The sequence below is a fragment of the Burkholderia sp. BCC1998 genome (genome assembly GCF_905339875.1).
Taxonomy (GTDB): Bacteria; Pseudomonadota; Gammaproteobacteria; order Burkholderiales; family Burkholderiaceae; genus Burkholderia.
Genome location: NZ_CAJPHE010000008.1, coordinates 168040 through 222961 on the forward strand (window position 1 = coordinate 168040; position 54922 = coordinate 222961).

Consider the following 54922-nt stretch of genomic DNA (forward strand, 5'->3'; position numbering starts at 1 on the left):
GACCTCCGGTGACGCGACGCGATCACTCGACGTCTTCGTCGTCCTCCGCATCCATGTCATCGTCCTCCCTGTCCCGCCCCGGCGCCGCATACGCGCTCGCCTGTTCCAGCAACCACGCCCGAAACGACTCCAGCGGCTTGCTGTGGCTGAACTCCGTCGGATACACGAGGTAGTACGCCGAATCGCCGACCGTCGCCGCGTCGCACGGCACGACGAGGCCGAGCTGCTGCAACTGTTCCTCGACGAAGAACTTCGGCACCAGCGCGACGCCGAGCCCGGCCGCGGCCGCGCTGATCAGCATCGTGTGCAGCTCGTAGCGCACGCCCTGCATCGTGCGGATGTCCTCGACGCCGTGCGTCTCGAACCACTGCGCCCACGCGCCGGGACGCGTGGTCGAGTGCAGCAGCGGATACGCGAGCAGGTCCTCCACGCGTTCGACCGGCCCGTCGAGCAGCGCCGGCGAGCAGATCGGCACGACTTCCTCGCCGAACAGGTAGTCGGACGACGTGCCGGGCCAGGTCGGCTTGCCGTAGTGGATCGCGGCTTCGAAGTGGGTGTCCTCGAACGAGAACAAATCGGTGCGGCTGCCCATGTTCACGCGCACGTCCGGCGTGCGGTCGTAGAAGCTCTTGATGCGCGGAATCAGCCAGTGCGACGCGAAGGTCGGCAGCACCGCGAGTTCCAGGTAGCCGCCGCCGCTGCCGTGCGCGATGATCGACAGCGTGTCGCGGTCGAGCGCCTCCAGCGCGCGCCGCACCTGCGTGCCGTACAGCTTGCCGGCGCGCGTCAGCACGACGCGCTGCTTCACGCGCGCGAACAGCCGCACGCCGAGGCTCGCCTCGAGCGTCGCGATCTGCCGCGATACCGCGCTTTCGGTCAGGAACAGCTCCTTGGCCGCGTGCGTGAAGCTCTCGTGGCGCGCCGCGGCTTCGAAAGCCACGAGCGCACCCATGTTGGGGATCTTGAATTTGCGCATGATGCTCGTTTTGTCTGACGAACGGACCGGCCCGCGGCGGGCCGTCGGACGTGTGCTGGGACTGCAAATAATTCCAAAAACTCATCACGTGTCAATTTAATCTCGCTTTACGCCCCGCTGCAACCCTTTGAATAATGCATCCCACGCAAGGCCAGGCGCCCGCTGGGCGGCCGGCCAATCGAGTTGCCGGCACGTTTGCCGGCGGTCCCCCGAACACGAGAATCCTGATGCGCAATCCGAATATCGAGAGCTTGCTGACGAAGCTGCTGGGACAGGCGAAGACCGACGCCCTGTTCGCGACCCTGAACATGCCGGCCATCCTCGACGAATGGGAAACCGACGTTGTCACGCGCGCGGAAATCGCGCAGGCGATGAACATGGCGCTGTTCGAAGGGCTGCTCGAACGTTCGGCGAACGGCCGCGCGTATACGGCCGATGCCATCGAAAACGGCGGCTCGGTCTACTTCGACCACGGCGCGCTGCGCACGGTGCGCTGGCCGCACACGGGCGCGCTGCCGCCGGGCGAAGCCGCGTTCACGCGCATCCTGCGTCCGCTCGGCTTCCGCCTGAACGGCCGCTATCCGCTCGACAAGCTCGGCATGACCGGCCGCGCGTATGCGCACGAAGACGCGCCGGACGAGATCGCGCAGTTCTTCGTCAGCGAACTGCATCCGGAGCGCTTCTCGAAGGAATTCCAGCAGGCCGTGACGAACGTCGTGAGTTCGTCGCGCGATCCGCTGTCGCCGGCGGCCGTCGCGCTTCTGTGGGAGATCGAGCGTGAAGGCTGGCTGTCGCTCGACGCCGCGCACGCGCTGCTGCCCGAGATCGTCGGTGCGTTCGCGCGCCAGCACGACCTGCCGAACGAACTCGACTACGAAACGCTGCTGCTCGAATCGGCCGAGATGGCGTGGATCGCGACCGAAGGCAACGCGTTCAACCATGCGACCGATCGCGTGGCCGACGTGTTCAAGCTGTCCGACGACGAGAAGGCGAAGGGGCGGCCGATGAAGCCGGAAGTCGAGCGCTCGCGTTCGGGCCGTGTGTTCCAGACCGCGTATCGCGCGGACATCGTCGAGCGCGAGTTCCGCACGCGCGACGGCGGCACGGTGAAGCGCAACGTGCCGGGCTCGTTCTACGAGTTCATCACGCGCCGTCGCACGTTTGACCAGGCGGCGCGCCGGTGGGTGACGGACCTGCGTTTCGATGCGGGCAACGCGCAGGGCATCTTCAAGATGACGGCGAACGCGGCGAAGTAAGCGCGACGCCGCACGAAAAAAACGGGCCGGTGGCTGAGCATAGCCACCGGCCCGTTTGCGTTGAATGGGCGCCGCGATCGTCAGAACAGGTGCGTCACCAGATAGAACAGCAGCAGCACGCCGATCGGTACGCCGAGCAGCCAGGCGATCAGATACTTGCCCATGTCGTTGTCCTCTTCATGGCCGCGACGCGGGATGCGTCGCGGCGGGGTGAGACGACCGGCGCGTTACAGCTCGCGATCGAATTCCTTCAACTGCTTCTCGGCTTCGTCGCGCGCAATCCCGTAACGCTCCTGGATCCTGCCGGAGAGGTAGTCGCGGTTGCCTTCGGCGACCTTCAGGTCATCGTCGGTCAGCTTGCCCCACTTCGCCTTCATCTTGCCGGTCAGCTGCTTCCATTGACCCTTGATCTTGTCCTCGTTCATGATGCGCTCCTGTCATAAGGGGAGAAAAAAGTGCGGCACGCGGCCGCGTGATAGCTCAGGCCTTCGCCTTCAGGCCCGCTGCGTCGACGTGCTTCACGCCCTTGATCGAGCGCGTCGCGGCGACGGCCTTCTTCACCGCGATCCTCGACGGCAGCACGCCCGTCAGCGTGACGACGCCGTCGACCGTCTTCACGCTGATGTGCGTACTCTTCACGCCCTCGGTGGTCGCGAGTTCGCTCTTCACCTTGGTCGTGATCCACGTGTCGGTCACGGGCTGGTTCGATTCCGTCTTCATGCCTTCGTCGGACGACGACGCCTGTGCGTTCGTGAGCGGGGCGGCGCAAAGCAGGAACGCCGCGCTGACGGCGAGCAACGCCGACAGGTTCGAGGTCTTGTTCATGGGATGTGCTCCTTCGATTGACGTGATGGATGGGCGAGTCGGTGCAGGCGCGCCGCGCGTCATCGCGCGATCGGCGTGTCGTAGCCGGGCTCGCGCGGCGGCATGTCCGGGCGCGGCACGTCGGGCGGCAACGGCACCGGCGGATCGGTGCCGGGCGACGGTTCGGGCGGATTGTCCGGAGCCGGCTCGGGCCGCGTCGGATCGGGTGTCTGATGCAGCTTCATCAGTTGGTCCTCCTCTGCGGTATGGAAGGGCAGCGCGTGAGCGCCGATGCAGTACCAGCGTACCGGCGCGAACGCACGCGGGCATCGCGCAAATTCACCGGATCGGCTAGTGCGTTTGCACGGGGACGGAACGGCGAAGCGGGAACGGGAAATGCGTCGTGACACGCGCGATGCGGGACGACAGACGCGGGAGGCGCGCCGCGCGCCGCTTGGCGGGATGGCGCACGCAGGCGGCGCGGCATGCGAATGTACTATTGCGCAGGGTGCATCCGCGCCTCTCGACCGCGTCGACCGCACGCGATCATCGCGGCGCGCGCCGGCCGCACATGTCGGCGCTTATCGGCGCTTATCGGCGCGGCGGCGACCCGCCCGGCAACAATATCGACCACGTGGACCACCGATCAATGGACGAACGAGTCAACGAACAGGTGCTCAAGTCGCATACCGACCGGCGCCAGCTGCATCAGATCATCGCGGGGCTCACCGAGGGCGTGATCCTCATCGAACCCGACCAGCGCATCGTATGGGCGAACGAGGCCGCGCTCGCGATGCACGGCGTGACCGAGCTCGACGCGCTCGGCGCGGACGTCACCGAGTATCGCGAGCGCTTCCGGCTGCGCTACCGGAACAACCGTCCGGTGCGCGACGGCCACTATCCGATGGACCGCGTGATCGCGGGCGAGGAGTTCAGCGACGTGACGGTCGAAGTCGAATCGGCGGCCGACGAGAACGTGAGCTGGGTTCACCGGATCCGCAGCCTCGTGCTGACGAACGCGGCCGGCGAGCCCGACTGTCTCGCGCTCGTGCTGCACGATGCGACCGAATGGGCGAGCGCCGAGGACCGCTTCGAGCGCACGTTCAACGCGAACCCGGCGCCGGCCGTGATCTGCCGGCTCGACGACCTGCGCTACGTGAAGGTCAATCAAGGGTTCCTCGAGATGACCGGCCATGCGCGCGACGACGTGCTCGGCCGCTCCGTCTACGAACTCGACGTGCTCGAACAGGCCGAGCGGCGCGAACTCGCGATCGAGCGGCTGGGCGAGGGCGCGACGATCCCGCAGATGGAGGCCGTGCTCAAGCGCGCGGACGGCGGCACGAAGGCGGTGGTGGTCGCCGGGCAGCCGATCGACATGAACGGCGAGCCGTGCATGCTGTTCACGTTCATGGATCTCGAGCCGCGCAAGCAGGCCGAGCTCGCGCTGCGGCAGAGCGAGGAGCGCTTCGCGAAGGCGTTCCGGATGGCGCCGGTCGCGACCGCGATCGTCACGGCCGACGGTTTCGTGCTGCTCGACGTGAACGATGCGTTCGTCGGGATGGCCGGCCATGCGCGCGACGACCTGCTCGGCAAGTCCGCGGACGAGATCGGCTTGTGGGCCGAACGCGGCGCACGGCAGTGCATCGACACGCAACTCGCGCGCGACGGCAACGTGCGCAATGCAGATGTGCAGATCCGTACGCGCGACGGCGACGTGCGCGATTGCGTCGTGTCGGCCGAGCCGGTCGCGATTCACGGGCAGGATTGCCTGCTGATCGCGCTGCTCGACATCAGCGATCGCAAGCGCACCGAGATGGAACTCGTCTATGCGATCGAGACCGCGATGCAGGATGCGTCGTGGTTCAGCCGCACGCTGATCGAAAAACTGGCGAACGTGCGGCGCGCGAATGCGCCGGACGCGGGCGCGCAGCTGTCGGACCTCACCGCGCGCGAGCGCGACGTGTTCGACCTGCTGTGTCACGGCCTCGCCGACAAGGAGATCGCCGGCCGTCTCGGGCTCGCGCCGAACACGGTCCGCAATCACGTCGCGACGATCTACGCGAAGCTCGACGTGCATAGCCGCGGCGAGGCGATCGTGTGGGCGCGCGAGCGCGGGATTGTCGGCACGTCCGACGCGAACGGTGCGCGCGGCGAGAAAGCTGCCGACAAGGACGGCAAGAACTGACGCCGGCCGTCGGGCCATCGGTGCGAATGCACCATGCAGGCTGGTGCATCCGCATCTGCCGCGCGCCGCGCGCGGCTGCGATCCTGTCCACTCGGCGGTGCGGCGCGGCTGCCGTGCCGTCGTCTCTCTCCCCAACTCATCGCAGGAGACGACCATGGACAGGAATCGCATCGAAGGCAAGCTCAAACAGGTGAAGGGTTCGGTCAAGGAAGCGCTCGGCAAGGTGACGGGCGACCGCGAGACGGAAGCGGAAGGCGTGGCGGAGCAGCAGGCCGGCAAGCGTCAGGAGCAGGCCGGCGAGGCGGCCGATGCGGTGCGCAAGCAGACGGGCACCGACCGGCATTGAGCGGCACCGCGCGCCATTGATCGAATCGCGCGAGGTGCGCTGCGTTGCCGCCGTGTGGCACGGCGATGATTCTCCATCGGCATGACCCGACGCGGCCTTGGGGCAACGGTACGTGCGCGCACCCCGCTCGATGCGTTTGCTTCCAGGCCGCCGTCGCGCGGGCCGCGGATCGGTGGCACGCGCACTTGATGACAATTCCTCACAACATAGTTCCGATATTTCGTTTGCTGCACGCGTATTGGCTACCCACAATCGGTTCACCTCTTTCGCGCTGACAGGTTCCTCGGAGACGGAACCGCGGTGATCGACCGGCAGGCGATGCGCCCTTGCGCGACGACGCTTCCGGCGACCGAAAAAATCACCGGCACGCGAGAGGTCGCCGGCGCGCGATGGTCGCGCGTCGCATCCCGACCCACAGAAGAAGGATTGGCCGATGACGTTCCGCATTCGTTCGCTTTCCGGCATTGCATTGACCGCTGCGATTCTCGCGTTCCAGACGGGCGCGGCCCATGCGCAGGAAACCGTCGTCAAGGTCGGCGTTGCCGTGCCGCTGACCGGCGGCGGCGCCGCGTACGGCAAGGACATCGAGAACGGCGTGCGCATGGCCGTCGACGAGGCGAACGCCGCGCACCCGACGATCGGCGGCAAGCCGGTGAAATTCGTCGTCGCGTCGCAGGACGACCAGAGCGATCCGCGCATCGGCGTGCAGGCCGCGCAGCAGCTGACCGACGCGCAGGTGGCCGTCGTGGTCGGCCACTTCAATTCGGGCACGACGCTGCCCGCGTCGAAGATCTACGCGAAGGCCGGCATTCCGATGATCACGCCGTCGGCGACCAATCCCGACATCACGCGCGCCGGGCTCGGCACCGTGTACCGCGTGATCGCGACCGACGCGCAGAACGCCGGCAATGCCGGTGCGTATGCGGCGAGCGTGACCAAGGCGAAGCGCATCGCGATCATCGACGACCGCACCGCGTTCGGCCAGGGCGAGGCCGACGAATTCGAGAAGGCCGCGAAGGCGAACGGCGGCACGATCGTCGCGCGCGAATTCACGAACGACAAGGCCGTCGACTTCAGCGCGCAGCTCACGAAGATCAAGAGCACGAATGCCGACCTGGTGTTCTTCGGCGGCCTCGACGCGCAGTCGGCGATGCTGGTCAAGCGCATGCGCCAGCTCGGCATCCGCGCGCAGTTCCTGGCCGGCGGCGGCGTGATGAACGCGAACTTCATCAAGCTCGCGGGCAATGCGGCCGAAGGCGCGTCCGTGTGGGAATACGGGCAGCCGCTGTCGCGTCTCGCGAAGGGCAAGCAGTTCGAAACGAAATTCAAGCAGAAGTACGGCGTCGACATGCTCGCGTATGCGCCGTTCGCGTACGACGCGACGTGGATCGCGATCAACGCGATGCAGAAGGCGAACTCGACGAAGCCGGCCGATTTCAACGGCGCGCTGAAGGGCACGCGCTACGACGGCATCACCGGCACGATCGCGTTCACGAACACGGGCGACCTGAAGAACCCGAGCTCGACGCTGTATGAAGTGAAGAACGCCGCGTGGCAGCCCGTCACCACGCAAACGGCGGACTGAGTACCCGAATTACCCGAACGCGCGCGGACTTTCGCGGCGAGCCCGGACGTGCTGAAATAGCCCCAGCGATCGGATGCGATTGCGGCGCATGTCGGGGCGATTCGCCGGGTGGTCACGGTCTGCCGCGCACGGCGCCGCGCGCGACGCGGCACGAACAACCTTCGGGCGCGGCCGGCCGGCCGCGCCTTTCACGTGCAACTGGAGTCAGTCGTGAGTTCTCAAGTCGTCATCGTCGGCGGTGGTGTGATCGGCAGCTCGATCGCCTATTTCCTGCGTGCTACCGATCCGACGGTGTCCGTCACCGTCATCGAACGCGATCCCACCTATGCGAAATCGTCGTCGGCGCTGTCGGCCGCGTCGATTCGCCAGCAGTTCTCGACGCCGCTGTCGATCGAGATGTCGCTGTTCGGGATCGACTTCCTGCGCACGATCGGCGAGCGGCTCGAAGTCGACGGCACGCGGCCGTCGATCGATCTGCATGAAGGCGGCTACCTGTTTCTCGCGACGCCGGCTGGTGACGCGACGCTGCGCGAGAACCACGCGCTACAGACGAAGCTCGGCGCCGATATCCGGTTGATGGATCGCGACGCGCTGCGCGCGAAGTTTCCCTGGCTGAACGTCGACGATCTCGTGTCGGGCGCTTATGGCGCGAGCGGCGAAGGGTGGTTCGACGGTTACGGGCTCGTGCAGGCGCTGCGCAAGAAGGCGCAGGCGCTCGGCGCGCGGTATGTGCCGGCCGACGTGACCGGCGTCGTGCGCGATGGTCGCAAGATCACGCACGTGGTGACGAACGACGGCGAGCGCTACGCATGCGACACGCTCGTCAACGCGGCCGGTGCGTGGACGCGCACGCTGTCGTCGATGATGGGCATCGACATTCCCGTGTACGCGCGGCGTCGCAGCATCTTCAACGTGTCGTCGCCGGCGAAGCTCACCGATTGCCCGCTGCTGATCGATCCGACCGGCGTGTATTTCCGGCCGGAAGGGCGCACGTACATCTGCGGGACGTCGCCGAGCCCCGATCGCGACCCCGACGATCTGCCGCTCGACGAGGTCGATCACGACCTGTTCGACGAGGTGATCTGGCCGACGCTCGCGAATCGCGTGCCGGAGTTCGAGGCGCTGCGCGTGGAGAACTGCTGGTCCGGGTACTACGAGTACAACGTGTTCGATCACAACGCGATCATCGGGTATCACCCCGAGCTCGCCAACGTCGTGTTCGCGAACGGGTATAGCGGGCACGGGCTGCAGCAAGGGCCCGCAACCGGGCGTGGGGTGAGCGAGCTGATCCTGGGCGGGCGATACGAATCGCTCGACCTGTCGTCGCTCGGCTGGGAGCGTGTGCTCGAAAACCGGCCGATCGTCGAAAAGAACGTCGTGTAGCGCGGCGTGACCGCCCGGTGTGTGGTGGGCGGGATTCTCCTTGTGTCTCAAACTGATTGGCCCGGCTTTGCCGGGCTTTTTTTTGTTTATCGTGGTTGGGGAGGGTGCGGAAAGGGCTGGCGGCATTCGGCGGCGGATTCAACCGGTCGATGCAACAGCTTGATGGAATCGTGCAGCCGGTGTATCGAAGTTTAGTGTCTTGCGGGGACGTTCGTTGGGCCGTCGGGCAATGGCGTTAAGCTTGGCCTGCGGGTAGGCAGAGATTTCCACTCTTTACTCCTTGCCGGTCTCCCGGCGCTCCGACAAGTTTTATTGCGCTCTACGGTTCTGATCGGGACTGGGTTGCAGTGGCCCGGTCATGCGCTATAAGCCAGGAGGGGACGGCAAGGGTAGGCCGGGCGGGGGCGGGGGCGGAGATGGCTGGGACGACAGTGATGAAGGGGACGGCAGAGACGGAGGGGACGGCAGGGACGGCGGCTTTGGCAACCCACCTGCGGGAGGCTTGAGCATACTGATAACGGATTTGAGCTTCTGGGTGATGACCTCGGTGACCGCCGTTTTCGCTTTTTCCGCGAGCGCCTCGCACACGGCACGGGTGATCTCGGGCGGAGTGGCGCCGTTTGTGGTCGCGCCGATATTGGCGAGATGCAGCGGAGGCAGCGGGACCGTAAGCGCGCCTCCGGGCAGGTGAATGTCAAGTGAGAGCACGCCCCCCATGACAGTGAGGTTGCGGATGATGACCTTGTGCGCGTTGCTGCCGGCCTGGATGGCGGCTGGGGTGGCGGAATAGGCTTGGGCTTTGTTCTTGATGGTCTCAAGGTTGCTGGTGGCGGTGAGACTTTGCGTCTCGTAAGTAATCTGCGGTGCGATGACTGTGGCGGTATCAACAATGACCGGGCCGCTGCCGAGAATTGAGCCAGTCTCCACATGCAAAGCGATACGGTCCACCACTACGGCGTAGGGCGAAGAGAAACCAGTGGGGTTGCTCACGGTAAGTCCATCAAGCTCACCCACGCCGGTTAAGGGCGAGAATTCGACGTTACCCACGAGCACCTGCGTCTGGCTCGCAAGCGCGCCTTCCGTCTCGATGGCGGACTTGATGGATGGTTCGAACCGGGCGAGCAGGGTCCATAGCGCAACAGCGGCGACGGCGAGCAGGGTGGCGATGGCAAGTCCGAGGGTTTTTTGCATGGTGTTGGGTGATCCATGAAAGGCGATGGCCTTTCCTGACGCGCGGCCGTGTTAATCAGCAGTCCAAATATCGACTACAGAAGTGGCTTGCAAATAGAAAAATTGGAAAGCGGTATGGAGGGGGGCAGGACGTTGAGTGCGCAGCGTAAGGGGGACTGAGCGGCAAGCGGTTGAGCGCGAGGAGCCTCGAGTCCGGTGATAGATCGTTGCGACTGACATCGCCTGCCGCAACGACCTAAGCTCAGGACTGTTGAAAACAGATCACTCTGTATGAGCCTTCTTCGGCTTAGGCGGTGACTGCACCTTCGCGTATTGGAACTCAGGCGTTGCCTTCAGGGCGTCCTTGGTGGCGCCCGGCAGGTATAGATTGCCGCCGCGCACGTCGAGGGCTGCGATGGGCACCGCTACGTCATGCGTGGCGACGCCGAGGAAGCCGCCTGTAGCGACGATGGCCGCCGACACTGAGGCGTCCGGGGCCACGATCAGATCTTTGACCGCGCCGATTTTTTCGTTCTGGTCGTTGTAGACCGATTTTGCCAGCACGCTCTTCTTGACGCTCCATCCCTGCAGAAGCGCCTGGGACTGCTCAATAGTCACGCTCAGAGGCTGTGTGCCGGCGACCTGTGCATGCGCATCGATACATGCTGCAAGTGCCACTGCTACCAAGACTGCTTTGTGCAAAGCCATATCGTTCACTCGGTGGTTGGATTCGGTTTCCGGCACGTACTTCGCCCCCCGGGGGGCGACGCCCGCCGATGTCCCTTCGCTACCGTGGGCAATGTCCCAATGCCAGCTGAAAGGTCGGGACGGCGGGAGCTGCATAGGTTAGTGAAACACAGGCCCAGCGGGTCCGCGTGTCTGTATGCCAGATCGTTGGGCGGCACCTGAGAAGCCGGGCGCAGGTACTTGTTGCGCCAAGCCGGGCAAGTGCTCAGCGTTTCCAGCGCCTCCACAAATCGAGCTCAAGTTCATGCGATCACCCCAATCTCGTTGGCAAGCCAACCGGCTTGTGATCGAAGGCTCAGGTAGCCTCAAAAAATTCCACGGTGTGTTCGATAAACGCCCGTACCTTCGCCGGCAACAATGCCCGCCCGATGTAGGCCAACCTGATCTCTGCAACGGTATCGGTGATCTCGAACCGCTCCAACAACCGGACGAGGCGCCCGGTCTTGATGTCTTGCTCGACAAGACTCATCGGCAGCAGAGCGACGCCAAAGCCTTCGAGTACGACATCACGGTTGAATACGGGATTGTTCGACGCGACTTCGTAGTTGATCGGGACGGCCACCGTTTCGTTTTCGACGCGAAAGTTCACGATCGGCTTGTGCATCGACGGCGGCACTGTCACAAACACATGCTCTGCGAGATCGGCCGGGCGTTGAGGCCGAGAGCGGCCCTGGAGGTAATGCTCGGTCGTGACGAGAACCAGCCGAAAACGCTGAAGAAGCCGGGTGACCGCGAGATCGGTCGTCAACATGAACGGCATGACGATACCGAGGTCGTAACCCTCCGCCGTCAGGTCTACCGGGCGTTCAGTCAACGTGACATCGAGTGCGATCTTCGGATGCTTGCTCTTGAATGACGAGGTCAGGGCCGGGAGCCATGTCATCGTCGCTGTCGTGTGTGCAACGAGGCGAAGTACGCCGGTAGGCACGCGCCCGTGGCCTGCCGTCTCCGCTTCGAGACGATCGAGATCATCGAGGATCCGGCAAGAACCGTCGTAAAAATGCTCCCCGACCTCGGTCAACGAAAGCTGACGCGTGGTGCGATGAAAGAGTCTCAAACCGAGACGCTCTTCCAACGACGCGATCGATCGCGAAACTACCGATGGCGAGAGGTCCATCATTTGCCCGGCACGCCGGAAGTTCTTCGTTTCGACGATGGCGCGGAAGAGGCGCAAGGTATCGATATATTCCATAGATGAGGGCCAGCGCGTTCGGTGGCGCCGATGGCTGGAACCGGGCTGTTTCATCAATTCTGATAGAATAATCAAATATGGTATGAAAGTCAACGGTGACTCTTGGAATGGATGGCTTGCGAGCAACGAGTCGCCTCAGTGCGCCCACGGACCCCTCTGTTCGATCATGAGTTCGAGTTCCAACAGTGCGTCGCCGAGCACGTCGATCGCGCCATTCAACGTCTCGGCGATCGCTGCGCTCTTGAGCGCATGCTGCACGATCTTGTGCGCGGTCCGATGTTTGGCTTCGATGAGTTGGGCGTTAAATGGCAGTTGCATAAGAATCCTCTCCAATGGGTAAGCCTGCAGCGGAGTATATCGGCAGCAAGGCACCATTACGCGTCGGCAACAGTCAATTGCGGATGCGTCAACCTATCGGTGTGAGCAGTGAATGCCGCGACACGTCAACCGTTGCTGGCGGCAGAAGTATTTATTGTCGGCACGGTGCTTCCAAGCTGCCGGAAAATGGCTAAAACTGCCGCTGAACGATCCGGCGTCACTCTGCTGCTGTTCGACTAAGCCGGTCATCACGTCGATTCCCGTTCTCTATATCCGTTGTACTTGGTGCATCATTTTGATATGGATCTCTAATCATGGCAAAGCGCAAAACGTTCATCTCTCTTCCTGTCGTTGCCTCTGTGCTGACTACGCCCGTTATCGCGCTCGCTCACAATAACGATCGCGCTCCGTTGACGCGTATGCAGGTGCGCGCGAATGTAGCCCAACAGCGCCCGTGCTACCACGACAGGATGAGCACTTGCATCACCATGCAATAGGCGATCGACTTCCGGGCGGCACTCGCACGAATGGCATCGCAGCGGCAGATATTCGAAAACTATGGCGGTATGAGCAGTTCATCCGTTACAGGGCGTGTCGCATCCAATGATCATTTGGATCATTCCATTACACACAAGTCGGCGTGAGCGGCTTGTAAACTATCGTGGCTTGCGGTTTACTCTTGCTCTTTGCGCGGCACGCGAATGGCACGAGCAACGGCGAGCTGGGCGGCAATGGAATTCAAGGGCATGGATCTGGGCGACAAGCGCCTGAACCGGCGGGCAGTCCTGCTGGCCGAGCAACTGTCGGGCAATCCGACAGCGATCATTCCGCTGGCATGTGGCGGCTGGGCTGAGACGGCGGCGGCTTATCGATTCTTCGCGCAGGACAAGCTCGAATGGAGCGACGTCATGGAGCCGCAATGGCAGAGCTCGACCGAGCGGATGCGGGCATGCGAGGTGGTGATGCGCCTGGATGACACGACCGAGCCGAACTTTAACGGGCAGGACATCACTGGACCGGGGCCGTTATTCCTTGACTGCCAAGAGCGTGGCTCGCATTCGTTCGCCACTGGTCAACCGCAGCACCGCGAGCTTCCCGTTCCGAGCCTTCCCGCAGCAATGCGTGAAGCCCAGGAAGTCAAAGGTCTGCGGCTTGCTCCGGCCGCGACGTTGACTGTCCTCGCGCGCAAAGCGTCCGAACTCAATCAGCCGCGTCTCGCTCTCGTGGGCGTCAGGCCGAAGCGGGCCAGCCGTCCAGTCACTTCGCGCTGGAAGCGCATCGCATTCCTTACGTTTTGGAATCCCGCGATCCAATCGTCAGCGTGCCGCACGACGATCACATCGCCTTTGGCGTGCCGCGCACGCCATTGCTTCAACCACAAATCAAACGCATAGTGAAGGTAGATATTCGACAGCAGCGGCGAGTTGCTGCCGCCCTGAACGGTACCAACTTCACCTTGCGTCATCCTGCTGTCTTCCAGCACACCGGCATGCAGCCGCCTATTGATGAGCCGCACAACCCGTGTGTCTGCTATCAACGTTGCCCAGGTGCGGCACGATGCCGTCATAGGGATCGAGGTCCGGTCCCATCAGACGCGCGACTACGTGACCCGGCAACGCGTTCGCCCGTTCGAATTTCCACGGAATTGAGATAAGCGACTCGCGCGGATCGCCGGCGTCAACCGGCGCTCGTCGACTGTGAGAATCGGAGAGCGCGGTGCCTGCAGCGATGCTCCGTTACGCGGCGGCACCGGCCGCCGCGCCGAGCGCAGTGCCGACGGCCGTACCGCCGAGGGCGCCGCTTGCTGCAGCCGATTGAGTGCTGACGCCAGCGGTCTGTTCCGAAGCGAATTGCTGGCACGTCGCGTCATCGGCGCGGAATTGATCGAACCACTTGCTGGTGCCGGGCAGCGCCATCACTGTGGGGCCCATCGGCATGGCAGCACAGCCGGCGACCGCCATGATGCCGGCCACAGGCTCATCACTGCGGTTACCGCTAATACGCTGCGCTTCGCGCACAATACCGGCGAAATTAAATTGTGTTTGCTCATCTCACTTGGGGCCGGTTGGCTTCGCGGGCACTTCCACCCAGTCGCTCGAACACCCCTTGACGTACGGGTAATATTTCTTTGTGACCGGGCAATACCACCAAGTGCCCGCCGGGGGACTCGTCTGCGTTTTTTCGGCGTAGACGGTGGTCGGGGCTGGCTCGACCGACGGCACGACAACCGGGACGGGCTCCGCGTAGAAGACCGGGGTGGGCGCGATCATGACCGGGGGCGGGACACCCACCAGTACCCCGACCCTGACATGCGCCCGCGCTGTTGTGCACAGGCATATGGCTGTCGTCGCGATCAGCGCAAGGATAGCTCTTTTCGATTTCACAAAGTCTCTCCTTTGTCCGCGTCGACGCTCAGTCAACTTTCAATATAGATCGAGCCATAGGAGGCCAATTGAGCCGCAGTCGTTGCGTCGGAAACTGCCGAGCCGAATTTCGCGCCATCGTACCCGCTTACCGCCTGCTGTTGAGCCGCCACGCTCGCCAGCTCCGCGTAGATGTCCACCGGATAACGCGCGTTACCGTTGCTACGGTCATACCGCGCTTGCTGCAGTGGGACGACTTCTTCGTGCACCGGCTCACGCATCGGAGGACCATGTCCATTGGCGGGCGTGCCCTTGGGAAGAGCGATAACGGATACGACAGCAAGGACGGGCATGAGCGCTTTAGCCATGATGAAACTTTCAAATATCGAGAGGCGGAATCAGCACACACGGGGTTAGTGAAACAACGCCCAGACGAGTCCGCGAGTCTTTCTGCATTTGGCGTTGAGGTGCGCCATCTTCCTATCTCAGCTTTACAGCCACCTTTCTGAAATTCATAGTTTCCGGGCGCGCAATATCCCCAGGCGTTGTCGCAGACGTACATGGCAGACCTGCCATCGTCCAACTTCGGGAGCTAATTCCAATAGGATGGGGCCCGAATTTTCCAACTAAGACCGAGACGGAAATTGGGCCAGCCTCGCGCTTTTTTGATTGATACGTCCCAGCCGCGTGCCGGACGGGGGAAGGTTCTGACGGCGCGATCCACGCGGCGGACGCCGGAAGGCTGCGGCGACTTGGCGTGCGCGCTTCGCCTCTTCCCCATGGAGATAGGTCGACGTGGTTGCCACCGACGCGTGGCGCAAGTTGTCACGCACTGACCGCATCAAGGGATAGTCCCCGAGCCCACCGGAGCGTCATGGCTTGCAAGGCAGCGGATGCGAGGATTGAAGGGGGGCAGGCGAGCACGTGCGCTTCACGCCAGCAAGCGAGCGATCAGATCGTGCGTCGTGCGCACCTCGTACTTCCTCAACAAGCTCGCACGATGAATATCGACCGTGCGCGGGCTGATGTTCAGCTCCTTGCCGATTTCCTTGCTGGTGAGCCCGTGAACCAGGAATGCCGCGACGTCGCGCTCGCGATCGGTCAGCGTGCTGGCGACGTCGGGATGCTTCGCGTCGCCCGACAGGTCGGTGAAGGTCCAGATGGCCAGCTCGAAAGGCCGCTTCGTGTTGTAGCCGAAGCCGCACACCGTGACCCAGAAATGGCTGCCGTCGACGCGGCGCATGATGCGATCGTCGCTGAACCCCGCATGCTTCGCGAGCAGCGGCGCAAGGCGGCGGCCGGTCGTCGCGAAATCCTTCTGCTGCGGATACAGTTTCGCGAACGACTGGTCGATGATGTCGTCGCGAGTCGCCCTGAACAATTGCAGCGCCTTCTCGTTGCAGTCGATCATGATGCGCTCTTTCGCCACGATCGCAGCGACGGGCAGATGCCTGAAGAGATCTTCGTAGTCGAGGCTTGGCATCGTGTCGGTCATGTTCGGCATCGGGTCGACGGGTGCGAACCGTGTTCGGACCCGGGCTGGTTCGCTCCTGTCGGATTGTAGCGGTAGCGCTTGCAGGACATTCAATCGACGTGAAAGACGCAGCAGTCGTGCCCTTCGCCCGCGCGTAGCCGGCCGCGTAGAGAATCGACGCGTAGGCTTCGCTGCCGAGTGTCTCTTCCACGGCGACATGATCGTTCGTGAAGAAATGGCGCGGCACGTACAGTGTCCTCGAACGCATATGCGTTCTGGAAGCCGAGGATGATGCCGGTCTTGTTCTCCTTCTTCGCGCGCAGGATGTCGTCCGTCGTGCGCACCAGCGTGAGGATTTCACTGTATTCGCGGATCTGCTGCTTCATCTCCGCGATATTGTCGATCGTCTTCTGGAAGTCTTCCCACACGGAGACCGTGCAGTTGACGGCCGTGACGCCGCCCTTGCGCATGTCTTCGAACACCGATCGCTCGAATTTCGAAATGTTCAGGCCGTCGATGATGATGCTGGCGTCGTGAAGGCTCGTCATGGTGTTTCTCCATGCGTTGGTTTAGTCGGCCCCGCTTGCACGAGCGGGGCGTGTACTCAAACCGCGCCTTCGACGCCGCGCTTCGCGGACTGGCCGGTTCTCGCGGTTGCCGGACCCGCATCTTCGAGCGCCGTCTTCGACGTTTCCGGCAGGGACAGGCCGCCGATCATCGCCAGGATCGACACGGCGATCAGGTAGTACGCGGGCGAAAGGTTGGTCCCGGTCGCCGAGATCAGCCACGTGGCGACGAGCGGTGCGGTACCGCCGAAGATCGTGTACGCGAGGTTGTACGTGATCGCGGATGCGGTATAGCGCGTTTTCGTCGCGAACACTTCCGACATGAGCGGTGCCGTCACGACGCCCGAGAACACCGCGCCGATGGCCAGCAGCGCGACGCCGGCCAGCGATTGCGACAACACGCCCGAACCGCCCAGCGAGAACGCCGGATAAACCGACACGATGATGAAGAGGCCGGTCGTGGCGATCGTCGCGCGGCGGCCGACGAGGTCGGAGAAGAAGCCGGCGACCGGGCACAGGGCCGCGGCGAAGAAGAGGGCGAGCACCGTCACGAGGAGCGACGTGCCGCGAGACAGGTGCCCGGCCACTTGAAGATACGTCGCGAAATATGTCGTGAACGTGTAGAACGACAACGCGGTCACGGACACGAACGCACCGAGCTTCAGGATATTCAGCGACTGCGAACGCAGCGTTTCCATCAGCGGCGCATGCGCGATGTCGTGCTTGCCTTCGAGTGCCTGGAACGCGGGCGTTTCATTCAGGTTGACGCGCAGGTACACGCCGATGAGGCCGACCGGTGCCGCGATCAGGAACGGCACGCGCCAGCCCCATTCGACCATCGCCTGCGACGACAATGACGATTCGAGCAGATAGGCGACCACGGCCGCGCAGGCGAACGACGAGAAGGTCGACACCGGCACGAAGCTGCCGAAGAACGCGCGGCGGCGGCGCGGTGCGTGTTCCATCACGTACGCGCATGCGCCGGCGTATTCGCCGCCTGCCGAGAACCCCTGGACGCAGCGGATGATCGTGAGCAGCAACGGGGCCCAGTAGCCGATGCTCGCGTAGGTCGGGAGCAGGCCGATCAATGTGGTCGAGCCGGCCATCATCAGGATCGTCAGCGCAAGCGTGCGCTTGCGGCCGATCCGGTCGCCGATGACGCCGAAGACCAGGCCGCCCAGCGGGCGGAATGCGAAGGCCACCGCGAAGACGGCGAAGGTCTTCAGGAGACCGACCGTGGGATCGCCGCTCGGAAAGAATTCGCGCGTCAGGATGGTGGCGAGAAAGCCGTATGCGGCGAAATCGAACCACTCGACGAAATTGCCGATCGAGGCTGCGGCGATCACGCGTCGTAGCGTGCTGGTATCGACGTCCTGGGTGGTCATGGTCGTGTCCTCTTCGTAGGTGTAGTTCGGTTCGCGTCGAAAACATCGTAGGGACGCCAATTACGTAGGTCCATACGTGTCAATTACCTAGGTAATCGGGGGCGGGGCGGGGGGCGCTGGCCGCCCGGCAGGCTGCCGCGCGGCGTTGCCGGAGTTGAATAAGGGAGCGTGGAGGCTAGACTGGAAGTTCCCCATGCACACCATGGAGGGAGACATGACGACCATCTATGTCGTGAAGACCGGGCTTCAGTTCCTCTGTACCGGCGAGGACGGCGATATCGGCATGGCACCGGAGATCGAAGAAGCGATGTCCTTTCTTTCGTATGAAGAAGCGAAAAAGGCGGCGAGCGAGAACGCCGATCCGGGATATGAGATTCTGGCGGTCGATATTGTGTGCCGATGATGGGGAGTTTCGCGGCGAGGGCTCGATGACGGAAGATGCCTCGGGGTCGCGCGCATCTTGGGGCGAGGTGCGGCGTCGCTTCCGTGCGGCCATCAACGCATGTAGCGGCACACCTGTAGTCACCTGTGACAACTGCGGCCGCGAGCCTCCGTGAAGCGCCAACACGTACCCGTCGAAACCCTCCAACGTACTCTATTCATCCGCGCGGCACGGCCGCATCACGTCCCTCGATCGATGATCGAACCACAAGACCGTTGATCGATGGATGTCGTTTGTCGATATCGACCGCGGTTAGCCAATCATGTAGCCCTTGGGCTACATCGGTGCCTGTTTTATCAGTTTTTTGTATCCCTGAGGATACAAAATCGCAGATGGCAACTTGTGCCTCTGGGGCTACAATTAAGCCAGGTTCACTCATTTTTGATGCCCCGGGGCTACAAATGACCACATTGTCCGATGTCGGAGAGATGCTGAAAGAAGCGCGCAGCGCGGTGGGGCTTTCCCAGAGAGAACTCGCGGAGCGCGCCGGCATCGCCCGTACGACGCTTGCCCGTATGGAAACGCTTGCACGAGGCGACATGAGCGTATCCGCGCTGGTGCGCCTGCTTGAGGCAGCCGGCTACGATCTGCGCATGGTTCGGCGCGGACATCAGCGCACGCTGGACGATGTTCTGGCCGAACAGCGCAAGACCGAGGACTGACGAGATGCGCCTTAACGTCTATGTCAAAGGCAAGCCTGTCGCTCATCTCAATCGTCAGGCGGACGATTATGCGTTGCGCTACACCGACGATGCGACCGCCGACAACTTTGTCGGCTTGACGATGCCCGTTCGCGAAAATGCATGGGTGTGGCCTCGCGACTTGCATCCCTTCTTTCGCCAGAACTTGCCGGAAGGTTTTCTCCTTCAGGTGATTCGTGAGCAGTTCGGTCCTTATCTGGACGGAACGGACCTTTCGCTACTGGCTGTTATCGGAAGCTCGGGCATTGGCCGCGTGACCGTCTCACCCGAAGGAGGCTCACCAGGCGGCGAGCTCGAACCGGTCGATCTCAAGCGCCTGCTGCACGAGGACATGACGACCGATCACTTCGCAGAACTGGTGCGGTACTACGCTCGCGCAGCGATTTCCGGAGCCGTGCCCAAGTTCCTGGCACCTGAATCCTCATCGTTGCAGACGCCTGTTGGCAAGCAGACACTGCGCACGAGCAGGCACATCATCAAAGGCTCCGATGAGCAAACGCCGTATCTGGGCTTCAACGAACATTACTCGATGCAGGTGCTGGCAAGGCTGGGCGTCGCCCGCGTCGCGAATACCACGATGTCGGACGATGGTCGCGTGCTCGTCGTCGATCGTTTCGACGTGGACGAGCAAGGCAAACCGGCATATGGCGTGGAAGACGCGTGCAGCCTGCTTGGCCTGCCTCCGCACGAGAAGTACCGTCCGTCAATGGAACAGGTTGTCAACGCAACGAAACCATACGTCCACGCTGCAAATTGGAGGCGGCAGGCCGAACAGCTAGGCTGGCTGATCATCACCAACCATGTGGTGCGCAGCGCAGACTGCCATGCCAAGAACATCGCTCTCCTGTACTCGGGCATCGATGATGTCCTCTACACCCCCGCCTATGACATCGTCACCACGGAGGCTTACCCGCGCTTTGCGAACAATCCGCCCGCGCTGAGCATCGACGGTCGCAAGACATGGGCGCCGGGAAAGACGCTGGAGCGCTTCTTCAACACCCGGCTCGGCATCCCGCCGAAGCAATATCGCGAGATGGTCGAGGCGCTCTGCGACTCGGCCGTGTCCACCGGGAAGGCAGTCGCCGAAGCGGCAAAAAACGACACGCGGTGGCACTGGGTGGCAAAGCAGATGCTGCATGCGTGGAACGAAGGGATGGCGTCGCTACGGAGTGCCAAACCGCAGGCGGCACTGAGGGCGCTCACACCGGTGATTGATGCCGCCGGTTTCTCGGACGCGGACAAGGCCAACAATGGAAGAGAAGTGATCGGGCGCTCGGAATTGCTTGGAGAGCGCGGGAAAGGGAGTTGATGCGGGCCACCGAGCAATACGGCGAGCGTCCCCATTTGATGACCAAACCGCAAGACCTAGTGCATAGATATCGTTTGCCGCAGCGTTAATGACTATCGACAATCGTGGCTCGAATTCCCGCTGTTGGCGCCAGAAGTGCCTTGGCGGGCGGCACCCGTCGGCTATCCCGGCCGTCGCTGCCATCCAGCTCACGACGACATGTACGCGTTCACGCCTTCATTCCAGAATCCTGCCGGTTCGCCGATCCGCGAGCTGTTCAAATACCTCTCCGAGCCGGGGATGATTTCCTTCGCCGGCGGTTACCCGGCCAGCGACCTGTTCGACGTCGACGGCCTGAACGCCGCCGCCGAACGCGCATACGCCCAGCCGGTCCGCTGCCTGCAATACGGCCCGACCGACGGCCTCGCCGAACTGAAGCAGCAACTGATCGCGTTGATGGCGCGCCGCAACGTGACGTGCACGCCCGCCGAACTGCTCGTCACGACCGGCTCGCAACAGGGCCTCGATCTGCTATTGCGCGTGATGGTCGGCCCCGGCGACGTCGTGCTGACCGAACAGCCGGCGTACCCGGCGACCCTGTCGGCGATGCGTCTGCAACAGGCGCGCATCGTGACGATCCCCGTCGACGGCGAAGGCCTCGACGTCGACCGCCTCGCGTCGCAACTCGCATCCGGCGCGATCGCGCAGCCGAAGCTGCTCTACACGGTCCCGACCTTCGCGAACCCGACCGGCGCGACGCTCACGCGCGAACGCCGGCTGAAGCTGCTGCGCCTCGCGGTGCAATACCGTTTCCTGATCGTCGAGGACGATCCCTACGGCGACCTGCGTTTCGCGGGTGAACCGGTGCCGTCGATGCTTGCACTCGCGAACGACGTCGAAGGCGCGCGCGACTGGATCGTGCATTTCGCGAGCCTGTCGAAAATCGTCGCGCCGGGGCTGCGCGTGGGCTGGACGATCGCGCCGGCCGAAATCGCGCGGCGCTGCGTGATCGCGAAGCAGACGGTCGACCTGTGCAGCACGCCGTGGACGCAAGCCACCGCCGCCGAGTATCTCGCCGACGGCGCACTCGAACGCCATCTGCCGCGCATCACGGCGGCCTACCAGCGCAAGTGCGACGCGATGTGCGACGCGCTGCGCGACGGTCTCGGCGACGCGATCACGTTCCATCGTCCCGAAGGCGGGATGTTCGTGTGGGCACGCATCGGCGCGGTGTCGTCGGACGTGCTGCTGCAGCAGGCGATCGCGAACAAGGTCGTCTTCGTGCCGGGCAAGGCGTTCTTCGCGGACAACGTCGACGCGGCATCGCTGCGGCTGTCGTTCGCCGCGCCCGATGTCGACGCGATCCGGGAAGGCGTGGCGCGCCTCGTGCGCGCGTATGGTGCGGCGCTGGCCGCGTGAGGAGACACACATGAACATGATCATCAACCACACCGCATGGACGGACGAAGCGCCGGGCATGGCCGATATCCGTCCCGTCGCGCACAAGTCGTCGCAGATCAGCGCGGGGCCGCAGTACGTGGCCGACGTACTCGGCCGCTTCGGCGCGGAGTCGACCGACACGCGCGACGCCGCACCGGCCGTCCTCGGCTACAACTGAACCGCGCGGCGGCGGGCCTACAAGGAAGGCCCGCCGCCGAAACGGTTAAGCTGTCGCGATCGAATCGCGCAGGATCGCCGCGCCATCATGTCCGACACCGACACCCCCTCCGAATCGCTGACGGAAACGTACGACCGCATTTGGTCCTGCCTCGAGTCCGGCGTCGGCGCGCAGCGTTCGCCGTTCACGATGCTGCAGGCCGCGACGCTCGGCCTCGATGGTGCGCCGAAGGTGCGCACGATCGTGTTGCGGCAAGTGAGCCGCGCCGATCGCCTGCTGTCGTTCCATACCGATGCGCGTTCGGAGAAGGTCGCGGAATTGCGCCGTGACGCGCGTATCGCCATCGTCGCGAACGATCTCGATTCACTCGTGCAGATTCGCGCGGAAGGCGTGGCATCGATCTGCGACGACGAAGCGCAACGTCGCGCGGTCTGGCAATCGAGCCGTCCGCATACGCTGCTGCTGTATCGCGCACCGCTGCGCCCCGGCACGCCGATCGAGTCGCCCGAAGAGGCGCACGTTGCGGCAGGCGCAACCGCAGGCACATCGGCCATCGACGACGGCTACCGGAACTTCTGCCTGCTCCACGTCACGGTGACGCGCATCGACTGGCTCGAACTCGCGCGCGGCGGCCATCGCCGCGCGGTGTTCGACGTGAACGACGACGGCTACGAAGGCCGTTGGGTCGCGCCCTGACGGCGACGTCCGCGTTTCCGCTACAAACTCGTACAAGTCAGACAAATCCCGGATACATCAGACCTTTCAAATGGGCAACGCCGCGTGACCGGCGCGCGCCCGAATGAAAGCGAAGGCGCGCTCCGACGCGCGGCATGTTCACTTTCCACTTCACGAAAGGAGATGCCGAACGATGTCTTCCACACCGTTTTCCCCGACGCGTCGCCACCTGCTGGCCACTTCCGTGGCCGCCGGGGTATCCGCGATGCTGCCCACCGCCGCGCTGCGTGCGGCCACCGGCGGCAACGGCATACGCCCGTTCACCGCCCATATCCCCGACGACGCACTGGCCGACCTGCGCCGCCGCCTTGCCGCGACGCGCTGGCCGGGCCGCGAGACCGTCGCCGACGAATCGCAGGGCGTGCGGCTCGCGCGCATGCAGGCGCTGCTGCGTTACTGGGGCACCGAATACGACTGGCGCAAGGGCGAGGCGCGCCTGAACGGCTTTCCGATGTTCATCACCGAGATCGACGGGCTCGACATTCACTTCATCCACGTGCGCTCGCGGCACGCGAACGCGATGCCGATGATCATGACGCACGGCTGGCCCGGTTCGATCTTCGAGCTGCTGAAGGCGATCGGCCCGCTGACCGACCCGACCGCGCACGGTGCGAGTGCCGACGATGCGTTCCACGTCGTCGTGCCGTCGCTGCCGGGCTTCGGTTTCTCGGGGCGTCCGGCGAAAACGGGCTGGGGCTCCGACCACATCGCGCGTGCCTGGGGCGAGTTGATGGCGCGCCTCGGCTATACGCGCTTCGTGTCGCAGGGCGGCGACTGCGGCTCGGTGATCTCGCACCGGATGGCGATGCAGCGCGTGCAGGGCCTGGCCGGGATTCACGTGAACATGCCGGCGACGGTGCCGCCGGACATCGCGACGCTGCTCCAGACCGACGCGCCGGCACCGGCGTCGCTGGCGCCGAAGGAGAAGGCCGCGTACGAGAAGCTCGCGACGTTCTATCGCGACAACTGCGGCTACTCGGCGATGATGGTCACGCGTCCGCAGACGGTCGGCTACGCGCTGGCCGATTCGCCGTCGGGTCAGGCCGCGTGGATGTACGACAAGATCTCGCAGTGGACCTACAGCGGCGGCGTGCCGGAACGGTCGATCCCGCGCGACGAGATCCTCGACGACATTTCGTTGTACTGGCTGACCAACACGGCGACGTCGGCCGCGCAGATCTACTGGGAGGATCACTCGAACAACTTCAACGCGGTGGACATCTCGCTGCCGGCGGCGATCACGGTGTTCCCCGGCGAGATCTACCAGGCGCCGCGCAGCTGGGCCGAGCGCAGCTATCACAACCTGATCTACTTCAACGAAGTCGACAAGGGCGGGCATTTCGCGGCTTGGGAGGAGCCGGAACTGTTCGCCCGCGAAGTGCGCGCCGGATTCCGGCCGTTGCGTCGCGCGTAAGCGTGGCTTGACGGGAAAACGCGGGCCGGTAGCGATGCCGGCTCGTGTCGCGCGTCGCGCGCGGCCGACCGCGAACACCCGTTTCCGCCGCGATTTTGAATCGCTGTATGTCGTACCCGGACACAGATACGTTGGGATACAAAGCGTCCGGGCGGTTCGGATATAAAACCGGTGAAGCGATTCACACGGCGGCGCGGTGCGATGCGCCGCCGCCGTGAATGGCGATACCGCATCGCCCGCACGTGCCGCGGGCCCCTTTCTTACCGATCGACAATGGAGAACGCGTCATGCCTGATACCGTCAACACCCGCCGCCGCCTGATTCTGGGCACGACACTCGCCAGCCTGAGCCTGGCCGACCTCGGGTTCGGCTCGCTGGCGCGCGCGCAGTCGGCGCCCGATGCGTCGACGCCGAAGCGCGCGGCCGGCGCGGCGTCGCTCGGCAAGATCCACCAGATCGACGCGGGCGTGCTGAACGTCGGGTATGCGGATCTCGGGCCGAAGAACGGTCCGGTCGTGTTTCTGCTGCACGGCTGGCCGTACGATATCTACAGCTACGCGGACGTTGCACCGCTGCTCACGGCGGCCGGCTATCGCGTGATCGTGCCGTACCTGCGCGGCTACGGATCGACGACGTTCCGCTCGGCCGACACGGTGCGCAACGGCCAGCAGGCGGTGACGGCCGTCGACATCGTCGCGCTGATGGATGCGCTCAAGATCGACCGCGCGGTGTTCGGCGGCTACGACTGGGGTGCGCGCACGGCCGACATCATCGCGGCACTGTGGCCGCAGCGCGTGAAGGCGCTGGTGTCGGTGAGCGGCTACCTGATCGGCAGCCAGGAGGCGAACCGCAAGCCGCTGCCGCCGCAGGCCGAATTGCAGTGGTGGTATCAGTTCTACTTCACGACCGAGCGCGGCGCGCTCGGCTACGCGGCGAACCGCGACGCGTTCAACAAGCTGATCTGGCAACTCGCATCGCCGAAGTGGCAGTTCTCCGACGAGACCTTCGCGCGCAGCGCCGCGTCATTCCAGAACCCCGACCACGTGGCCGTCGTGATCCACAACTATCGCTGGCGCCTCGGGCTCGCGCAGGGCGAAGCGCAATACGACGACATCGAGCGGCGGCTCGCGGCCGGCCCGGCGATCACCGTGCCGACGATCACGATGGAAGGCGACGCGAACGGCGCGCCGCATCCGCAGCCGGCCGCGTATGCGAAGAAGTTCACGGGCAAGTACCAGCACCGGACGATCACCGGCGGCATCGGCCACAACCTGCCGCAGGAAGCGCCGCAGGCGTTCGCCGATGCGATCCTGCAAGTGGAGCATCTGTGATGCGGGCAGGTACCTCTGGTGTCGTGCATCGCGGCGCGCGCTATGCGCTCGTCGCGGGTGCGCTGCTGGCCGGTGCGTTGTCCGCGAGCGGCCCGGCCGCTTTCGCGGAGCAGCCGAAGCCGGCCGCGTCGCCGATCTACGGCGTGACGATTCCGCCCGGCTACCGGAAGTGGGAAATGGTCGCGCCGGCCGAGGAAGCGGCACCGCTCGACGAATTGCGCGTGGTGCTCGGCAACCCGGTCGCGATCCGCGCGCTCGAACGGTCGACGCTGCCGTTTCCGGACGGCACGATCCTCGTGAAGCTCGCATACAAGCGCAAGCAGTCCGACGAGTTCGCGCCGGCAACGGTGCCCGGCCAGGCGACGACCGTGCAGGTGATGGTGAAGGATTCGCGTCGCTATGCATCGACGGGCGGCTGGGGCTTCGGGCGCTTCATCAACGGCGTGCCGGCCGATATCGGTCAGCACCAGACCTGCTTCGCGTGTCATCGGGCGCGCGTGAAGAATCACGACTATGTGTTCACGCGGTTTGCGCCTTGAGGGGGCGAGCGTGGCGGAACCGGCGAATGCGTGTCGTGTGGGGTACGCCGTTCGCCATTCACCATCGTTCTGATCGCCGGTGCCGAATTGCGGGTGGCGCGGCGGAGCGGCCGAGCGAACCCGGTCGTCAACGATTGCGCCGCCGCGTAGTTTGCGTCACCACGAATAGCCTTGCATGCCGTAGTCGGTGTCGTGTCGACGTCCCCACCAGGGGAGGTACGCGTTGTTGCCGCCGCGTGCGCGGAACCAGTCTTTGGCGGGATCGATCGGGGTGAGCTTCGATGGTGGTCTGACGACGACGGCGACGGGGTGCTCGGGGTCGGTCGTGCCTGCGACCAAGGCGTTGCCGCCAAAGTGGTTGATCCGGCCGATTGCGAGTGCGACGTCGGTCAATGCGCTGCCGGTTCCCATGTCGCCGAGCAGGGCGGCCGTGTTGAAGGTCTGATTCCTGGGGTCGTATTCCGGAAGGGTTTCAGTCAAGGTCTGCGCGAGCGAGACAACGCGTAACGACGCTGCGTCGTTGGGTACACCTGCGTCGTGGACGATGTAACTCAGGTCCGTAACCGCGACGCCGGCGTTGCGTGCTGCTTCGTCGATCGTGGCTTTCCATGCCTGCACCGTTCGCGTCGTGCCGACCTTCGGCGAAAAATCGTGCGTGTTGCCGGTTGCGGCCTTGCCGATCCATGCGAGCGGTTCGCGCTCGGTGTTGAAGTTCGGGCCGGCGAGAAAAAGCACGACGAGGTTCTCGTTGATCTGCGCATCTGTGGGCGGGAAGTTCGGGGCGTCCCAGTTCATTGCCCATACGGTCTTGTCGGGGTTCGCCTGTAAATAGTCCAACGCGTTGTTCAGCGATGTGAAGCCGGCGTTTGCGCCGCCCTGAGTGATTTGCACGTCGGGAGGCGTGTCGCGGCTCCAAAGCGTCTTCGGTGATGGCGGCCCAATCTCGAAGAAGTTCATCATCCGATCGATCATGCGCGACTTGGCAAAGGCCGGATCAAGTCGGGGCGGAACGGCAGCTTCGACGCGTATGCCGGCGAGTTCGCGCCAATCTTTCTGGCTATCGGATTTCACGGTGTAGAAGTACTTTGCGTTGCTAAAGTAGCGGGCGCGCAGGAGAAGGATGAATTTGTCGACGTACTTGGCGTAGAAGCCCTTGAAGCTTTCCGTTCCGTGGTTGCCGTATGCGATACCCGCTACCGGTTGCAGTGTAGTAAAAGACTTCGGATCGGTCCGAATCATATCGTCATTGTTGTTCGGTGCAGCAAGGCCTTGCGTCCACAACAATTGCCATTCGGTCGGATAGTCCATCCGTTGTAGTGGATTCAACCAGAGCAGGCCGACGACTTGTGCAAAGAATGGCCTCGTCTGTGCTTCGGCTGTCGATGCTGCATTCGCCATCGGCTCTCTAACAGGCGCTGCTTGTGCGGAACGCATCGCGGCCGTGGTGAAGAGAAACACCGTGAGCGCAGCTAGTCCGGGTACAACAAAGAATCGTTTCATCCAATCTCCTATTTCCAAATGCGCTGGGTCGGGTTGTTCTACGTGTGCCATTAGGGATGCGATCAGAACGGTTGTGATCAGCCATGCCAAAATCGAAATGGCGATACGTCTCGGCCGTGTACCAATCAGCGTGTTCATACGACTCCCCCGACCTTGAGAAAAAATTCGCCTTCACGTTCGTCCGTGATCGCGTCGGGAATCTTGCCTTCACTTGTTTCGGCATGTGCCCATTCGGGGAGAGGCGTTCTATCGAGCGTTCCCGACGCGAAATAGCCGGCGTACCTTTTATTTGGATTTTCCAGGGGAATCCCATCCCCCATTCTCCAATCCGCCTCGATGCGCAAGTCGTAGAGTTGTTCGGGCGTGATGTAGCACAGGCCCACCGCAACGTCATACGCAAGCGCCTTTTCGGCATGCTCGGGGTTGGTCATCGTCGTGGAGTGATTCGTCGGGCTGTTGGTCGCGCCGCGATCGAGCCAATCGACAATCTGTTTGTCGCGCCAATCCTTATAGCCATCGGGCATCGCGCTTTTGCCGTCCTCGCCGATCACGTGGCCGTCTCGGTCTAGCCACTCCGTGTTCAATGTCCTACGTGCCTCCATTCGCATCAACGCGCGGTCCTCATAACGCTGCCCGGCTTCGGTTGCGGCCGTACCTTGGGCGATGCTGTCCTCGTTCTTTGCCTTGTACTGGTCGTAGGGGTCGTCGGCTCGCTTGTCCGCATCGGTCTTGCTCGCATCGCGCCACGCGGCCGGCGGATCGTTGCCTTCGTTGAAGTCACTGATCGCGTCGCCGTCCCTGGTCTCGACTGACTTGCCGAATCGCAAGGCCTTCGGCGGGAAAGGTTCGTCAAGCGCCGGGGCATCCGCCACCACTGTCCAGCCCTTCGGCGGATCGGCGTTCACGCGGAGCATGTTCAATGCCGAACTGATGCCGGTCACGACGAACATGAGTGGCGCAGTCACGAGCGTCGCCGCCATGCCCAACACAGACTCATTCCCTCTGATCGCACCCACCAGATTGAACTTGGCCGGCGGCGACGGCGGATACCAGAACCCCGGCTTCGTTCCTTGTTTGCCATGTCGCCAATCGTCTTCCCAGTATCGGTACGGCTTCTGAACGCCAACCGGAAAACCGGAAGCAAAGACCCGCTGCGTCAGGACTCCTGCCGCCCCGATATCGTCGAGTTCGTGCTTGCTGATGCCGCGCCAGCCAATCCCTTGAACCGTCACCGCAGAAATCACCTGATCGTGCGGACAGCAATATGCAGTGACGCGGCCATATGTCGATTCATTCAGCCCGTGCCTCGCGCGATCCTCTCGCGCCGCATAAGACCGATTGCTCGTCGGCGATACCCGCTCGTTCGCCATGTCTTCATCGATCTTGTCGGCGGGCAGTTCATGCTCTTTTCGAGCACCGATGATCGACATGAATGTGCCGAATGTCTTCGTGCGCGCAGCGTAGGTTTGTCGTCCACGCCGGCCGCTGCCGTCTTTCGTCGCGCGTTGCGACCAGGTATCCATGAACGTGTCGGATTTGTATGGGCCGTCTGCGTTCGCCAAGCTATATGGTGCGTTCGCCAGCACATAGGCGTCTGCCACGCAGTGGCCCGTGCGTCCCCACGGATCTTCAACATCGGGAAATGCGTCGCCGAAGAACGCCGCAGTGAGGCCGACGATATTTCCTTGGCTGTGGCATACGACGGTAATCGGGACATCGGCCTGCATGCTTCGGATCGACTCGATCAGCCTGGCCAAGCGCAACGCGGCGAGTACGCCATACGCACGCGGCGGCGCGCGATACAGCGGCCGGTTGGTCGGATTGATGCCTTGCACGGTCATCCAGCCCATCGTTCGATCATCCAGACCGCCGTGCCAAAGATCGGGCAGGCTGGCACAGCCGTTGGTGAACGGGCCGCCGCCCCAATAGTCTTTTTCGTTGAGAAAGATCTTGTCGCCGTACTCCTTCAGTTCCGCAGCAGTCGCGCGATAGCCCCAGCGGAAATGTATGACGGGCGAAAACGATGGCTCGGGCTTAACGTAGCTGCCGGGCCAAAGCTTCGGGTTCAGAAACCCATCCGGCGTCACACTCTCCGTGTACTTCGCGGGCGTCAATTGTCCCGCATCGATACCGTGATACATCATCTGATCGTCCAGACGCCCGAGCCTGCGGTTCAGGCCTTTGCACAGCCCTTCCTCCGACGCCTCGAACCATTCGCCTTCGGAATTCACCCCATGCACGAAGATCACGATACCGGGCAAGGGCATCTGCTTGAGACAGATGAGCGGCGTGTTCTTCGCAAACATCGTCACGCCTTCGACGCGGCCGACGACGATCGGCGGCGGTGCCGGCCGAGATGCGGGCACGTCCGGCGCAGCCGCCTGCGCGACGGGTTCGTCATTGCGCGTTTTCGCTTCCGATCGAGGATCGAAAATTGAATTGGTCATCCAGACTCCTCAACATGCGGGATGCGTTCCGCCACCATCGGACCGACACGGAATGAAAAGATAAGTGTCCGAAGCAAGAGGGAAACGTGATCAGGCGGCGAGCATACTGAATCGGCGCGCGTGAAAGACGCGGTCGCCCGAAAACTCCGCGCGGAGCCCGTGATAACGGACACGGATTGTCAGAATGTGTTTCAGGCCCGAATCGGTCGCATGGCTTCGTTGTTGACGTAGTGCGTGTGGCCTTGCGATCCGCTGTCGTCCGACAGGCGACCATCCGGCGAATTGGCCTCATGACGCGACTGCACACGACATCGCGTCCGTACCTGGAAGCGCTCGAATCGCTATCGTCCGTGTGTTCGTTGCGATGCTGACGGATTTGTATCGCACTGTATCTATCGAGGCTCCGGAAACATCGGATTGCACTGAAGGCGAGTTTCGGAAACAAGCCGGATACGTGAGCGGGTTCTACTGTCGACATGCAGAAAACGTTCGGTGCCAAGCGTTCGCACCGGATGCCGAGTGATCGATACCCCCCACCTTCCTTCAAGGAGCAATCTCATGAAAGCCGCTCGAATCCTCGCAGTCGCCGTACTCGCTTCGATCCCCGTCTTGTCGTTCGCCGATGCCGGCCACGGCCTCACGCGCGCCGATGTGCGCGCCGACCTCGTCCGGCTCGAGCAGGCCGGCTACAACCCGGCCGGCAGCGACGCGCGTTACCCGGACGATATCGCCGCCGCACAGAACGTCATCGCAGCGCAGCAGGTCGCGCGCTCCGACCAGAATGGCCCGTCGAAGTCGCAGGACGACAACGTGGCTGCCGCGTCGGCGCCAGCCTCCCGCTACGCCGCGGCCGACCAGCGCGCCGCACGGAACGCGCGCACGGACGCTGACGATCTGTACGCGCACTCGTGATCCGCGGCCGCGCCCGGGAGACGAGCGGCGCGGCCGCATCGGAAACACTTCAGATGCACAACACGATGAAAAGGAGCATGACGATGGTCGGTTTGACGAAACGGGTTCTGGTGTCCGCGGCGGTGCTCGGCGGGCTGTTCGGTGCGGTCTCGGCGCAGGCGGCGCCCAAGGAAGACCTGAAGGGCACGAACGTCGTGCTGGTGCACGGCGCGTTCGCCGACGGGTCGAGCTGGAACCGCGTGATTCCGCTGCTCGAAGCGCGCGGCCTGCATGTCGTATCGGTGCAGAACCCGCTGAGCTCGCTCGCCGCCGACGCCGCCGCGACGAAGCGCGCGATCGACGAGCAGAAGGGGCCCGTCGTGCTGGTTGGCCATTCGTGGGCCGGTGTCGTGATCAGCGATGCGGGCAACGACGACAAGGTGAAGTCGCTCGTCTACGTCGCCGCGTTCGCGCCGGACAACGGCCAGTCGATCGCCGACGTCACGCAGGGGCTGCCGGCACCGTCGTGGGCCGGCGAGTTGCGCAACGATGCAGGCGGTTTCGCGACGCTGTCGGACAAGGCGATCGCACAGGATTTCGCGCCGGACCTGCCGCCCGCGCAGCAACGTGTCGTCGCGGCGACGCAGGGGCCGTGGTACGGTGGCTGCATTTCGGAGAAGGTCGCGCAGGCCGCGTGGCATGCGAAGCCGTCGTCGTTCGTCGTCGCGACGCAGGACCGGATGATCGATCCGAAGCTGCAGGAGGCGATGGCGAAGCGGATCGGCGCGACGGTCACGCGTGTGAACGGCAGCCACGTCGCGATGCTGAGCCAGCCGAAAGCCGTGGCCGACGCGATCATCGCGGCCGCGGAACGTGCGAAGCAGGATGCGCAGTGAGTGAAGGCGGCGGCGCGGCGTGCGTGACGCGCGGCGCCGTCGGTGATTGTGAAGTCCCTTGACGAGGAGAATTCATGACGCAGCAACTCTGGCGACTGTCGGCGACCGAAATCGCGAAGCGCGAGCGGCAACGCGACGTGTCCGCGCGGGAAGTGGCGGATGCCGCGCTGGCCCGCCTCGAAGTGGTGAACCCGGCGATCAACGCGGTGGTCGAGCATCGTCCCGACGACGTGCGCCGGCAGGCCGACGAGTTGGATCGCGCGATTGCCCGCGGCGACGATCCGGGCCCGCTCGCCGGTGTGCCCGTGACGGTGAAGATCAACGTCGATATAGAACCCACTGCCGTTCTACCGATTTGTCCTATGGCCTTTTCGTCAGACGTAGCTACTTAATTGCAATCATAGAGAGAGTGTCGCGGTGCGTACCCCAACCTTCCACGTGGTCGATAGCCACTGGCCGTGCGCTACCTGGTGTATCTACCGCGCGGCTGTTGCTGGCTGAACCGCTTTCGGCGGCTTGTGCGAGACTGCGAGCTCTTTCCTGACACGCTTGCCGCGCAATATTTTGTTATCCTCTCCGTACCGATCGCTCATCCAGATGCCATGCGGTCGGATGTCGTCGTGGAAGCGCACCAGGCCGAGAATCCATCAGTGTAACTCCCGGCCTGAACAGATTTGAATGTTTATTCTTCTGGATCAGAGCATAGTGTTCGAGTGAGGAATATTTTCAGGAATGGGCTGCAGAACGTCCCAGTGTTCTACGATCTTGCCTTCATCCAAACGGAAAATGTCCATTACGGCCTCTCCTCGCGTACCTGGCTCTCTTACTAAATGGACGTGCAGGATGACGTAATCACCGTCGGCGAATACGCGCACGATGCGGCTATGCGACTGTGGGTACCTTTGCTTAAAAGCAGCCATGAATTGACGGAATCCTTCCTTACCATCCGCGATATGGGCATTGTGCTGCGTGTAGGTTGGACCCATCAAAGCGATCGCCGCTTCTGCGTCTTTGTCGTTCAGCGCCTCGTTATAGAAGGTGACGACGGTCGCCTTGTTCTTTTCGATTTGCGTGGGTTCGTCCGCATGAACAATTGCCGCAGCGAAGGTGATGCTTACACAAAGAATGAGAGCCTTCATGAGAGACATTATTTAACTCCGAGTGATGTTTGCGGTGGCCGTTGGGTCGTTCACGGCCGTGCCGCATGACGAATTTTTCGTACACCATGCGCGCGGCACCGCGAGCGACGCAGCGAACCCATGAAAGTCGAAATGTGATGGCAGCCCATTAAAAGAATCGTCGCGGTTGCGAGCATGCCTGGTTCCAAGTAGATAGCCAGTCCTAACAACGAGAGGAAATTGGCGAGGTAAAGCATGCGCACTTCCGGAGTCATTCGGTGGTAAACGAGTCTTTTTAACGAACGGAGTTGAGTGAGAAATCTGTCAACGCAGGGTATGCGACACCGCTCCTCAAGAATCGAAGTTGCATCGTGATTGGCATCCGGATCTCGAATGGTTCATGAGCGCACATCCGTCATGCATCGTGAGTGCACGCTCGTCCGCCTCCAACATTGACGGCACCTCTTCGCGAAGGAGATCGATGAACGTCCGGATCTTGGCGTCGAGAAAGCGTCGGGACTGATACAACGCGTAGACGTTCACGGGCTGCGCCTCATATCCCCGAAGAAGCCATACCAGTGCACCCGAGCGCAAACCGGGCAGCGCAACGCCAGCGGGCAGGATCGCGATGCCAAGGTCTCCTGCTACCGCAAGTTCCAGCGCCTCCATGGCATTGACCGTGAAGCGGGATGAACCGATGTCCACTGGGAACGTGTCGGCGGCGCCTCTGAGTACCCATTTATCAAACGGAAAAACGGACGTGGTCAATTGCAGGCACTGATGTTCGCGCAAATCTTCCGGCACTGCCGGTGCGCCGTGGTTCGCCAAATACCGCGGGGACGCACACACCACGCCGCGTATTCTCCCGAGCCTCAGACTGACCAACCCGGAGCTTGGCAATTCCGGCGCGAGAACAATCGACGCGTCATAGCCTTCCTCGATCATGTCGGGAATGGCACCGGTCATCGTGACATCGACTCCGAGTTCGGAAAACCGGTGCTGATACTTCAGTATTGCGGGCACCACCAGTCGATGGCCAAAGCTCGAAAGCGCGTGAACACGCAGGCGTCCGGTGGGATGTACCGTTGCTAAGCGCGCCTCGGATTCCGCGTCATCAAGGTTCGAGAGGATCTCCAGGCATCGGCGCAGGTAACGCTCGCCCGCCTCCGTCAGGACAACACGCCTCGTCGTCCGGTTTAACAGCCGGCTACCCAGATGTGTTTCGAGTTGACTGACGGCGCGTGAAACGGAGGGCGTAGTCATGCTGAGTCGCTTGGCCGCCGAAGAAAAACCCCCATCGTTCGCGACCTTTACAAAGATGCGCATGCATTGAAACGTGTCCATTGATCGCTCGCCAAAATGGAGAAGCTATGTCGAATGTCCACCACGACCACCTCGCGAATGGAACGCCCGTTTTCAAAAGTCAGGATAGGGTCGGCCGTGCCCGGAACCTGGTGCGCGTGCCTGGCAAAAACTCCTACGAGATACCGTCCTTGATGCGAGGTTATTCCGAACGCGGCGCAGCTCCCAATTGCACGATGATGTTAGCGACACCTTCTTACCCCGGATAACAGGTGGCCTGAACGCTATATCTACACTTGCAGGCCGAGTGTGCCGTAGCAGAAGTCAGCCTCTAGCGTCGAGTGAACCCCCGACCCTTTTGCCGTGTCCCCGTCACCAATTGACATTCAGACAGAGCACGTGTGTGGCAAATCTACTTCTTGAAAATGGAGATGTTTTCGGCGAGCCACCGGGTCAGGGGCAATGGAGCTTCCCCCGTCACCTCCTGGACAGTCGTGGTTGTTTCACTCATTGCGGAGTCACGGAACACCTGGTCCAGACCGACAAGCAAATCCGCGACGTATGCGGGCGACCCTTCCGCCAGTAGAACCTCTCGCTGCTGCTCGAGTGTCCGCTTCCCGTAAATGACATTGCGACCTAGCAGCTGCGAAAGTTCGTCCGCAATTTCATGCATCGTCATGGCACGCGAACCCGTGAGGTGATAAACCCGCTGGGACTCGGGTTCGACGTGCTCAAGCAAAGCAATGCGTGCCACTCTCGCAACGTCGCGCGTATCGATGAAATTGACCCGTCCATTACCGGCAGCACCCGCCCACGAATCTGAGGCGATAGCAGCGGCAGACCGTTTGAGAACGTCCATGAATGTGGATGGTCGCAGTGTTGTCGAGGCCACGGCTTGTCTGGCCAGATGCTCCTCAATTTGCATATGCCACGCCATCGGGTTCAAATGGGTCGGAGGCCCAAAGGACGAAAGCTTGACGATGTGACGAACCCCCGAAGCAACGGCGGCGTCAATCAGCGCGACTTCGTTTGCCACCTGCTGCAATGATGTGCCATGTGAGACAAACAGACGCTCCGTACCTTGAAGCGCATCGACGAGCGTACTCGGTTCGCTGAAGTCCACTCTGGCTGCGTTCACTCCCGGTGGCAAATGAAGTGCATCGAGCGTGCGGGTCAAAGCGACGACGTCGACCGACTCTGAGGCAAGGAGGCTGATCAGCGACGAACCGACGCGGCCGGTGGCTCCGGCGATTGCGATACGTGGACGCTGAGACGTGACGGGTGAACCGACGGTCATGACGAGTCCCTTGATGTATCATGGAATGAACGGTACAAGAATGTTGGAACTATCGTTCCAGATTGTCAAGCTGTTCCTGAGGACTCCATGAGCGGAAAGCCGCAATTCGACGAAGCGGCCGTAATCGATGCGGCCATGAAGGTCTTTTGGCGCCACGGCTATGCAGCGGCATCAATCAATCACCTTACCGAGGCGACGGGCCTATCCCGCTCCAGCCTCTACCAAAGATTCGGTGACAAGGACGGTCTCTTCCGGGAGGCGCTTGCAGCGTACACAAAGCGAGTGCTCAGTCGGATGAACGGAGTAGAAGCAGATACGGTGCGGGGGCGTCTCGAAGGGATCTTACGGGCCTACTTGCCTGCGCACCCCGACCGGAAACGTCCAGCGGGTTGCCTGATATCGCGAAGTTGCGCCGAAATGGTGGATCTCACAGCGGACGGAAAGGCAGCTGCGCGAGCAAGTGCGGAGCTTCAGTACGAGATGCTTGCAGGCCTCTTGCGCGATGGGATCACGAATGGCGAGTTGCCGAACGACACGTGCGTTGACGCACTCGCGTGGCTTTACCTCGGGGTCTTGCATTCAATTGTGAATTTGCCGCAAGCCGGCGCAAGTGCCGACGCGCTCGATCGCATGATTGACATTGCCATGTCGGCGTGGCCACCTTCCCCGAACGCTCAGCCAGCGTCAACATAGACCGCAAGAAATCTGTCAGTACTTGCGCAGCACGGGTTCAGGCGTGTTTGCCGTCAATCTTGCGGCTGCGACGCCACGCGTGCATCGAACACTTCGCGGGCGGTATCGAATTCGCCGAGATGTTCGAGCATCCAGTCATGGAGCGCCTTGAGGGGCCGTTGCAGCGCACGCCCCAAAGGCGTGATCTCGTATTCGACGGCCACCGGCGAAATGGGTATCACCGTGCGGGAAACAAGTCCGTTTCGCTCGAGCCGACGCAGACATTGCGTCAGTGCTTTCTGGCTCACGCCCTCCAGATGCCGCTTGATCGCGTTGAAACGCAACGGCCCGCTATCCAGCACCGTGAGGACCATCATCGACCACTTGTCGGATATCTGGTCAAACAGAAGGCGTGTCGGACAAGCGGCCGGAAAACGCTCAAGCTCAGCGGACATGGTTACCTCGAATATCCCTAGTAGAAGAAAAGTGCGTTATTGACACTAAGTTTCCGAAGTATACCATCGAGCCTGGTTTCCTCACCGGACGGCTCAACTCATGCCCGCATCTACCGAAATCCTGTTTCGGCCCTTCTCGGTCGGTTCGCTTACGCTACCGAACCGGATCGTCATGGCTCCCATGACCCGCTCCTTCGCCCCCCACGGTGTGCCGGGGCCAGCGAATGCCGCTTACTACCGGCGCCGTGCCGAAGGCGGCGTCGGCTTGATCATTTCCGAAGGCACCGTAGTCGACCGGCCCGCGTCCCGCAACGACCCCGATGTTCCTTCGTTCCACGGCGAAGCGGCGTTAGCCGGTTGGCAAGGTGTGATCGACTCGGTGCATGACGCTGGCGGCAAGATGGGGCCACAGTTGTGGCACACGGGCGCGGTGAAGGGTTTTCAGACCGAATGGACGCCGAACGTGCCGGTGGAAAGTCCCTCTGGCTTCGATGCGCCCGAGGTCCAGCGCGGCGTGGCAATGAGCGATGCCGACATTGCCGACACCATCGCCGCTTTCGCCAAGGCAGCCAGCGAGGCCAAACGGCTCGGTTTCGACACGGTCGAACTGCACGGCGCACATGGCTATCTGATCGATCAGTTTTTCTGGGCGGGCACCAACCTTCGGACGGACGCATACGGCGGACCAGGCATTGGCGAGCGGGCGCGGTTTGCGGCGGAAATTATTGCGGCTGTCCGCGAGGCAGTGGGCCTTGGTTTCCCGATCGTTATTCGATTGAGCCAGTGGAAACAGCAGGACTACTCAGCGCGTCTGGCACGCACGCCAGAGGAAATGGCGCAGTGGCTGGAACCGCTCGTGGCCGCCGGCGCGGATGTACTGCATTGCTCGCAACGGCGCTTCTGGGAGCCGGAGTTTCCCGAAGTCGATGGGGACGAGGGGCTTAACTTCGCCGGCTGGGCGAAGAAGTTGACCGGTGCCGCCACGATCAGCGTTGGGTCGGTTGGGCTTTCAGGCGAATTTATGAGCTCCTTTTCAGGAGAAAAATCGACTAGCGTGGGACTGGATGCGCTCGTCAAGCGGATGGATCGGGGCGAGTTCGATTTGGTCGCGGTCGGCCGGGCTTTGATTTCTGATCCGCACTGGGTGGAAAAGGTTCGCTCGGGAGAAGGCGAATTGCGAGGGTACGAGGTGACGGCGTTGGGGGAGCTTGTTTAGCGAGCTTGTGATTTTCTTTGTGTCGGAGTGCTCCGGCCAGCGTAAATCGGCCGGAGTCAACCTGAGGCTCGAGTGGGCCATCAACATCAACCTAAGGAAGGTTCGTATGTCGGATACATCGCAGATTGCTCTCATCCGGAAGTTGTATGGTGCCATGGGAGACGTGAATGCTTTCAAGTCGCTCCTGGCGGATGACGCCGAGTGGGATATTGCCGAAGGATTTCCCAATGGTGGCGTCTATCGCGGTCTTGACAAGACCGTCAATGGCTTCTTTCCGTTCATGGCCGACTTCGACGAGTTCTACGCGAAAGGCGACGAGTTCTTCGAGTCGGGCGATCACGTGATCGTTCTCGGACACTATTTCGCCCTTTCGAAGAAGGGCCGAAGGGCGCAATCCCGATTCGCCCATTTCTGGACAATTCGAGACGGAAAAGTCGCGCGCCTGCAGCAGACCGCCGACACACTTCTCATCGCACAAGCTCTTGGAAAATGACTGGAGCGCCGCGAATGGAACGAGTAGAACTGAACGGCGCGGACGTCGAATACGATGTCCGCGGATCCGGGGCGCCGGTGGTATTTATCCACGGTGCGATTCTGTCGGATGGATTCGTGCCTGTGATCGAGCAGGCCGGAATCGCGGAGAATTTCCAGATCGTCCATTACCGGCGCCGCGGCTACGCCGGTAGCTCACGCGCTGTTGCGGGCATGACGATGCAAGAGTGGGCTGGTGACTGCATCGCCTTACTGGATCACCTGGGCATTGCGTCGGCGCACGTGGCAGGGCATTCCTTTGGCGCAGGCATCGCATTGCAGATGGCGATCGATGCCCCGAGCAGAGTGCGGACGCTGGCATTGCTGGAGCCGCCGCTCGGGTCATTGGTACCGTCCGGGGAGCAGTTCGCGGAATGGACGACGACTGTCCGCGAGATCTACGACTCAGGAGACAAAGCTGCGGCCGCGGACATGGTCTTGGCAGGCGCGTATGGACAGGACTACCGGCGATTCACCGACGGCGCCCTGCCTGCGGGTGCGTTCGATCGCGCGGTATCCGATATCGACACGTACTTTCAGGTCGAACTCGGGGCCATGCTGCGCTGGAGTATCACAACCGAAGGCCTGAAAGATATTCGACACCCGGTGCTGTCGATGCGCGGCAGCGATACATTGCCGGTGTTCTTTGAGGGCGCCGATCTAATGCAGCAGTGGATTCCAGAAATCGACACGGTGTCGATTCCGTGTGCAGGCCACGACTTGCCGGGCAGGAATCCCGCTGCCGTCGCCACTGGTCTCGTCGAGTTCTTCACGACCTGCGAGCCGGCACCGGTTGAGCGCGCCGGCGCAGGCCAGGCAACCACACGTTCCCGGACGGGAGCTCGTCGCGCAGTCCAGCAGTAAGGCAAGCTCCCTGACGTAGCGATAGGCGATGGCGTCGCCTATCGCGCTGGCGGGCCAGCAAGCTGTCCGGTCTGGCGCGTCGGGAAACTTGCGGGCCTTCTTCGCTTTCAGTTTCTGGGAGGTCTTCGCCGCTTCTCAAAGGGGGCGACGCCGCTACGCTTGATGCCCCCGTATGAGCAGGGTTTTTCTAAATCATCTCACGGCAGTTGTATTAGCAATGCTAATCATGTAGATGATCCAGAGACGGCTGAATCATCCAATCGCACCGTGATGGCGCCACTTACTCGCCTATCAGAGATAGTCGTGTTTTCGCTATACGTTGCCGATGCCACGTGCAAAGGACCTTCTAATGTCCCTGTTATCACTATTCACGCCGCTTAAAGTCGGACGCTACAAGCTGGCCCACCGTGTCGTGATGCCTCCGCTCACACGCATGCGAGCTGGTGCCGGGAATGTTCCGAATCAGCTCGCCCCCGAGTACTACGGCCAACGTGCTTCCGAAGGCGGCCTCATCATTGCCGAAGCCACGCAAGTCACGCCCGATGGACAGGGTTACCCTGCAACCCCCGGTATTCATTCCACGGAACAGGTGGCTGGCTGGCGGAAAGTGACTGATGCAGTACATGCCAAGGGAGGCATCATCTTTCTGCAGCTGTTGCATACCGGGCGGGCGTCGCATTCGAGCTTCCAACCGAACGGCGAACTTCCTATTGCACCACCGGCGATCGCGATCACTGGTCTAACCGCGCTGACCCCGGAATGGAAGTCGGTGCCTTACGAGATACCGCGTGCACTGGAGCTGGACGAAATTCCCGGGATCATCGAAGCCTGGCGCGAAGGCGCGCGCGACGCCATGGCAGCCGGTTTCGATGGTGTGGAAATTCACGGCGCGAACGGCCTCCTGTTGCAGCAGTTTCTGGACGATAGCTCTAACAAGCGCGCCGACATTTACGGAGGTTCGGTCGAGAACCGGGCTCGGCTGCTCGTCGAGATCACGCAAGCGTTGATCGAGATCTGGGGCGCCGATCGCATCGGGGTTCGTCTGTCACCGTTCGGCAGATTCAACGACGTAGGCGATTCTGATCCGATCGCGCTTTACGGGCACGTGCTCACGCGCCTGAGCAAGCTCGGCATCGCTTACGTCAGTTTGATCGAGGCACGTAGTACGAGCGCCGGGCTGGAGATCGATACCCCTCAATCAGTCAGCGAGCTTCGCCTCTTCTGGCCGAAGACCCTGATCCTCGCCGGCGGATTCACCGCGGAGTCGGCGGACGAGGCCATCCGTTCCGGGCAAGCGGACGCGGTGGCGTTCGGCAGGCAGTTCATCTCGAATCCCGACCTGCCTGCGCGCCTCAGGCGTGGTGCGCCGCTCAGCCGCTATGACCGTGCGACTTTCTATGGCGGCGGTGCAGCAGGTTATGTCGATTACCCCGTGCTGGAAACGGCGGGCCATACGGAGTGACGTCGAGGTTCACGGCACTACCGGCGTCGTGAATCTTTCCGCCATTCAACCAACAGAAATGCCAATCCTCAAGGGACATTGAATATGAAAGTCGTCGTTCTTGCCGCCACCGGCCAGGTTGGCCGCACGGTCCTCAGCGAACTGATCAGCCGCGGTCATCAAGTCACCGCAGTCGCGCGTACTCCGGACAAGCTGCCCAACAGCATCCATACCGTGCGCGACGACCTGAGCAGCGCTGATCGAATTGCAGAGATCATCGCCGGAGCCGATGCAGTGGTCAGCGCATTCGGACCTCCGAAGGAGGACGCACGTTTCTTTAGCGACGTGAGTTACACGGATCAACTGGCCCACGTGATCGAGCGAGCGATTGCCGCTGTACGCAAGACTGGCGTCCCCCGCCTCCTCATGGCGGGCGGATGCGGCTCGCTGTGGTTTTCGCCGGGCGTGACAGTGCTGGAATCCGGGCACTGGCCCGAGAAGGCGGTTCCGATCGCGACCTCTCATGTCAAGGCATTTGCGGCGTTGAGAGCGTCGGATATCAACTGGACTTATTTCAGCCCGCCGATGCAGATCGATCCGGGCGTGCGCACGGGAAAGTTCCGTCTTGGCGGCGATGACCTCGTCGTAGACGAGCAAGGCAAAAGCTGGGTCTCCTTCGAGGACTATGCGGTTGCGCTGGTCGACGAACTGGAGAAACCTGCACACGAGCGAGCGCGCTTCACTATCGGCTACTAGCAAGTCCGCATTCGCATGGACGACCGCGCAGCAGCGCCAGCGGATGCCGGCCGAGCGTGAATCCCATCGCGCGATAGTCTGCCACGATCTTTGTGCCTTCGGATGCTTGCGGTAGCGCCGGCACCGCGTCGTCGCGTTCCGTACCGCGCAGAAGATCCCGATCAGGGACCGCGGCGACGGCCAGCCAGAGCGACGCGTGTCGGTTGCCGCCCGCGAGTGAGCAAAGTTCGTTCGCGCGCGCGAGCACCTGCGGGTTGTGCCGATCGAGCCGCGCGCGGCGCGCGAGGTCCGCGACGTCGACGAATGGCCGCGCGGCGCGTGCGAGCTCGATGCGGTCGGCGACGCCGTCGCGCATACCGCGCGACAACGAGAAGGCGAGGTGTCCGGGCACCGACGTCACCGGTCCTTCGTTTACCGAATCCCGTGCACTTGCGGTGACTGCTCGCACCTCAAGGCCGAGGATGGTGTGTCCGGCAGCAGCCGGTCGATCCGGGCCGCTGATGCGATGACGGGCGTGGTGCGTCGGCGATGCACCGCGCCGGCCGCCTGCCGTTCGCCGATTCATTGAAGCGTGCGCCGTTCGACCCGGCGCACGATTCCATCGCGGATTCCATCACGACGTGCGGCGCGCGTCGCGTGCGGCATCGTTCCCGGCTTCGCCGCCGCCGATCCTTTCAAAAAACTTCGATGCGCGACATCGAACGGCCCTCGCTCCCCGTCCTCCGCACGAATCCTCACCAATCGCGCGCGTCTGCTATTGCATTTCACGCGCTGCTGATTAGGAAATGAATTTTTATTGGTTCTGCTTCCCCGAGCGCGCTCGCATAGTGGGGCTGACGGCTATAGACAGCACGCAAGCTGCACCGGCCGCATTCCCGGCATGTTTGATCATACGAATCTGCGAGAACAAGGAAGCGTGATGACGTTTGCATTGGAAGAACGAACCGCCGCCCAGCAGGCGCTCGAAGACGCCCGCGCGGCGGCCGCAGCGGCGGGCACGCCGTACGCGGGCGGCGTGGCGCCGGAAGCCGCGTGGGCGCTCTTTTCCGCCGGCGACGCGTTGCTGGTCGACGTGCGCACCGCGGAAGAACGGAAATTCGTCGGCCACGTGCCGGAGTCGCTGCACGTGCCGTGGGCGACCGGCACGAGCCTGACGCGCAACCCGCGCTTCGTGCGCGAACTGGAAGCGAAGACCGGCAAGGACGCGGTCGTGCTGTTGCTCTGCCGCAGCGGCAACCGCTCCGCGCAGGCAGCCGAGGCCGCGGCCAAAGGTGGCTTCACGCAGGTATTCAACGTGCTCGAAGGGTTCGAGGGCGACCTCGACGAACAACAGCATCGCGGCGGCAGCAACGGCTGGCGCCATCGCGGCCTGCCGTGGGCGCAGGACTGAGTCACGGCCGTTACGGGGAGAAGTCAGCATGGCCGCATTCGATATCGACGACATCGTTCAGTCGCTCCAGACCGTGCGCCGCGCGTGGCGCGAGAAGCAGCGGCGCTCGCTCGAACCGGGCGGGCGCGACCTGCCGGCGCGCGAGGCGCTCGCACAGATCATCGGCGCGCTCAAGGGCGTGCTGTTCCCGATGCGGCTCGGGCCGCCCGACCTGCGGCAGGAGAGCGAGAACTTCTATGTGGCCCACGCGCTCGACGCGGCGCTGAACGCGCTGCTTGCGCAGGTGACGCTCGAGCTGCGCTACGCGGCGCGGCAACGCAACGCCGACGCGCAGATCGACGAAGCGGCCGCCACGGCCGTGCAGGCCTTCGCGGCACGCCTGCCCGACATCCGCCGGCTGCTCGACAGCGACGTGCTGGCCGCGTTCCACGGCGATCCGGCGGCGGGCAGCGTCGACGAAGTGCTGCTGTGCTATCCCGGCATTCTCGCGATGATCCACCACCGGCTCGCGCACGAGCTGTACCGGCTCGGGCTGCCGCTGCTCGCGCGGATCATCGCCGAGCAGGCGCATGCGGAAACCGGCATCGACATTCACCCGGGCGCGCGGATCGGCGGCGGCTTCTTCATCGACCACGGCACGGGTGTCGTGATCGGCGAGACCGCGATCATCGGCGAGCGCGTGCGCGTGTACCAGGCCGTCACGCTCGGCGCGAAGCGCTTCCCGCGCGATGCGGCCGGTCATCTGGAGAAGGGGCTCGCGCGCCATCCGATCGTCGAGGACGACGTGGTGATCTATGCGGGCGCAACGATCCTCGGCCGCGTGACGATCGGCCGCGGCGCGGTGATCGGCGGCAACGTGTGGCTCACGCAGGACGTGCCGGCGGGCGCGAACATCACGCAGGCCGTGCTGCGCAGCGAGGCGAATGCCGCGCCGCGCGCGCGGAGCGAGCCGGCCGAGCCGGTGCCCGACGCACAGGTGACGACATGAGCGACCTGATCCAGCACTTCGGCGCCAACGTGCGCAAGCTGCGCGAGGCGCGCACGTGGTCGCAGGAGCAGCTCGCCGAACACGCGGGGCTGAACCGCTCGTACGTCGGCGAGATCGAGCGCGGCGAGGCGATCGCCTCGATCGTCACCGCCGACAAGATCGCGCGCGCGTTCGACGTGTCGATCTCGACGCTGTTGCCCGGCGTGTCCGTCGCCTGACGCATTCCGCTTCCTTTCCCGTTCGGTGGTCCGCGTGACGGCTATAGCATGTTGAGCCGGCAGGTGCGTGCTTCCGATAATCACCCAGCGTCATAAGCAATCCCGTTTTTCATCTTAAGAACCCGGAGCCACACATGTCGACCGTTGCAAGCGGCACGGCCGCGCTGAGCGATCACGCCGCCCGCCAACTAGCGAACGCTACCAAGACCGTCCCGCAGCTTTCCACGATTACGCCGCGCTGGCTGACCCATCTGCTGCAGTGGGTGCCGGTCGAGGCCGGCATCTACCGCCTGAACCAGGTGAAGAACCCGGAAGCCGTGCGCGCCGCGTGCACGCAGCTCGAGGACGAAAGCGTGCTGCCGCAGACCTTCGTGCCGTACGAGGAACAGCCGCGCGAGTATTTCCTGAACGCGGTGAGCACGGTGCTCGACGTGCATACACGGATCTCCGATCTCTATAGCAGTCCTCATGACCAGATCAAGGAACAGCTGCGCCTGACGATCGAGACGATCAAGGAACTGCAGGAAAGCCAGCTGATCAACAACCCGGACTACGGGCTGCTCGCGAACGTGACCGACGAACAGCGGATTTTCCCGCTGACGGGCGCGCCGACGCCGGACGACCTCGACGAACTGCTGACCAAGGTATGGAAGGAACCGGCGTTCTTCCTCACGCACCCGCTCGCGATCGCCGCGTTCGGCCGCGAATGCACGCGGCGCGGCGTGCCGCCGCCGACGGTCAGCCTGTTCGGCTCGCAGTTCCTCACGTGGCGCGGCATTCCGCTGATCCCGTCGGACAAGGTGCCGGTCGCCGACGGCAAGACCAAGATCCTGCTGCTGCGCGTCGGCGACAAGCGCCAGGGCGTGGTCGGCCTCTATCAGCCGGGCGTCGCGGGCGAGCAGGGGCCGGGCCTGTCGGTGCGCTTCATGGGGATCAACAACCAGGCGATCGCGTCGTACCTGATCTCGCTGTACTGCTCGCTCGCGGTCCATTCGCCGGATGCGCTGGCTGTCCTCGATGACGTCGAAATCGCCAAGTACCATGACTATCCCGACACCTACCGTTAATCCCGGCTCGGCCGGCAGCGACGCGCTCGCGTTGCCGCACGCGCCGCTGCCGGCCGGCCTGCCCGACCCGGCGGCGCTCGCGCGGCTCGCGTCCGAGTTCTTCGCGACGCCGCCCGGGCAGGCCACCGCGCCCGGGCTGTCGGCGGGCAGCGGGGCGGTCGGCGGCGTGCCGTCGGCGCTGCCGGCTGCCGCGCCGATCCTCGCGTCGGTGAGCAATCCGGCGCCGGGCGGCTCGCCGCTCGCGGGGCCGGGCGGCACGGGCACCGGCGTGCCGGGCCTCGCGCTGCCGCAAGGCAAGGCGCCCGGCACGAACCTCGCGCCGTCCGCGCCGACGCACGTGCTGTCGCTCGGCAATCGCGTGCCCGCGCTCGCGCCGCACGCGGCCGCGCAGAACGGGCTGCCCGACAACGCAGTGTCGATCGCGCCCGCGTTCGAGCCGCGCGTCGGCGGCGCGGCGCTCGGCGTGCCGCAGGCGCAGGCGGCGGTGTCGGAGGGCGCGGTGCAGGCCGCGCCGGCCGCGTCGCCGTTTTACTTCACCGACGGCTCGCGGCAGGGCTGGCAGGCGACGCCGCAGGACATCGTCGTGCCGTCGAACGGCCTCGCGTCGCCGGAAGCGTTCGGACTGCCGGGCGACGATGCGCTGCGCGAACTGCTCGCCGTGCAGCGCGACGTGCCGGTGTCGCGCGCATCGGGCGGCGAGGTGCCGCGTTACTTCATCGACGATACGCGCGCGGCCGAGCCGCAAGGTCAGTTGTATCGCGGCGCACACCCGCCGTTCGACGTGAACGCGATCCGCCGCGATTTCCCGATCCTGCAGGAGCGCGTGAACGGCAAGCAGCTCGTCTGGTTCGACAACGCGGCGACGACGCACAAGCCGCAGGCCGTGATCGACCGACTCGCGTATTTCTATGCGCACGAGAACTCGAACATTCATCGCGCGGCACATGCATTGGCCGGCCGTGCGACGGATGCGTACGAGCATGCGCGGGAAACGGTGCAGCGCTTCATCGGCGCGTCGTCGCCGGACGAGATCGTGTTCGTGCGCGGCACCACCGAGGCGATCAACCTGATCGCGAAGTCGTGGGGCGTGCAGAACGTCGGCGAAGGCGACGAGATCATCGTGTCGAACCTCGAGCATCACGCGAACATCGTGCCGTGGCAGCAGCTTGCCGCACTCAAAGGCGCGAAGCTGCGCGTGATTCCGGTCGACGATTCGGGGCAGGTGCTGCTCGACGAATACCGGAAGCTGCTCAACGACCGCACCAGGATCGTGTCCGTCACGCAGGTGTCGAACGCGCTCGGCACGGTCGTGCCGGTGAAGGAGATCGTCGAACTCGCGCATCGCGCGGGCGCGAAGGCGCTGGTCGACGGTGCGCAGTCGATCTCGCACATGCGCGTCGACGTGCAGGCGCTCGATGCGGACTTCTTCGTGTTCTCCGGGCACAAGATCTACGGGCCGACCGGCATCGGCGTCGTGTACGGCAAGCGCGCGATCCTCGACGACATGCCGCCCTGGCAGGGCGGCGGCAACATGATCGCGGACGTGACGTTCGAGCGCACGGTGTTCCAGCCGCCGCCGAACCGGTTCGAAGCCGGCACCGGCAACATCGCGGACGCGGTGGGGCTCGGCGCGGCGCTCGACTATGTGAGCCGCGTCGGCATCGAGAACATCGCGCGTTACGAGCACGACCTGCTCGCGTATGCGACGAGCGTGCTCGCGCCGGTGCCGGGCGTGCGGCTCGTCGGCACCGCGCGCGACAAGGCGAGCGTGCTGTCGTTCGTGCTGAAGGGCTATGAGACCGAGGAAGTCGGGCAGGCGCTGAACGAAGAGGGTATCGCGGTGCGCTCCGGGCATCACTGCGCGCAGCCGATCCTGCGGCGCTTCGGGCTCGAGGCGACGGTGCGGCCGTCGCTGGCGTTCTACAACACGTGCGATGAGGTCGATGCGCTCGTGAGCGTCGTGAGAAGGCTGGCGGCACGGCGCTGAGGCGCGCGGCATGCGGAAAGGCCGCTTGCGACTCCCGGCAACGGGGCGTCGCAAGCGGCCTTTTTTCGTGGCGATGCGGCAGCGCGACGGCGCTCAGCGCCCGGCCAGCATGCGCCCGCCGAGCCCCATCAGCAGCAGCCCGGCCGTCGTGTCGAGCACGGCCTTGCGCCGGATCAGCAGCCGGCGCACCGACGGATGCGATGCGAGCAGCGCCATCGCGCAGTACCACGCGCCCGAAATCCCGATCGACAGCACGACGACCGTGAGATCGAGCCACACCGGCGTATGCGCCGGCACCATCAACGCGAAGATGCTGCCGTAGAACGCGACGGATTTCGGGTTCGTCATGCTGACCACGTAGCCCTTCTTCGCGGCCTGCCAGCCGGAGGACGCGGGCGGCGCGGACACGGCGAGCGGCTTGCGTGCGCTCAGCACCATCTTCAGGCCGAGCCAGATCAGGTACGTGGCGCCTGCCAGTCGCAGCGCGGTGTGCACCCAGGCGACGTGGGTCACGAGCAGGCCGACGCCGGCAATCGCGATCGCGGCCCAGGTGCCCGATGCGGCGGCGAGGCCGAGCCCGGTCATCACGCCGGCGCGGCGCTGCGCGAGCGCGGTGGACGTGACGATCACGAAGTTCGGGCCGGGGCTGGCCACGCTGAGCAGCAGGACGCCGGCGAGCGGCAGCAGGGTGTTGATGGTGGTCGACATGGCGCGGGCGGCGAAGCGGCGGAAGGAGCGTTCATCTTACCCCGGCGTGCCGTCGATGGCGCCGCGCGGTCGTTTCGGCACCGGCCGGCGAGCGTGCGCCGCCCGCCGCCGCCATTGTTGAGCGCGTTGGAAAGGTGCAATCCGGAATCGGCAATAGGTGTCGCGAATATGACCGATTATTCTCCCGAGCGCAGTACCGTCCGCCGGCCGCAAATGCTGTCGGACTGCTTACAAAATCAATTGCTCAGGGAGGCCTTTCATGAACCGCATCGTCGTATCCGGTGGTGTCGGCGCGGTGTTCGCCGTAGCAGCGGCATCACCCGCCTTTGCGCAGAGTTCCGTCACGTTGTATGGCCTCGTCGATACGGCGATCCGCTATCAGACGAACGCCGGCCCCGACGGCCGGGACCTGGTCGGCATGACGGTCGGCCCGGAAACGCACAGCCGCTGGGGCTTGCGCGGCAGCGAGGATCTCGGCGGCGGCCTCGCGGCGATCTTCCGTCTCGAGAACGGCTTCGAGCTCGGCGACGGCAGGCTGCACGTCGCGAACACGCTGTTCAGCCGGCAGGCGTACGTCGGCCTGGCGAGCGACCGGTACGGCTCGCTGACCTTCGGCAACCAGTACGCGCCGCTGTACGACACGATGGGCGACGTGTTCGACCCGATGACCGTCGGCGACTACTGGCAGGACAGCTGGGCGTACAACGGCATCGGCAACTACCTGACGGTGGCGAACTCGGTGAAGTACGAGTTCTCGACCAACGGCTTCAGCGTCGATGCGATCTACGGGTTCGGCAATCATGCCGGTGCGATGGGTCTCGACAGCACGTACGGTGTCGAGCTGACCTACGCGCAAGGGCCCGCGTCGATCAACGCCGGCTTCCAGCAGACCTCGGTATCGTCCGTGAACGGCAGTGCGGTCAACGGCGCGAAGGTGAACTTCCTGCACGTGAGCGGTGCATACCAGGTCACGCCGTCCGTGCGCCTGCTGGCCGGCTGGCTGCACGGGCAGGACAAGACGGGCACGACCGACTTCAACATGCAGCAGGCCGGCGCGCCCACGCTCGGTGGCGGCAGCCCGAATCGTATCGACGATACGTTCTACGTCGGCGCGAACTGGCAGGCTACCGCGCCGCTGCTGATCACGGTGGCCGGCTATTACGGCCACGCGCGCAATGCGGAGCGGCTCGACGGCACGCTCGGCTCCGGGATCAACTACTCGGCGACCGTGCTGGCCGAATATGCGCTGTCGAAGCACACCGAGGTCTACGGCACGGTCGATTTCGCGCGCGGCAACGGCGCGTTCGCGGCCGACTATCCGGGCGCCACCAACCGGCTCACCGGCAAGGTCGACCAGATCGGCAGGACCAACAACGTCGGGGCCGCGATCGGCCTGCGCCAGATGTTCTGACGACGGCGCGCGCGGCGTTCGCGAATGAAAAAACGCGTGGCGACCGATGCCGCCACGCGTCGTGGATCGAAGCGCGCTTGCCCGGTTCGGGCAGCCGCGCACAGCGATGTCAGAAATCGAACCCGGGCCCGCCCGCACCCGGGCCGCCCGGCACCGCGGCCGGCACCGCATCCTTCGGCGCTTCGAATACGGTCGCGTCGGTCGTCAGCAGCAGCCCCGCGACCGATGCCGCGTTCTGCAGCGCGGTGCGCGTGACCTTGGTCGGATCGAGCACGCCCGACTCGACGAGGTCGCCGTATTCGCCGGTCTGCGCGTTGTAGCCGAAGTTGCCCGTGCCTTCCGCGACCTTCGCGACGACCACGCTCGCTTCCTCGCCCGCGTTCGTGACGATCTGGCGCAGCGGTTCCTCGAGCGCGCGCAGCACGATCTTGACGCCCGCGTCCTGGTCGGCGTTCGCGCCCTTGAGCGCGCGGATCGCCTGCCGCACGCGGATCAGCGCGACGCCGCCGCCCGGCACGATGCCTTCCTCGACGGCCGCACGCGTCGCGTGCAGCGCGTCGTCGACGCGGTCCTTTTTCTCCTTCACTTCGATCTCGGTCGCGCCGCCGACCTTGATCACCGCGACGCCGCCCGCGAGCTTGGCCACGCGTTCCTGCAGCTTTTCACGATCGTAGTCGGAGGTCGCTTCCTCGATCTGCACGCGGATCTGCTTCACCCGCGCCTCGATGTTCTTCGCGTCGCCCGCGCCGTCGATCACGGTCGTGTTTTCCTTGCCGACCTCGATGCGCTTGGCCTGGCCGAGTTCGGCGAGCGTCGCCTTCTCGAGCGTGAGGCCCGTTTCCTCGGCGACGACCTGGCCGCCGGTCAGGATCGCGATGTCTTCCAGCAGCGCCTTGCGGCGATCGCCGAAGCCCGGCGCCTTGACCGCGACCGTCTTCAGGATGCCGCGGATGTTGTTCACGACGAGCGTCGCGAGCGCTTCGCCTTCGACGTCTTCCGCGATGATCAGCAGCGGACGGCCCGACTTCGCGACCTGCTCCAGCACCGGCAGCAGGTCGCGGATGTTCGAGATCTTCTTGTCGTGCAGAAGGATGTACGGGTTCTCGATCTCGGCGATCTGCTTGTCGGCGTTGTTGATGAAGTACGGCGACAGGTAGCCGCGGTCGAACTGCAGCCCTTCGACGACGTCGAGCTCGTCGGCGAGCGACTTGCCGTCCTCGACGGTGATCACGCCTTCCTTGCCGACGCGATCGATCGCCTCGGCGATGCGCTGGCCGATCGATTCCTCGCCGTTCGCGGAGATCGTCGCGACCTGCGCGATTTCCTTGCTGGTGGTGGTCGGCTTGCTGATCTTCTTCAGCTCGTCGACGGCCGCTGCCACCGCCTTGTCGATGCCGCGCTTCAGGTCGAGCGGATTGAGCCCTGCCGCGACGTATTTCTGGCCTTCACGCACGATCGCCTGCGCGAGCACGGTGGCCGTCGTCGTGCCGTCGCCGGCGGCGTCGCTGGTGCGCGACGCGACTTCCTTCACGAGCTGCGCACCGATGTTCTGCAGCTTGTCCGCGAGTTCGATTTCCTTCGCGACCGACACGCCGTCCTTGGTGACGACGGGTGCGCCGAAGCTGCGTTCGAGCACGACGTTGCGGCCCTTCGGCCCGAGCGTGACCTTCACCGCGTTCGCGAGAATGTTGACGCCTTCGGTCAGCTTCGCACGTGCGACGTCGCTGAAAATGATTTCCTTCGCTGCCATGATTTGCACTCCGTTATTGATTGACGACCGCGACGATGTCTTCCTCGCGCAGCACGAGGAATTCATTGCCGTCCACCTTGACCGCCTGGCCCGCGTACTTGCCGAACAGCACGCGTTCGCCGACCTGCAGGTCGGGCACGATGCGCTGGCCGTCCGCGTCCTTGCGGCCGGGGCCGACGGCGATCACTTCGCCCTGGTCGGGCTTTTCCGCGGCGCTGTCGGGGATCACGATGCCCGAGGCGGTGGTGGTTTCCTGGTCGAGTCGTTTCACGATGACCCGGTCGTGCAAGGGGCGTAGGCTCATCTGTCCGTCCTGTTCTGTTGTGTCGAAATTGGCTGGCACTCTTTAGCAGAGAGTGCTGACGAGTATAAAAACGCGTGGCGGCGCGATCCAATAACGGATTCCGAAATGCATTTGCGTGGATGCGCTATGGACGATCACCCGACAGCGCTGCTGAACGCTGTGTGTTCTTTTCCGCGTTCTCCAACGTTCGCCGCAACAGCGTCAGTTCGATTAGCTCGAGTTGGTAAGCGAAGCGCGACTGGACGCGCTTCAGCATCATCGAGCCGACGGACAGACCGAAAACCAGCGCGATACCCCAGAGAATCGCCGTATTGCTGAAGTTTCCGGAGACGAATCCGTTAGTCAGCGTGTTCCGCAGCCACGGCAATCCGCCCGCATCTTTGATATTGGTGAGCGTGATGGCAAGAAGCGCATAGGCCGCCGTACCTCCGCCGAAGAATGAAACGACGCGTGAGTCGAGGCGCTTCACCTTGAGTTGCAGGCAATGCTGCGCGTATTTCAGTGTGTTGTCGGCATAGCTGTTCAGAAGCCGGGCGTTTTTCTCATCAGTCTCTATCTCGCGAATGAGCGTATCCAGCGCTTCCTGTTTCCAGCGAAACATCTGCATGACGCCGACGATGGGCTCAACGATGAGAGAGAGAAGGCTCAGGACCACGGTGAACGCATAGAGCGCCAAGGCCGGCGCCTTTTGCCACTCTGCAGGCGCCAGTTTGTGCCATACCACCATCAAGAGGAGCAGCAGGAAACAAATGCCGCCGCCAGCAAGCAGAAGTATCGAGCCCTTCCGCGCTCGCTCCATCGACAATGCTTTTGCCGGCCGGTAAGGCTCGAACGTAGAGAGGGTTTTCAGTAGTTCCTTGATTTTCAACATGAGGTCTCCGATGAACATTTCACGGTCGGGTGGCATACAGCGTCGTGCTTTCGACCGACAACAATATGCGGTCGCACGCTTTCATCGCGGTATGCGATCGGATTATGCGTTCGGGATTTCATTTCCTATCTCGATATCGGGGATGAGCAGCACGGGCCAGCGTGGGCCGCCGTGCATATTCCTGCTCCCCGTTAGCATGTGACGAATCCGACTTTGGGCGCCGCGCGAGCGCCGCTAAGATCGCCGATCCGTAATCGAGCGTTCGACAAAATGAAAAAGTCCGCGTCGCCGTTGCATGCCTTCCGTTTCCGTGTCGTCTGCGCCGCGATTGCCGGCGCGTTGTCGCTCGCATCGTGCGGGGGCGTCGACAGCGATGCGCCGTCGCAGTCCGCCGCGACACCGCCGCAGGCCGCGAAGCGCCCGAACATCCTTTACATCATGGCCGACGATCTCGGCTATTCCGACATCCACGCATTCGGCGGCGAGATCAACACGCCGAACCTCGACGCGCTCGTCGCGTCGGGCCGCATCCTGTCGAACCACCACACGGGCACCGTCTGCGCGATCACGCGCGCGATGCTGATTTCCGGCACCGATCACCACCTCGTCGGCGAAGGCACGATGGGCGTGCCGACCGACGAGCGGCGCGGGCTGCCCGGCTACGAGGGCTACCTGAACGATCGCGCGCTGTCGTTCGCACAACTACTGAAGGACGCCGGCTATCACACGTACATCGCGGGCAAGTGGCACATCGGCTCGGGGATCGTCGGCAGTGCGACGGGCAGCGGACAGACGCCCGACCAGTGGGGTTTCGAGCGCAGCTACGTGCTGCTCGGCGGCGCGGCGACGAACCATTTCGCGCACGAGCCGGCCGGCTCGTCGAACTACACGGAAGACGGCAGCTACGTGCAGCCGGGCCAGCCCGGACAGCCGGGCGGCGCGGGCGGCAATCCGGCCGTGTTCTACTCGACGGACTTCTATACGCAGAAGCTGATCTCGTACATCGATGCGAACAGGCAGGACGGCAAGCCGTTCTTCGCGTACGCGGCCTACACGTCGCCGCACTGGCCGCTGCAGGTGCCGGACCCGTGGCTGCACAAGTACGCGGGCGTATACGACGCCGGCTACGATGCGATCCGCAACGCGCGGATCGCGCGGCAGAAGGCGCTCGGCCTGATTCCCGCCGACTTCAAGCCGTTCGACGGCCTGCCCGAAACGACGGCCGCGTCGCCGGCGACGGCGAACAACGGCACCGCGAACGCGAAGTACATCAGCGCCGTGCATTCCGCCGCCGACGGCTACAGCGACTACGGCACCGGCAAGGTCGACAAGCTGTGGGCGAGCCTGAGCCCGGCCGAGCGCCGCGCGCAGGCGCGCTACATGGAGATCTACGCGGGGATGGTCGAGAACCTCGACTACAACATCGGCCGCTTGATCCAGCACCTGAAGGACATCGGCGAATACGACAACACGTTCATCATGTTCCAGTCGGACAACGGCGCGGAAGGCTGGCCGATCGACTCCGGCGCGGACCCGACGGCGACCGACACCGCGAACGGGCAGGAGCCGGTCTATTCGACGCTCGGCACCGACAACGGCAAGCAGAACGCGCAACGGCTGCAGTACGGGCTGCGCTGGGCCGAAGTGAGCGCGACGCCGTTCCGGCTCACGAAGGGTTATTCGGCCGAAGGCGGCGTGTCGACGCCGACGATCGTGCGACTGCCGGGGCAGACACGCCAGTTGCCGACGCTGCGCGCGTTCACGCACGTGACCGACAACACGGCGACCTTCCTCGCGGTCGCGGGCGTCACGCCGCCGTCGCAACCGGCGCCGCCGCTCGTGAACACGCTGACGGGTGTCGACCAGAACAAGGGCAAGGTCGTCTACAACAACCGCTACGTCTATCCGCCGACGGGCCAGTCGCTGCTGCCGGTGCTCACCGGCTCGGCGACGGGCGAGGTGCATACCACGCCGTTCGGCGACGAAGCGTACGGCCGCGCATACCTGCGCAGCGCCGACGGCCGCTGGAAGGCGTTGTGGACCGAGCCGCCGCTCGGGCCGCTCGATGGCCACTGGCAGCTGTACGACCTTGCGGCGGATCGTGGCGAGACGACCGACGTGTCGGCGCAGAACCCGTCGGTGATCAGCACGCTCGTCGACCAGTGGAAGACGTACATGAGCAACGTCGGCGGGGTGGAACCGCTGCGTCCGCGCGGCTACTACTGAGGACGGCACGATGCGGTTCCGCTTCCGGACACTCGGCGCGGCGCTCGCGGCCACGCTGTTCGCGGCTGCGTTCGCCGTCGGCTATGCGAGCCCGTCGGCGTCGCCCGCCGGCGCCTTCGACGACGCGAATCGCGGCCGCCCGCTCGTGCCGCTCGGCTCGGAGCGGCAGTGCGAGCGCTACTCGGGCCTGCCCGCGAAGTGGCGCGACGACCCGAAGGCCGGGATGGTGCACCTGAGCGGCGGCGCGTTCGTGTTCGGCAGCACACGCGGCTATGCGGACGAGCGTCCGGCGGGCGACGGCAAGACGCGCGTCGGCGGCTTCTGGATCGACCAGACCGACGTGACGATCGCGCAGTTCGCCGCGTTCGTGCAGGCGACCGGCTACGTGACCGAGGCCGAGCAGCAGGGCGGCGCGGCCGTGTTTCACGTGCCGACGCGCGACGAGCTGAACGCGCGCGACCTCGCATGGTGGACCTGGGCGAAGGGCGCATCGTGGCGGCAGCCGCGCGGCCCCGGCAGCAGCGTCGACGGGCTCGGCAACCTGCCCGTCACGCTCGTCACGCAGCGCGACGCGCTCGCGTATGCGCGCTGGCTCGGCCGCGATCTGCCGACCGAAGCCGAATGGGAATATGCGGGCAAGGCCGGTCGCGACGACGCGTCGCTCGATGCGGCGCCGCGCGACGCGCAGGGCAAGCCGGCCGCGAACTACTGGCAGGGCGCGTTCCCGGTGCTCGATACGGCCGAGGACGGCCACGCGGGCCTCGCACCGGTCGGCTGTTATGCGGCGAACGGTTTCCA

General features: G+C 63.8%; 54 protein-coding genes and 6 pseudogenes (1 of these 60 cut by a window edge). 32 read left to right on the forward strand and 28 right to left on the reverse strand.

Annotated features, from left to right (window positions below):
• Nucleotides 1-22: 22 nt before the first annotated feature.
• A complete protein-coding gene (locus U5A56_RS16700; protein WP_044848360.1) occupies nucleotides 23-976 on the reverse strand; it encodes a LysR family transcriptional regulator in 954 nt (317 codons plus the stop codon).
• Nucleotides 977-1203: 227 nt separating this feature from the next.
• Between U5A56_RS16700 and U5A56_RS16705 the strand changes: the two genes are divergently transcribed.
• Nucleotides 1204-2232, forward strand: coding sequence for a DUF1338 domain-containing protein (locus U5A56_RS16705; protein WP_124489273.1), 1029 nt, complete (start codon nucleotides 1204-1206; stop codon nucleotides 2230-2232).
• A gap of 227 nt (nucleotides 2233-2459) precedes the next feature.
• On the opposite strand, the gene U5A56_RS16710 is transcribed toward U5A56_RS16705, so the two are convergent.
• The 3 genes from U5A56_RS16710 to U5A56_RS16720 are packed head-to-tail and all read right to left on the reverse strand — an operon-like array spanning nucleotide 2460 to nucleotide 3281.
• Complete coding sequence (locus tag U5A56_RS16710) at nucleotides 2460-2657, reverse strand: CsbD family protein (protein ID WP_044849025.1); 198 nt, start codon at nucleotides 2655-2657, stop codon at nucleotides 2460-2462.
• Nucleotides 2658-2712: 55 nt separating this feature from the next.
• On the reverse strand, nucleotides 2713-3057 hold the full coding sequence (locus U5A56_RS16715) for a BON domain-containing protein (protein WP_044849024.1): 345 nt from the start codon (nucleotides 3055-3057) through the stop codon (nucleotides 2713-2715).
• A gap of 59 nt (nucleotides 3058-3116) precedes the next feature.
• Nucleotides 3117-3281, reverse strand: a complete 165-nt coding sequence (locus U5A56_RS16720; RefSeq protein ID WP_167357956.1) for a hypothetical protein — start codon at nucleotides 3279-3281, stop codon at nucleotides 3117-3119.
• Nucleotides 3282-3685: 404 nt separating this feature from the next.
• Here U5A56_RS16720 and U5A56_RS16725 point away from each other — a divergent pair, with 404 nt between their 5' ends.
• The 4 genes from U5A56_RS16725 to U5A56_RS16740 all read left to right on the forward strand — a co-directional run bounded on the left by U5A56_RS16725 (nucleotide 3686) and on the right by U5A56_RS16740 (nucleotide 8535).
• Nucleotides 3686-5221: a helix-turn-helix transcriptional regulator gene (locus tag U5A56_RS16725; protein WP_124524189.1), complete on the forward strand. Its 1536-nt coding sequence runs from the start codon at nucleotides 3686-3688 to the stop codon at nucleotides 5219-5221.
• Nucleotides 5222-5375: 154 nt separating this feature from the next.
• Complete coding sequence (locus tag U5A56_RS16730) at nucleotides 5376-5567, forward strand: CsbD family protein (RefSeq protein WP_124530190.1); 192 nt, start codon at nucleotides 5376-5378, stop codon at nucleotides 5565-5567.
• Between the two features lie 433 nt (nucleotides 5568-6000).
• Nucleotides 6001-7152: a branched-chain amino acid ABC transporter substrate-binding protein gene (locus U5A56_RS16735; protein WP_044849022.1), complete on the forward strand. Its 1152-nt coding sequence runs from the start codon at nucleotides 6001-6003 to the stop codon at nucleotides 7150-7152.
• Between the two features lie 210 nt (nucleotides 7153-7362).
• Nucleotides 7363-8535, forward strand: coding sequence for an FAD-binding oxidoreductase (locus U5A56_RS16740; protein WP_321923466.1), 1173 nt, complete (start codon nucleotides 7363-7365; stop codon nucleotides 8533-8535).
• 138 nt (nucleotides 8536-8673) lie between these two features.
• Here the strand turns inward: U5A56_RS16740 and U5A56_RS16745 are convergent.
• The 5 genes and pseudogenes from U5A56_RS16745 to U5A56_RS16765 all read right to left on the reverse strand — a co-directional run.
• A pseudogene (locus U5A56_RS16745) lies at nucleotides 8674-8796 on the reverse strand (IS30 family transposase); the annotation flags it as partial.
• A 102-nt stretch (nucleotides 8797-8898) separates the two neighbouring features.
• Nucleotides 8899-9726: a hypothetical protein gene (locus tag U5A56_RS16750; protein WP_321923468.1), complete on the reverse strand. Its 828-nt coding sequence runs from the start codon at nucleotides 9724-9726 to the stop codon at nucleotides 8899-8901.
• 261 nt (nucleotides 9727-9987) lie between these two features.
• Nucleotides 9988-10413, reverse strand: a complete 426-nt coding sequence (locus tag U5A56_RS16755) for a PRC-barrel domain-containing protein (RefSeq protein ID WP_321923586.1) — start codon at nucleotides 10411-10413, stop codon at nucleotides 9988-9990.
• A 334-nt stretch (nucleotides 10414-10747) separates the two neighbouring features.
• The gene (locus tag U5A56_RS16760; protein WP_257771106.1) at nucleotides 10748-11644 is read right to left on the reverse strand and encodes a LysR family transcriptional regulator; all 897 of its coding nucleotides are present in this window, start codon (nucleotides 11642-11644) and stop codon (nucleotides 10748-10750) included.
• Between the two features lie 135 nt (nucleotides 11645-11779).
• Nucleotides 11780-11962, reverse strand: coding sequence for a hypothetical protein (locus U5A56_RS16765; RefSeq protein WP_321923470.1), 183 nt, complete (start codon nucleotides 11960-11962; stop codon nucleotides 11780-11782).
• Between the two features lie 731 nt (nucleotides 11963-12693).
• Between U5A56_RS16765 and U5A56_RS16770 the strand changes: the two genes are divergently transcribed.
• On the forward strand, nucleotides 12694-13356 hold the full coding sequence (locus U5A56_RS16770; RefSeq protein ID WP_321923472.1) for a transposase DNA-binding-containing protein: 663 nt from the start codon (nucleotides 12694-12696) through the stop codon (nucleotides 13354-13356).
• On the opposite strand, the pseudogene U5A56_RS37190 reads toward U5A56_RS16770, so the two are convergent.
• From U5A56_RS37190 to U5A56_RS16810, 7 genes and pseudogenes are all read right to left on the reverse strand, one after another.
• A pseudogene (locus U5A56_RS37190) lies at nucleotides 13251-13529 on the reverse strand (maturase); the annotation flags it as partial. The gene U5A56_RS16770 and the pseudogene U5A56_RS37190 sit on opposite strands and share 106 nt — an antisense overlap.
• Before the next feature lie 169 nt (nucleotides 13530-13698).
• The gene (locus U5A56_RS16780; protein WP_415749156.1) at nucleotides 13699-13980 is read right to left on the reverse strand and encodes a hypothetical protein; all 282 of its coding nucleotides are present in this window, start codon (nucleotides 13978-13980) and stop codon (nucleotides 13699-13701) included.
• A gap of 398 nt (nucleotides 13981-14378) precedes the next feature.
• Nucleotides 14379-14693 (reverse strand): DUF4148 domain-containing protein, encoded by a 315-nt coding sequence (locus U5A56_RS16785; RefSeq protein ID WP_321923473.1) that lies wholly within the window; start codon nucleotides 14691-14693, stop codon nucleotides 14379-14381.
• Nucleotides 14694-15256: 563 nt separating this feature from the next.
• Nucleotides 15257-15829 carry a PAS and helix-turn-helix domain-containing protein gene (locus tag U5A56_RS16795; RefSeq protein WP_321923474.1) on the reverse strand — a complete coding sequence of 191 codons (573 nt, stop codon included), beginning with the start codon at nucleotides 15827-15829 and terminating at the stop codon, nucleotides 15257-15259.
• Nucleotides 15830-15944: 115 nt separating this feature from the next.
• Nucleotides 15945-16052 (reverse strand): annotated as a pseudogene (locus U5A56_RS37195) (DUF5943 domain-containing protein); the annotation flags it as partial.
• A pseudogene (locus U5A56_RS16805) lies at nucleotides 16048-16347 on the reverse strand (membrane dipeptidase); the annotation flags it as partial. The pseudogenes U5A56_RS37195 and U5A56_RS16805, both read right to left, overlap by 5 nt.
• Before the next feature lie 56 nt (nucleotides 16348-16403).
• Nucleotides 16404-17750, reverse strand: a complete 1347-nt coding sequence (locus tag U5A56_RS16810) for an MFS transporter (protein ID WP_044849019.1) — start codon at nucleotides 17748-17750, stop codon at nucleotides 16404-16406.
• A 214-nt stretch (nucleotides 17751-17964) separates the two neighbouring features.
• On the opposite strand from U5A56_RS16810, the gene U5A56_RS16815 reads away from it, so the two are divergent.
• From U5A56_RS16815 to U5A56_RS16855, 9 genes are all read left to right on the forward strand, one after another.
• Entirely contained in the window at nucleotides 17965-18153 is a 189-nt protein-coding gene (locus U5A56_RS16815; RefSeq protein ID WP_044849030.1) for a hypothetical protein, read from the forward strand.
• Between the two features lie 440 nt (nucleotides 18154-18593).
• A complete protein-coding gene (locus tag U5A56_RS16820) occupies nucleotides 18594-18854 on the forward strand; it encodes a helix-turn-helix domain-containing protein (protein ID WP_044849018.1) in 261 nt (86 codons plus the stop codon).
• A gap of 4 nt (nucleotides 18855-18858) precedes the next feature.
• A complete protein-coding gene (locus U5A56_RS16825; protein ID WP_321923476.1) occupies nucleotides 18859-20202 on the forward strand; it encodes a type II toxin-antitoxin system HipA family toxin in 1344 nt (447 codons plus the stop codon).
• Nucleotides 20203-20400: 198 nt separating this feature from the next.
• Entirely contained in the window at nucleotides 20401-21600 is a 1200-nt protein-coding gene (locus U5A56_RS16830; protein WP_124489285.1) for a PLP-dependent aminotransferase family protein, read from the forward strand.
• A gap of 10 nt (nucleotides 21601-21610) precedes the next feature.
• Nucleotides 21611-21799, forward strand: coding sequence for a hypothetical protein (locus U5A56_RS16835; RefSeq protein WP_321811068.1), 189 nt, complete (start codon nucleotides 21611-21613; stop codon nucleotides 21797-21799).
• A gap of 87 nt (nucleotides 21800-21886) precedes the next feature.
• Nucleotides 21887-22495, forward strand: coding sequence for a pyridoxamine 5'-phosphate oxidase family protein (locus tag U5A56_RS16840; RefSeq protein WP_321923477.1), 609 nt, complete (start codon nucleotides 21887-21889; stop codon nucleotides 22493-22495).
• A gap of 172 nt (nucleotides 22496-22667) precedes the next feature.
• Nucleotides 22668-23948: an epoxide hydrolase family protein gene (locus tag U5A56_RS16845; RefSeq protein ID WP_124571420.1), complete on the forward strand. Its 1281-nt coding sequence runs from the start codon at nucleotides 22668-22670 to the stop codon at nucleotides 23946-23948.
• A gap of 287 nt (nucleotides 23949-24235) precedes the next feature.
• Nucleotides 24236-25279, forward strand: a complete 1044-nt coding sequence (locus U5A56_RS16850) for an alpha/beta fold hydrolase (RefSeq protein ID WP_044849013.1) — start codon at nucleotides 24236-24238, stop codon at nucleotides 25277-25279.
• Entirely contained in the window at nucleotides 25279-25818 is a 540-nt protein-coding gene (locus tag U5A56_RS16855; protein ID WP_321923478.1) for a cytochrome P460 family protein, read from the forward strand. The genes U5A56_RS16850 and U5A56_RS16855 overlap by 1 nt, the downstream gene beginning before the upstream one ends.
• Nucleotides 25819-25974: 156 nt before the next feature.
• On the opposite strand, the gene U5A56_RS16860 is transcribed toward U5A56_RS16855, so the two are convergent.
• Together U5A56_RS16860 and U5A56_RS16865 are read right to left on the reverse strand one after the other, a co-directional pair.
• Nucleotides 25975-27318 (reverse strand): virulence factor, encoded by a 1344-nt coding sequence (locus U5A56_RS16860; RefSeq protein WP_321923479.1) that lies wholly within the window; start codon nucleotides 27316-27318, stop codon nucleotides 25975-25977.
• 134 nt (nucleotides 27319-27452) lie between these two features.
• Nucleotides 27453-29765, reverse strand: a complete 2313-nt coding sequence (locus tag U5A56_RS16865; RefSeq protein ID WP_321923480.1) for a hypothetical protein — start codon at nucleotides 29763-29765, stop codon at nucleotides 27453-27455.
• A gap of 558 nt (nucleotides 29766-30323) precedes the next feature.
• Here U5A56_RS16865 and U5A56_RS16870 point away from each other — a divergent pair.
• The 3 genes and pseudogenes from U5A56_RS16870 to U5A56_RS16880 form a co-directional block, all read left to right on the forward strand.
• Nucleotides 30324-30677, forward strand: coding sequence for a DUF4148 domain-containing protein (locus U5A56_RS16870; protein ID WP_124487737.1), 354 nt, complete (start codon nucleotides 30324-30326; stop codon nucleotides 30675-30677).
• A gap of 83 nt (nucleotides 30678-30760) precedes the next feature.
• The gene (locus U5A56_RS16875) at nucleotides 30761-31552 is read left to right on the forward strand and encodes an alpha/beta fold hydrolase (protein ID WP_044849026.1); all 792 of its coding nucleotides are present in this window, start codon (nucleotides 30761-30763) and stop codon (nucleotides 31550-31552) included.
• A gap of 74 nt (nucleotides 31553-31626) precedes the next feature.
• A pseudogene (locus U5A56_RS16880) lies at nucleotides 31627-31881 on the forward strand (amidase family protein); the annotation flags it as partial.
• A gap of 366 nt (nucleotides 31882-32247) precedes the next feature.
• Here the strand turns inward: U5A56_RS16880 and U5A56_RS16885 are convergent.
• From U5A56_RS16885 to U5A56_RS16900, 4 genes are all read right to left on the reverse strand, one after another.
• Complete coding sequence (locus U5A56_RS16885) at nucleotides 32248-32691, reverse strand: nuclear transport factor 2 family protein (RefSeq protein ID WP_415749159.1); 444 nt, start codon at nucleotides 32689-32691, stop codon at nucleotides 32248-32250.
• A gap of 50 nt (nucleotides 32692-32741) precedes the next feature.
• Nucleotides 32742-32927, reverse strand: coding sequence for a hypothetical protein (locus U5A56_RS16890; RefSeq protein WP_321923482.1), 186 nt, complete (start codon nucleotides 32925-32927; stop codon nucleotides 32742-32744).
• Nucleotides 32928-33021: 94 nt separating this feature from the next.
• The gene (locus U5A56_RS16895; RefSeq protein ID WP_321923483.1) at nucleotides 33022-34014 is read right to left on the reverse strand and encodes a LysR family transcriptional regulator; all 993 of its coding nucleotides are present in this window, start codon (nucleotides 34012-34014) and stop codon (nucleotides 33022-33024) included.
• A 370-nt stretch (nucleotides 34015-34384) separates the two neighbouring features.
• Nucleotides 34385-35269, reverse strand: a complete 885-nt coding sequence (locus tag U5A56_RS16900) for an NmrA family NAD(P)-binding protein (protein WP_321923484.1) — start codon at nucleotides 35267-35269, stop codon at nucleotides 34385-34387.
• 135 nt (nucleotides 35270-35404) lie between these two features.
• Between U5A56_RS16900 and U5A56_RS16905 the strand changes: the two genes are divergently transcribed.
• Nucleotides 35405-35962: a TetR/AcrR family transcriptional regulator gene (locus tag U5A56_RS16905; protein WP_321923588.1), complete on the forward strand. Its 558-nt coding sequence runs from the start codon at nucleotides 35405-35407 to the stop codon at nucleotides 35960-35962.
• Between the two features lie 53 nt (nucleotides 35963-36015).
• Here the strand turns inward: U5A56_RS16905 and U5A56_RS16910 are convergent, their stop codons facing one another.
• Nucleotides 36016-36396, reverse strand: a complete 381-nt coding sequence (locus tag U5A56_RS16910) for a helix-turn-helix domain-containing protein (RefSeq protein WP_321923486.1) — start codon at nucleotides 36394-36396, stop codon at nucleotides 36016-36018.
• A gap of 100 nt (nucleotides 36397-36496) precedes the next feature.
• Here U5A56_RS16910 and U5A56_RS16915 point away from each other — a divergent pair, with 100 nt between their 5' ends.
• The 5 genes from U5A56_RS16915 to U5A56_RS16935 all read left to right on the forward strand — a co-directional run bounded on the left by U5A56_RS16915 (nucleotide 36497) and on the right by U5A56_RS16935 (nucleotide 41204).
• Nucleotides 36497-37612: an NADH:flavin oxidoreductase gene (locus U5A56_RS16915; RefSeq protein ID WP_321923488.1), complete on the forward strand. Its 1116-nt coding sequence runs from the start codon at nucleotides 36497-36499 to the stop codon at nucleotides 37610-37612.
• Nucleotides 37613-37718: 106 nt separating this feature from the next.
• Nucleotides 37719-38105: a nuclear transport factor 2 family protein gene (locus U5A56_RS16920; RefSeq protein ID WP_321923490.1), complete on the forward strand. Its 387-nt coding sequence runs from the start codon at nucleotides 37719-37721 to the stop codon at nucleotides 38103-38105.
• A gap of 14 nt (nucleotides 38106-38119) precedes the next feature.
• A complete protein-coding gene (locus tag U5A56_RS16925; protein ID WP_321923492.1) occupies nucleotides 38120-39007 on the forward strand; it encodes an alpha/beta hydrolase in 888 nt (295 codons plus the stop codon).
• A gap of 349 nt (nucleotides 39008-39356) precedes the next feature.
• A complete protein-coding gene (locus U5A56_RS16930; protein WP_321923493.1) occupies nucleotides 39357-40469 on the forward strand; it encodes an alkene reductase in 1113 nt (370 codons plus the stop codon).
• An 84-nt stretch (nucleotides 40470-40553) separates the two neighbouring features.
• Nucleotides 40554-41204 (forward strand): NAD(P)-dependent oxidoreductase, encoded by a 651-nt coding sequence (locus U5A56_RS16935; RefSeq protein WP_039321441.1) that lies wholly within the window; start codon nucleotides 40554-40556, stop codon nucleotides 41202-41204.
• 19 nt (nucleotides 41205-41223) lie between these two features.
• On the opposite strand, the pseudogene U5A56_RS16940 reads toward U5A56_RS16935, so the two are convergent.
• Nucleotides 41224-41643, reverse strand: a pseudogene (locus U5A56_RS16940) (error-prone DNA polymerase); the annotation flags it as partial.
• A gap of 480 nt (nucleotides 41644-42123) precedes the next feature.
• Here U5A56_RS16940 and U5A56_RS16945 point away from each other — a divergent pair.
• From U5A56_RS16945 to U5A56_RS16965, 5 genes are all read left to right on the forward strand, one after another.
• Nucleotides 42124-42594 (forward strand): rhodanese-like domain-containing protein, encoded by a 471-nt coding sequence (locus U5A56_RS16945; RefSeq protein ID WP_044849009.1) that lies wholly within the window; start codon nucleotides 42124-42126, stop codon nucleotides 42592-42594.
• A 28-nt stretch (nucleotides 42595-42622) separates the two neighbouring features.
• Nucleotides 42623-43582: a serine O-acetyltransferase EpsC gene (epsC, locus tag U5A56_RS16950; RefSeq protein ID WP_044849008.1), complete on the forward strand. Its 960-nt coding sequence runs from the start codon at nucleotides 42623-42625 to the stop codon at nucleotides 43580-43582.
• Nucleotides 43579-43800, forward strand: coding sequence for a helix-turn-helix domain-containing protein (locus U5A56_RS16955; protein ID WP_044849007.1), 222 nt, complete (start codon nucleotides 43579-43581; stop codon nucleotides 43798-43800). The genes epsC and U5A56_RS16955 overlap by 4 nt, the downstream gene beginning before the upstream one ends.
• Before the next feature lie 134 nt (nucleotides 43801-43934).
• Nucleotides 43935-44867: a family 2A encapsulin nanocompartment shell protein gene (locus tag U5A56_RS16960; protein WP_034205507.1), complete on the forward strand. Its 933-nt coding sequence runs from the start codon at nucleotides 43935-43937 to the stop codon at nucleotides 44865-44867.
• On the forward strand, nucleotides 44842-46854 hold the full coding sequence (locus tag U5A56_RS16965; RefSeq protein WP_321796423.1) for a family 2A encapsulin nanocompartment cargo protein cysteine desulfurase: 2013 nt from the start codon (nucleotides 44842-44844) through the stop codon (nucleotides 46852-46854). Before U5A56_RS16960 ends, U5A56_RS16965 begins: the two co-directional genes overlap by 26 nt.
• A gap of 93 nt (nucleotides 46855-46947) precedes the next feature.
• On the opposite strand, the gene U5A56_RS16970 is transcribed toward U5A56_RS16965, so the two are convergent.
• Nucleotides 46948-47562, reverse strand: coding sequence for a LysE family translocator (locus U5A56_RS16970; protein WP_321811074.1), 615 nt, complete (start codon nucleotides 47560-47562; stop codon nucleotides 46948-46950).
• A gap of 259 nt (nucleotides 47563-47821) precedes the next feature.
• Here U5A56_RS16970 and U5A56_RS16975 point away from each other — a divergent pair, with 259 nt between their 5' ends.
• Nucleotides 47822-48973, forward strand: coding sequence for a porin (locus tag U5A56_RS16975; RefSeq protein WP_321923499.1), 1152 nt, complete (start codon nucleotides 47822-47824; stop codon nucleotides 48971-48973).
• 109 nt (nucleotides 48974-49082) lie between these two features.
• Here the strand turns inward: U5A56_RS16975 and groL are convergent, their stop codons facing one another.
• The 3 genes from groL to U5A56_RS16990 all read right to left on the reverse strand — a co-directional run bounded on the left by groL (nucleotide 49083) and on the right by U5A56_RS16990 (nucleotide 51898).
• Nucleotides 49083-50723, reverse strand: a complete 1641-nt coding sequence (gene groL / locus U5A56_RS16980; protein ID WP_321923501.1) for a chaperonin GroEL — start codon at nucleotides 50721-50723, stop codon at nucleotides 49083-49085.
• A 13-nt stretch (nucleotides 50724-50736) separates the two neighbouring features.
• The gene (locus U5A56_RS16985) at nucleotides 50737-51027 is read right to left on the reverse strand and encodes a co-chaperone GroES (protein ID WP_011356207.1); all 291 of its coding nucleotides are present in this window, start codon (nucleotides 51025-51027) and stop codon (nucleotides 50737-50739) included.
• A gap of 124 nt (nucleotides 51028-51151) precedes the next feature.
• On the reverse strand, nucleotides 51152-51898 hold the full coding sequence (locus U5A56_RS16990) for a hypothetical protein (RefSeq protein ID WP_321923503.1): 747 nt from the start codon (nucleotides 51896-51898) through the stop codon (nucleotides 51152-51154).
• 270 nt (nucleotides 51899-52168) lie between these two features.
• Here U5A56_RS16990 and U5A56_RS16995 point away from each other — a divergent pair, with 270 nt between their 5' ends.
• Together U5A56_RS16995 and U5A56_RS17000 are read left to right on the forward strand one after the other, a co-directional pair.
• Nucleotides 52169-54124: an arylsulfatase gene (locus tag U5A56_RS16995; protein WP_321822278.1), complete on the forward strand. Its 1956-nt coding sequence runs from the start codon at nucleotides 52169-52171 to the stop codon at nucleotides 54122-54124.
• A 10-nt stretch (nucleotides 54125-54134) separates the two neighbouring features.
• Nucleotides 54135-54922 carry the 5' portion of a formylglycine-generating enzyme family protein gene (locus U5A56_RS17000; protein ID WP_321923505.1) on the forward strand. It continues 262 nt past the right edge of the window, so only the first 788 of its 1050 coding nucleotides appear in the window; its start codon is at nucleotides 54135-54137; the stop codon falls past the right edge of the window.

What these genes read in the sequence shown, in the direction of transcription:
- U5A56_RS16700 (WP_044848360.1), bottom strand. Translation starts at nt 976, where the DNA reads ATGCGCAAATTCAAGATCCCCAACATGGGTGCGCTCGTGGCTTTCGAA.
- U5A56_RS16705 (WP_124489273.1), top strand. Translation starts at nt 1,204, where the DNA reads ATGCGCAATCCGAATATCGAGAGCTTGCTGACGAAGCTGCTGGGACAG.
- U5A56_RS16710 (WP_044849025.1), bottom strand. Translation starts at nt 2,657, where the DNA reads ATGAACGAGGACAAGATCAAGGGTCAATGGAAGCAGCTGACCGGCAAG.
- U5A56_RS16715 (WP_044849024.1), bottom strand. Translation starts at nt 3,057, where the DNA reads ATGAACAAGACCTCGAACCTGTCGGCGTTGCTCGCCGTCAGCGCGGCG.
- U5A56_RS16720 (WP_167357956.1), bottom strand. Translation starts at nt 3,281, where the DNA reads ATGAAGCTGCATCAGACACCCGATCCGACGCGGCCCGAGCCGGCTCCG.
- U5A56_RS16725 (WP_124524189.1), top strand. Translation starts at nt 3,686, where the DNA reads ATGGACGAACGAGTCAACGAACAGGTGCTCAAGTCGCATACCGACCGG.
- U5A56_RS16730 (WP_124530190.1), top strand. Translation starts at nt 5,376, where the DNA reads ATGGACAGGAATCGCATCGAAGGCAAGCTCAAACAGGTGAAGGGTTCG.
- U5A56_RS16735 (WP_044849022.1), top strand. Translation starts at nt 6,001, where the DNA reads ATGACGTTCCGCATTCGTTCGCTTTCCGGCATTGCATTGACCGCTGCG.
- U5A56_RS16750 (WP_321923468.1), bottom strand. Translation starts at nt 9,726, where the DNA reads ATGCAAAAAACCCTCGGACTTGCCATCGCCACCCTGCTCGCCGTCGCC.
- U5A56_RS16755 (WP_321923586.1), bottom strand. Translation starts at nt 10,413, where the DNA reads ATGGCTTTGCACAAAGCAGTCTTGGTAGCAGTGGCACTTGCAGCATGT.
- U5A56_RS16760 (WP_257771106.1), bottom strand. Translation starts at nt 11,644, where the DNA reads ATGGAATATATCGATACCTTGCGCCTCTTCCGCGCCATCGTCGAAACG.
- U5A56_RS16765 (WP_321923470.1), bottom strand. Translation starts at nt 11,962, where the DNA reads ATGCAACTGCCATTTAACGCCCAACTCATCGAAGCCAAACATCGGACC.
- U5A56_RS16770 (WP_321923472.1), top strand. Translation starts at nt 12,694, where the DNA reads ATGGAATTCAAGGGCATGGATCTGGGCGACAAGCGCCTGAACCGGCGG.
- U5A56_RS16785 (WP_321923473.1), bottom strand. Translation starts at nt 14,693, where the DNA reads ATGGCTAAAGCGCTCATGCCCGTCCTTGCTGTCGTATCCGTTATCGCT.
- U5A56_RS16795 (WP_321923474.1), bottom strand. Translation starts at nt 15,829, where the DNA reads ATGCCGAACATGACCGACACGATGCCAAGCCTCGACTACGAAGATCTC.
- U5A56_RS16810 (WP_044849019.1), bottom strand. Translation starts at nt 17,750, where the DNA reads ATGACCACCCAGGACGTCGATACCAGCACGCTACGACGCGTGATCGCC.
- U5A56_RS16815 (WP_044849030.1), top strand. Translation starts at nt 17,965, where the DNA reads ATGACGACCATCTATGTCGTGAAGACCGGGCTTCAGTTCCTCTGTACC.
- U5A56_RS16820 (WP_044849018.1), top strand. Translation starts at nt 18,594, where the DNA reads ATGACCACATTGTCCGATGTCGGAGAGATGCTGAAAGAAGCGCGCAGC.
- U5A56_RS16825 (WP_321923476.1), top strand. Translation starts at nt 18,859, where the DNA reads ATGCGCCTTAACGTCTATGTCAAAGGCAAGCCTGTCGCTCATCTCAAT.
- U5A56_RS16830 (WP_124489285.1), top strand. Translation starts at nt 20,401, where the DNA reads ATGTACGCGTTCACGCCTTCATTCCAGAATCCTGCCGGTTCGCCGATC.
- U5A56_RS16835 (WP_321811068.1), top strand. Translation starts at nt 21,611, where the DNA reads ATGAACATGATCATCAACCACACCGCATGGACGGACGAAGCGCCGGGC.
- U5A56_RS16840 (WP_321923477.1), top strand. Translation starts at nt 21,887, where the DNA reads ATGTCCGACACCGACACCCCCTCCGAATCGCTGACGGAAACGTACGAC.
- U5A56_RS16845 (WP_124571420.1), top strand. Translation starts at nt 22,668, where the DNA reads ATGTCTTCCACACCGTTTTCCCCGACGCGTCGCCACCTGCTGGCCACT.
- U5A56_RS16850 (WP_044849013.1), top strand. Translation starts at nt 24,236, where the DNA reads ATGCCTGATACCGTCAACACCCGCCGCCGCCTGATTCTGGGCACGACA.
- U5A56_RS16855 (WP_321923478.1), top strand. Translation starts at nt 25,279, where the DNA reads ATGCGGGCAGGTACCTCTGGTGTCGTGCATCGCGGCGCGCGCTATGCG.
- U5A56_RS16860 (WP_321923479.1), bottom strand. Translation starts at nt 27,318, where the DNA reads ATGAAACGATTCTTTGTTGTACCCGGACTAGCTGCGCTCACGGTGTTT.
- U5A56_RS16865 (WP_321923480.1), bottom strand. Translation starts at nt 29,765, where the DNA reads ATGACCAATTCAATTTTCGATCCTCGATCGGAAGCGAAAACGCGCAAT.
- U5A56_RS16870 (WP_124487737.1), top strand. Translation starts at nt 30,324, where the DNA reads ATGAAAGCCGCTCGAATCCTCGCAGTCGCCGTACTCGCTTCGATCCCC.
- U5A56_RS16875 (WP_044849026.1), top strand. Translation starts at nt 30,761, where the DNA reads ATGGTCGGTTTGACGAAACGGGTTCTGGTGTCCGCGGCGGTGCTCGGC.
- U5A56_RS16885 (WP_415749159.1), bottom strand. Translation starts at nt 32,691, where the DNA reads ATGAAGGCTCTCATTCTTTGTGTAAGCATCACCTTCGCTGCGGCAATT.
- U5A56_RS16890 (WP_321923482.1), bottom strand. Translation starts at nt 32,927, where the DNA reads ATGCTTTACCTCGCCAATTTCCTCTCGTTGTTAGGACTGGCTATCTAC.
- U5A56_RS16895 (WP_321923483.1), bottom strand. Translation starts at nt 34,014, where the DNA reads ATGGACACGTTTCAATGCATGCGCATCTTTGTAAAGGTCGCGAACGAT.
- U5A56_RS16900 (WP_321923484.1), bottom strand. Translation starts at nt 35,269, where the DNA reads ATGACCGTCGGTTCACCCGTCACGTCTCAGCGTCCACGTATCGCAATC.
- U5A56_RS16905 (WP_321923588.1), top strand. Translation starts at nt 35,405, where the DNA reads ATGAAGGTCTTTTGGCGCCACGGCTATGCAGCGGCATCAATCAATCAC.
- U5A56_RS16910 (WP_321923486.1), bottom strand. Translation starts at nt 36,396, where the DNA reads ATGTCCGCTGAGCTTGAGCGTTTTCCGGCCGCTTGTCCGACACGCCTT.
- U5A56_RS16915 (WP_321923488.1), top strand. Translation starts at nt 36,497, where the DNA reads ATGCCCGCATCTACCGAAATCCTGTTTCGGCCCTTCTCGGTCGGTTCG.
- U5A56_RS16920 (WP_321923490.1), top strand. Translation starts at nt 37,719, where the DNA reads ATGTCGGATACATCGCAGATTGCTCTCATCCGGAAGTTGTATGGTGCC.
- U5A56_RS16925 (WP_321923492.1), top strand. Translation starts at nt 38,120, where the DNA reads ATGGAACGAGTAGAACTGAACGGCGCGGACGTCGAATACGATGTCCGC.
- U5A56_RS16930 (WP_321923493.1), top strand. Translation starts at nt 39,357, where the DNA reads ATGTCCCTGTTATCACTATTCACGCCGCTTAAAGTCGGACGCTACAAG.
- U5A56_RS16935 (WP_039321441.1), top strand. Translation starts at nt 40,554, where the DNA reads ATGAAAGTCGTCGTTCTTGCCGCCACCGGCCAGGTTGGCCGCACGGTC.
- U5A56_RS16945 (WP_044849009.1), top strand. Translation starts at nt 42,124, where the DNA reads ATGACGTTTGCATTGGAAGAACGAACCGCCGCCCAGCAGGCGCTCGAA.
- epsC (WP_044849008.1), top strand. Translation starts at nt 42,623, where the DNA reads ATGGCCGCATTCGATATCGACGACATCGTTCAGTCGCTCCAGACCGTG.
- U5A56_RS16955 (WP_044849007.1), top strand. Translation starts at nt 43,579, where the DNA reads ATGAGCGACCTGATCCAGCACTTCGGCGCCAACGTGCGCAAGCTGCGC.
- U5A56_RS16960 (WP_034205507.1), top strand. Translation starts at nt 43,935, where the DNA reads ATGTCGACCGTTGCAAGCGGCACGGCCGCGCTGAGCGATCACGCCGCC.
- U5A56_RS16965 (WP_321796423.1), top strand. Translation starts at nt 44,842, where the DNA reads ATGACTATCCCGACACCTACCGTTAATCCCGGCTCGGCCGGCAGCGAC.
- U5A56_RS16970 (WP_321811074.1), bottom strand. Translation starts at nt 47,562, where the DNA reads ATGTCGACCACCATCAACACCCTGCTGCCGCTCGCCGGCGTCCTGCTG.
- U5A56_RS16975 (WP_321923499.1), top strand. Translation starts at nt 47,822, where the DNA reads ATGAACCGCATCGTCGTATCCGGTGGTGTCGGCGCGGTGTTCGCCGTA.
- groL (WP_321923501.1), bottom strand. Translation starts at nt 50,723, where the DNA reads ATGGCAGCGAAGGAAATCATTTTCAGCGACGTCGCACGTGCGAAGCTG.
- U5A56_RS16985 (WP_011356207.1), bottom strand. Translation starts at nt 51,027, where the DNA reads ATGAGCCTACGCCCCTTGCACGACCGGGTCATCGTGAAACGACTCGAC.
- U5A56_RS16990 (WP_321923503.1), bottom strand. Translation starts at nt 51,898, where the DNA reads ATGTTGAAAATCAAGGAACTACTGAAAACCCTCTCTACGTTCGAGCCT.
- U5A56_RS16995 (WP_321822278.1), top strand. Translation starts at nt 52,169, where the DNA reads ATGAAAAAGTCCGCGTCGCCGTTGCATGCCTTCCGTTTCCGTGTCGTC.